This is a genomic window from Brevundimonas sp. UBA7664, assembly GCF_002483305.1.
Taxonomy (GTDB): domain Bacteria; phylum Pseudomonadota; class Alphaproteobacteria; order Caulobacterales; family Caulobacteraceae; genus Brevundimonas.
In genome coordinates, this window is the sequence record NZ_DLHQ01000045.1 from 1 (window position 1) to 54,577 (window position 54,577).

General features: G+C 69.0%; 61 protein-coding genes, 1 tRNA gene and 1 pseudogene. 37 read left to right on the forward strand and 26 right to left on the reverse strand.

Going from position 1 to position 54,577, the window contains the following annotated elements; translation table 11 throughout:
• From B2742_RS10015 to B2742_RS10060, 10 genes are all read left to right on the forward strand, one after another.
• Positions 1-69, forward strand: a 69-nt coding sequence (locus B2742_RS10015) for a hypothetical protein (RefSeq protein ID WP_292065646.1), incomplete at its 5' end; no start/stop codon positions are given.
• Positions 70-375: 306 nt separating this feature from the next.
• On the forward strand, positions 376-504 hold the full coding sequence (locus B2742_RS10020) for a hypothetical protein (protein ID WP_292065677.1): 129 nt from the start codon (positions 376-378) through the stop codon (positions 502-504).
• A 92-nt stretch (positions 505-596) separates the two neighbouring features.
• Positions 597-1,931 carry a hemolysin family protein gene (locus tag B2742_RS10025; protein WP_292065679.1) on the forward strand — a complete coding sequence of 445 codons (1,335 nt, stop codon included), beginning with the start codon at positions 597-599 and terminating at the stop codon, positions 1,929-1,931.
• A 111-nt stretch (positions 1,932-2,042) separates the two neighbouring features.
• A tRNA-Trp gene (locus B2742_RS10030) sits at positions 2,043-2,118 on the forward strand.
• A 64-nt stretch (positions 2,119-2,182) separates the two neighbouring features.
• The gene (gene secE, locus B2742_RS10035) at positions 2,183-2,473 is read left to right on the forward strand and encodes a preprotein translocase subunit SecE (protein WP_292065682.1); all 291 of its coding nucleotides are present in this window, start codon (positions 2,183-2,185) and stop codon (positions 2,471-2,473) included.
• Between the two features lie 12 nt (positions 2,474-2,485).
• Positions 2,486-3,061 carry a transcription termination/antitermination protein NusG gene (nusG, locus tag B2742_RS10040; protein WP_292065683.1) on the forward strand — a complete coding sequence of 192 codons (576 nt, stop codon included), beginning with the start codon at positions 2,486-2,488 and terminating at the stop codon, positions 3,059-3,061.
• Between the two features lie 297 nt (positions 3,062-3,358).
• Positions 3,359-3,790 (forward strand): 50S ribosomal protein L11, encoded by a 432-nt coding sequence (gene rplK / locus B2742_RS10045; RefSeq protein WP_055829960.1) that lies wholly within the window; start codon positions 3,359-3,361, stop codon positions 3,788-3,790.
• Between the two features lie 4 nt (positions 3,791-3,794).
• Entirely contained in the window at positions 3,795-4,484 is a 690-nt protein-coding gene (gene rplA / locus B2742_RS10050; protein WP_292065684.1) for a 50S ribosomal protein L1, read from the forward strand.
• A gap of 132 nt (positions 4,485-4,616) precedes the next feature.
• Complete coding sequence (locus B2742_RS10055) at positions 4,617-5,120, forward strand: DUF2059 domain-containing protein (RefSeq protein WP_292065685.1); 504 nt, start codon at positions 4,617-4,619, stop codon at positions 5,118-5,120.
• Positions 5,121-5,223: 103 nt separating this feature from the next.
• Positions 5,224-5,658, forward strand: a complete 435-nt coding sequence (locus B2742_RS10060; protein WP_292065686.1) for an NUDIX hydrolase — start codon at positions 5,224-5,226, stop codon at positions 5,656-5,658.
• Here B2742_RS10060 and B2742_RS10065 read toward each other — a convergent pair.
• Positions 5,655-6,125 carry a DUF1203 domain-containing protein gene (locus B2742_RS10065; RefSeq protein ID WP_292065688.1) on the reverse strand — a complete coding sequence of 157 codons (471 nt, stop codon included), beginning with the start codon at positions 6,123-6,125 and terminating at the stop codon, positions 5,655-5,657. The two genes, B2742_RS10060 and B2742_RS10065, sit on opposite strands and share 4 nt — an antisense overlap.
• A 98-nt stretch (positions 6,126-6,223) precedes the next feature.
• Between B2742_RS10065 and B2742_RS10070 the strand changes: the two genes are divergently transcribed.
• The 11 genes from B2742_RS10070 to B2742_RS10120 all read left to right on the forward strand — a co-directional run bounded on the left by B2742_RS10070 (position 6,224) and on the right by B2742_RS10120 (position 14,374).
• Complete coding sequence (locus B2742_RS10070; protein WP_292065690.1) at positions 6,224-8,026, forward strand: M3 family oligoendopeptidase; 1,803 nt, start codon at positions 6,224-6,226, stop codon at positions 8,024-8,026.
• A 39-nt stretch (positions 8,027-8,065) separates the two neighbouring features.
• Positions 8,066-8,365: a BrnT family toxin gene (locus B2742_RS10075; protein WP_292065691.1), complete on the forward strand. Its 300-nt coding sequence runs from the start codon at positions 8,066-8,068 to the stop codon at positions 8,363-8,365.
• Position 8,366: 1 nt separating this feature from the next.
• The gene (locus tag B2742_RS10080) at positions 8,367-8,600 is read left to right on the forward strand and encodes a BrnA antitoxin family protein (protein ID WP_292065693.1); all 234 of its coding nucleotides are present in this window, start codon (positions 8,367-8,369) and stop codon (positions 8,598-8,600) included.
• 60 nt (positions 8,601-8,660) lie between these two features.
• Positions 8,661-8,912, forward strand: a complete 252-nt coding sequence (locus tag B2742_RS10085) for an aa3-type cytochrome c oxidase subunit IV (protein ID WP_292065696.1) — start codon at positions 8,661-8,663, stop codon at positions 8,910-8,912.
• Positions 8,913-9,038: 126 nt separating this feature from the next.
• A complete protein-coding gene (locus B2742_RS10090; RefSeq protein ID WP_292065699.1) occupies positions 9,039-10,172 on the forward strand; it encodes a Re/Si-specific NAD(P)(+) transhydrogenase subunit alpha in 1,134 nt (377 codons plus the stop codon).
• Positions 10,172-10,510 (forward strand): NAD(P) transhydrogenase subunit alpha, encoded by a 339-nt coding sequence (locus B2742_RS10095; RefSeq protein ID WP_284222331.1) that lies wholly within the window; start codon positions 10,172-10,174, stop codon positions 10,508-10,510. Before B2742_RS10090 ends, B2742_RS10095 begins: the two co-directional genes overlap by 1 nt.
• On the forward strand, positions 10,507-10,800 hold the full coding sequence (locus B2742_RS10100; RefSeq protein WP_292065703.1) for a hypothetical protein: 294 nt from the start codon (positions 10,507-10,509) through the stop codon (positions 10,798-10,800). Before B2742_RS10095 ends, B2742_RS10100 begins: the two co-directional genes overlap by 4 nt.
• A 15-nt stretch (positions 10,801-10,815) precedes the next feature.
• A complete protein-coding gene (locus B2742_RS10105; RefSeq protein ID WP_292065707.1) occupies positions 10,816-12,231 on the forward strand; it encodes an NAD(P)(+) transhydrogenase (Re/Si-specific) subunit beta in 1,416 nt (471 codons plus the stop codon).
• 92 nt (positions 12,232-12,323) lie between these two features.
• Entirely contained in the window at positions 12,324-13,028 is a 705-nt protein-coding gene (locus B2742_RS10110; RefSeq protein ID WP_292065710.1) for a hypothetical protein, read from the forward strand.
• A gap of 185 nt (positions 13,029-13,213) precedes the next feature.
• Positions 13,214-13,939 carry an alternative oxidase gene (locus B2742_RS10115; protein WP_292065712.1) on the forward strand — a complete coding sequence of 242 codons (726 nt, stop codon included), beginning with the start codon at positions 13,214-13,216 and terminating at the stop codon, positions 13,937-13,939.
• 12 nt (positions 13,940-13,951) lie between these two features.
• The gene (locus B2742_RS10120) at positions 13,952-14,374 is read left to right on the forward strand and encodes a DUF1801 domain-containing protein (protein ID WP_292065715.1); all 423 of its coding nucleotides are present in this window, start codon (positions 13,952-13,954) and stop codon (positions 14,372-14,374) included.
• Here the strand turns inward: B2742_RS10120 and B2742_RS10125 are convergent, their stop codons facing one another.
• Both B2742_RS10125 and B2742_RS10130 read right to left on the reverse strand, forming a co-directional pair.
• Positions 14,375-14,626, reverse strand: coding sequence for a hypothetical protein (locus B2742_RS10125; protein ID WP_292065718.1), 252 nt, complete (start codon positions 14,624-14,626; stop codon positions 14,375-14,377).
• Entirely contained in the window at positions 14,626-14,856 is a 231-nt protein-coding gene (locus tag B2742_RS10130; protein WP_292065720.1) for a hypothetical protein, read from the reverse strand. Before B2742_RS10130 ends, B2742_RS10125 begins: the two co-directional genes overlap by 1 nt.
• An 85-nt stretch (positions 14,857-14,941) precedes the next feature.
• Here B2742_RS10130 and B2742_RS10135 point away from each other — a divergent pair, with 85 nt between their 5' ends.
• The 3 genes from B2742_RS10135 to B2742_RS10145 all read left to right on the forward strand — a co-directional run bounded on the left by B2742_RS10135 (position 14,942) and on the right by B2742_RS10145 (position 18,323).
• Entirely contained in the window at positions 14,942-15,934 is a 993-nt protein-coding gene (locus tag B2742_RS10135) for a helix-turn-helix transcriptional regulator (protein ID WP_292065723.1), read from the forward strand.
• 69 nt (positions 15,935-16,003) lie between these two features.
• Positions 16,004-16,771, forward strand: coding sequence for a hypothetical protein (locus B2742_RS10140; RefSeq protein WP_292065725.1), 768 nt, complete (start codon positions 16,004-16,006; stop codon positions 16,769-16,771).
• A gap of 121 nt (positions 16,772-16,892) precedes the next feature.
• Positions 16,893-18,323: a hypothetical protein gene (locus B2742_RS10145; RefSeq protein ID WP_292065728.1), complete on the forward strand. Its 1,431-nt coding sequence runs from the start codon at positions 16,893-16,895 to the stop codon at positions 18,321-18,323.
• Between the two features lie 66 nt (positions 18,324-18,389).
• On the opposite strand, the gene B2742_RS10150 is transcribed toward B2742_RS10145, so the two are convergent.
• Together B2742_RS10150 and B2742_RS10155 are read right to left on the reverse strand one after the other, a co-directional pair.
• A complete protein-coding gene (locus B2742_RS10150) occupies positions 18,390-21,239 on the reverse strand; it encodes a M16 family metallopeptidase (protein ID WP_292065730.1) in 2,850 nt (949 codons plus the stop codon).
• Between the two features lie 93 nt (positions 21,240-21,332).
• A complete protein-coding gene (locus B2742_RS10155; RefSeq protein WP_292065733.1) occupies positions 21,333-22,748 on the reverse strand; it encodes a helix-turn-helix domain-containing protein in 1,416 nt (471 codons plus the stop codon).
• A gap of 153 nt (positions 22,749-22,901) precedes the next feature.
• Here B2742_RS10155 and aceA point away from each other — a divergent pair, with 153 nt between their 5' ends.
• Together aceA and B2742_RS10165 are read left to right on the forward strand one after the other, a co-directional pair.
• Positions 22,902-24,182: an isocitrate lyase gene (gene aceA / locus B2742_RS10160; RefSeq protein WP_292065738.1), complete on the forward strand. Its 1,281-nt coding sequence runs from the start codon at positions 22,902-22,904 to the stop codon at positions 24,180-24,182.
• Between the two features lie 11 nt (positions 24,183-24,193).
• Positions 24,194-24,403, forward strand: coding sequence for a hypothetical protein (locus tag B2742_RS10165; protein ID WP_292065741.1), 210 nt, complete (start codon positions 24,194-24,196; stop codon positions 24,401-24,403).
• A 1-nt stretch (position 24,404) separates the two neighbouring features.
• Here B2742_RS10165 and B2742_RS10170 read toward each other — a convergent pair whose 3' ends face one another.
• The 6 genes and pseudogenes from B2742_RS10170 to B2742_RS10190 all read right to left on the reverse strand — a co-directional run bounded on the left by B2742_RS10170 (position 24,405) and on the right by B2742_RS10190 (position 32,861).
• Positions 24,405-26,687 carry an ATP-binding protein gene (locus B2742_RS10170; protein ID WP_292065744.1) on the reverse strand — a complete coding sequence of 761 codons (2,283 nt, stop codon included), beginning with the start codon at positions 26,685-26,687 and terminating at the stop codon, positions 24,405-24,407.
• Positions 26,688-26,757: 70 nt separating this feature from the next.
• Positions 26,758-27,381, reverse strand: a complete 624-nt coding sequence (locus B2742_RS10175) for a M23 family metallopeptidase (protein ID WP_292065746.1) — start codon at positions 27,379-27,381, stop codon at positions 26,758-26,760.
• Between the two features lie 215 nt (positions 27,382-27,596).
• A complete protein-coding gene (locus B2742_RS10180; protein WP_292065750.1) occupies positions 27,597-29,417 on the reverse strand; it encodes an autotransporter domain-containing protein in 1,821 nt (606 codons plus the stop codon).
• Between the two features lie 91 nt (positions 29,418-29,508).
• Positions 29,509-30,765, reverse strand: coding sequence for a phosphoglycerate dehydrogenase (gene serA, locus B2742_RS10185; protein ID WP_349681124.1), 1,257 nt, complete (start codon positions 30,763-30,765; stop codon positions 29,509-29,511).
• Positions 30,766-30,873: 108 nt separating this feature from the next.
• A pseudogene (locus B2742_RS15510) lies at positions 30,874-31,401 on the reverse strand (HAD-IB family phosphatase); the annotation flags it as partial.
• Between the two features lie 53 nt (positions 31,402-31,454).
• Positions 31,455-32,861 carry an SDR family oxidoreductase gene (locus B2742_RS10190; RefSeq protein WP_292065755.1) on the reverse strand — a complete coding sequence of 469 codons (1,407 nt, stop codon included), beginning with the start codon at positions 32,859-32,861 and terminating at the stop codon, positions 31,455-31,457.
• A 148-nt stretch (positions 32,862-33,009) separates the two neighbouring features.
• On the opposite strand from B2742_RS10190, the gene B2742_RS10195 reads away from it, so the two are divergent.
• On the forward strand, positions 33,010-33,915 hold the full coding sequence (locus B2742_RS10195; protein ID WP_414633058.1) for an Hsp33 family molecular chaperone: 906 nt from the start codon (positions 33,010-33,012) through the stop codon (positions 33,913-33,915).
• Positions 33,916-34,086: 171 nt separating this feature from the next.
• Complete coding sequence (locus B2742_RS10200; RefSeq protein ID WP_292065759.1) at positions 34,087-34,482, forward strand: hypothetical protein; 396 nt, start codon at positions 34,087-34,089, stop codon at positions 34,480-34,482.
• 13 nt (positions 34,483-34,495) lie between these two features.
• Here B2742_RS10200 and phoB read toward each other — a convergent pair whose 3' ends face one another.
• From phoB to B2742_RS10230, 6 genes are all read right to left on the reverse strand, one after another.
• Entirely contained in the window at positions 34,496-35,185 is a 690-nt protein-coding gene (gene phoB / locus B2742_RS10205; RefSeq protein ID WP_292065763.1) for a phosphate regulon transcriptional regulator PhoB, read from the reverse strand.
• A gap of 16 nt (positions 35,186-35,201) precedes the next feature.
• Entirely contained in the window at positions 35,202-35,927 is a 726-nt protein-coding gene (phoU, locus tag B2742_RS10210; protein WP_292065767.1) for a phosphate signaling complex protein PhoU, read from the reverse strand.
• 9 nt (positions 35,928-35,936) lie between these two features.
• A complete protein-coding gene (pstB, locus tag B2742_RS10215) occupies positions 35,937-36,803 on the reverse strand; it encodes a phosphate ABC transporter ATP-binding protein PstB (RefSeq protein WP_292065770.1) in 867 nt (288 codons plus the stop codon).
• 4 nt (positions 36,804-36,807) lie between these two features.
• Entirely contained in the window at positions 36,808-38,094 is a 1,287-nt protein-coding gene (pstA, locus tag B2742_RS10220; RefSeq protein WP_292065773.1) for a phosphate ABC transporter permease PstA, read from the reverse strand.
• Entirely contained in the window at positions 38,087-39,529 is a 1,443-nt protein-coding gene (gene pstC / locus B2742_RS10225; RefSeq protein ID WP_292065777.1) for a phosphate ABC transporter permease subunit PstC, read from the reverse strand. The genes pstA and pstC overlap by 8 nt, the downstream gene beginning before the upstream one ends.
• A gap of 148 nt (positions 39,530-39,677) precedes the next feature.
• Positions 39,678-41,069, reverse strand: coding sequence for a sensor histidine kinase (locus B2742_RS10230; RefSeq protein WP_292065780.1), 1,392 nt, complete (start codon positions 41,067-41,069; stop codon positions 39,678-39,680).
• Positions 41,070-41,218: 149 nt separating this feature from the next.
• On the opposite strand from B2742_RS10230, the gene B2742_RS10235 reads away from it, so the two are divergent.
• The 3 genes from B2742_RS10235 to B2742_RS10245 all read left to right on the forward strand — a co-directional run bounded on the left by B2742_RS10235 (position 41,219) and on the right by B2742_RS10245 (position 43,988).
• Positions 41,219-42,178, forward strand: a complete 960-nt coding sequence (locus B2742_RS10235; RefSeq protein ID WP_292066187.1) for an ABC transporter ATP-binding protein — start codon at positions 41,219-41,221, stop codon at positions 42,176-42,178.
• A complete protein-coding gene (locus B2742_RS10240) occupies positions 42,175-43,566 on the forward strand; it encodes an ABC transporter permease (RefSeq protein ID WP_292065783.1) in 1,392 nt (463 codons plus the stop codon). Before B2742_RS10235 ends, B2742_RS10240 begins: the two co-directional genes overlap by 4 nt.
• 101 nt (positions 43,567-43,667) lie before the next feature.
• Entirely contained in the window at positions 43,668-43,988 is a 321-nt protein-coding gene (locus tag B2742_RS10245) for a hypothetical protein (RefSeq protein WP_292065786.1), read from the forward strand.
• Positions 43,989-44,065: 77 nt separating this feature from the next.
• Here the strand turns inward: B2742_RS10245 and rpsU are convergent, their stop codons facing one another.
• Positions 44,066-44,323, reverse strand: coding sequence for a 30S ribosomal protein S21 (gene rpsU / locus B2742_RS10250; protein WP_056621430.1), 258 nt, complete (start codon positions 44,321-44,323; stop codon positions 44,066-44,068).
• 188 nt (positions 44,324-44,511) lie between these two features.
• Between rpsU and B2742_RS10255 the strand changes: the two genes are divergently transcribed.
• Positions 44,512-45,207 (forward strand): COQ9 family protein, encoded by a 696-nt coding sequence (locus B2742_RS10255; protein ID WP_292065789.1) that lies wholly within the window; start codon positions 44,512-44,514, stop codon positions 45,205-45,207.
• Positions 45,208-45,345: 138 nt separating this feature from the next.
• Here the strand turns inward: B2742_RS10255 and B2742_RS10260 are convergent, their stop codons facing one another.
• Together B2742_RS10260 and purE are read right to left on the reverse strand one after the other, a co-directional pair.
• A complete protein-coding gene (locus tag B2742_RS10260; RefSeq protein ID WP_292065792.1) occupies positions 45,346-46,425 on the reverse strand; it encodes a 5-(carboxyamino)imidazole ribonucleotide synthase in 1,080 nt (359 codons plus the stop codon).
• Positions 46,426-46,917, reverse strand: a complete 492-nt coding sequence (gene purE / locus B2742_RS10265) for a 5-(carboxyamino)imidazole ribonucleotide mutase (protein WP_292065794.1) — start codon at positions 46,915-46,917, stop codon at positions 46,426-46,428.
• 125 nt (positions 46,918-47,042) lie between these two features.
• Between purE and B2742_RS10270 the strand changes: the two genes are divergently transcribed.
• Positions 47,043-47,606, forward strand: coding sequence for a GGDEF domain-containing protein (locus B2742_RS10270; RefSeq protein WP_292065796.1), 564 nt, complete (start codon positions 47,043-47,045; stop codon positions 47,604-47,606).
• Positions 47,607-47,612: 6 nt separating this feature from the next.
• On the opposite strand, the gene B2742_RS10275 is transcribed toward B2742_RS10270, so the two are convergent.
• The 3 genes from B2742_RS10275 to B2742_RS10285 are packed head-to-tail and all read right to left on the reverse strand — an operon-like array spanning position 47,613 to position 48,949.
• Entirely contained in the window at positions 47,613-47,837 is a 225-nt protein-coding gene (locus B2742_RS10275; RefSeq protein WP_292065798.1) for a YdcH family protein, read from the reverse strand.
• A 36-nt stretch (positions 47,838-47,873) separates the two neighbouring features.
• The gene (locus tag B2742_RS10280; protein ID WP_292065803.1) at positions 47,874-48,338 is read right to left on the reverse strand and encodes a TIGR02444 family protein; all 465 of its coding nucleotides are present in this window, start codon (positions 48,336-48,338) and stop codon (positions 47,874-47,876) included.
• Positions 48,335-48,949: a UbiX family flavin prenyltransferase gene (locus tag B2742_RS10285; RefSeq protein WP_292065809.1), complete on the reverse strand. Its 615-nt coding sequence runs from the start codon at positions 48,947-48,949 to the stop codon at positions 48,335-48,337. Before B2742_RS10285 ends, B2742_RS10280 begins: the two co-directional genes overlap by 4 nt.
• A gap of 128 nt (positions 48,950-49,077) precedes the next feature.
• On the opposite strand from B2742_RS10285, the gene B2742_RS10290 reads away from it, so the two are divergent.
• Entirely contained in the window at positions 49,078-49,251 is a 174-nt protein-coding gene (locus B2742_RS10290; protein WP_292065813.1) for a YdcH family protein, read from the forward strand.
• Between the two features lie 73 nt (positions 49,252-49,324).
• Here B2742_RS10290 and B2742_RS10295 read toward each other — a convergent pair whose 3' ends face one another.
• On the reverse strand, positions 49,325-49,996 hold the full coding sequence (locus tag B2742_RS10295) for a DUF1013 domain-containing protein (RefSeq protein ID WP_292065816.1): 672 nt from the start codon (positions 49,994-49,996) through the stop codon (positions 49,325-49,327).
• A gap of 214 nt (positions 49,997-50,210) precedes the next feature.
• Here B2742_RS10295 and B2742_RS10300 point away from each other — a divergent pair, with 214 nt between their 5' ends.
• Complete coding sequence (locus tag B2742_RS10300; protein ID WP_292065819.1) at positions 50,211-51,080, forward strand: beta/gamma crystallin-related protein; 870 nt, start codon at positions 50,211-50,213, stop codon at positions 51,078-51,080.
• A gap of 31 nt (positions 51,081-51,111) precedes the next feature.
• On the opposite strand, the gene B2742_RS10305 is transcribed toward B2742_RS10300, so the two are convergent.
• Positions 51,112-52,083: an NAD(P)H-quinone oxidoreductase gene (locus B2742_RS10305; protein WP_292065822.1), complete on the reverse strand. Its 972-nt coding sequence runs from the start codon at positions 52,081-52,083 to the stop codon at positions 51,112-51,114.
• Positions 52,084-52,167: 84 nt separating this feature from the next.
• On the opposite strand from B2742_RS10305, the gene B2742_RS10310 reads away from it, so the two are divergent.
• Positions 52,168-52,371 (forward strand): DUF1192 domain-containing protein, encoded by a 204-nt coding sequence (locus B2742_RS10310; RefSeq protein ID WP_292065826.1) that lies wholly within the window; start codon positions 52,168-52,170, stop codon positions 52,369-52,371.
• An 89-nt stretch (positions 52,372-52,460) separates the two neighbouring features.
• The gene (locus tag B2742_RS10315; RefSeq protein ID WP_414633059.1) at positions 52,461-52,994 is read left to right on the forward strand and encodes a DUF1465 family protein; all 534 of its coding nucleotides are present in this window, start codon (positions 52,461-52,463) and stop codon (positions 52,992-52,994) included.
• Positions 52,995-53,003: 9 nt separating this feature from the next.
• On the opposite strand, the gene B2742_RS10320 is transcribed toward B2742_RS10315, so the two are convergent.
• Positions 53,004-54,560 (reverse strand): L,D-transpeptidase family protein, encoded by a 1,557-nt coding sequence (locus B2742_RS10320; RefSeq protein ID WP_292065829.1) that lies wholly within the window; start codon positions 54,558-54,560, stop codon positions 53,004-53,006.
• Positions 54,561-54,577: the final 17 nt, after the last annotated feature.

Below are 54,577 nucleotides of genomic sequence, written 5' to 3' on the forward strand. Positions count from 1 at the left end.
CTGCGCTTCGCCATCCGTGAAGGTGGCCGCACCGTCGGCGCCGGCGTCGTGAGCAAGATCACCGAGTAATCGGTCGATACAGGTAAGCGTAACAGAGCGGCCCCGGAGGAAACTCCGGGGCCGCTTCTGCGTCTGCCGTCCCCCTCTACGGGAAAAGGTGGGCCGCGGAGCGGCTCGGATGGGGGCTCTGTCCGCATCATGAATGGCGAGAAGGCGCGCGCCCGCTGCCAGCCCCCATCCGGCAGGCGAGGCCTTCCTGATCGCCGGATGGGTGGTGCAGGGCGGTTAACGCCGCGCCCGGTTGGGGCATCCCCTTGCATGCAACCGGAAACGGGTCCCTACGTTCGGATCAGGAACGTTAGGAATTTGGTAACCATGCGACGCGCGCTTCGGATCGGCCTGTTCATCGGCACCCTGATCGGCATGTCGGCGTGCGCCACGGCGCCCGACGACGGGACCTCGCGCGGCGCCTATGGCTCCATCGACGCGGGGCAGAGGCGCTAGACGAAGGAAACCGTGGCGGAGCGCCGCAAGGCGCCCTATCATCACGCCCGCGGACGCCGACTGTCGCGCCGCGCCGGTCCTGCTTCCCCTAGATGTTAGCCATCGCCATCGTCGTCGTTCTGGCCCTCGTGGTGCTCAACGGCCTGTTCGCCATGACCGAGTTGGCGGTCGTATCGTCCCGAAAATCCAAACTGCAGAGCCGGGCCGAGCGCGGCGACCGCGGCGCCCGGGCGGCGCTGAAGCTGGCCGAGGACCCGACTCATTTCCTGTCGGCGGTCCAGGTAGGCATCACCCTGATCGGCATCGCCGCCGGCGCCTACGGCCAGGCCGCGATCGCAAGCGAGCTGAATCTCATCCTCGAGCGCGTCGTCCCGACGCTGGCCGCCTATACCGAAGTCTTCTCCACCGTCCTGGTCATCATCTTCATCACCTATGTGTCGGTGATCGTCGGCGAACTTGTGCCCAAGCGACTGGCGCTGATCTTCCCGGAAACGATCGCCTCCAAGATGGCGGCGCCGATCTCGACGGTGGCCGTCGTGCTGAAGCCGTTCGTGGTGGTGCTGACCGCCTCGACCTCGGCCATCCTCAAGCTGATGAACGTCAAGGACCGCGACGGCTCCGACGTGACCCAGGAAGAGGTCGAGACCATGATCGCCGAGGGTACGGCGTCCGGTCTGATCGAGCCCGAGGAGCAGGAGATGATCGAGGAGATCCTGCGTCTCGGCGACCGGCCCATCCGCGTGGCCATGACGCCCCGCCACGAGGTCTTCTGGATCGCCCTGGACGACACCGAGGAGACGCTGCGCAACGAGGTCCGCACCTGTCCGTATTCGCGCATCGTGGTGGCGCGGGAGAACGACGTCGATAATCCGCTGGGCGTGGTCCACAAGAAGGACCTGCTCGACAGCCTGCTCGACAACGGCGAGTTCAATGTCGAGAAATATGTCCAGACGCCCGCCTTCATCCCGCAGTCGACCTCGGTGCTGAAGGCGCTGGGAATCATGAAGGCGTCCCGCGTCCACATGGCCTTCCTGGTCGACGAGTTCGGGGCCTTCGAGGGCGTGGTCACGGCCACCGACCTGCTGGAGATGATCGCCGGCGATTTCGACGAGGGTCACGACGACACGGACGTCAACGTGCGCCAGCGCGAGGACGGCAGCTGGCTGGTCGACGGCCAGACCGACATCGACGAACTGGCGGACGCCCTGGGCGAGGATTTCGGCGAGGCCGAGGGCTTCCACACCATCGCCGGCCTGGTCCTGCACCAGCTGTCGCGCGTCCCGAACGAGGGCGAAATCCTGCAGCTGGGCCGGTTCGAGGTCGAGATCATCGACATGGACGACCGCCGTATCGACAAGCTGTTGTTCAAACAGGTGGTCAAGCCTGAGGACGAGGCCCGGGCCGTGGCCGAACAGTACGAGGATTAGGGCCCAAGCCGCTTGAAAACCCCGGCGCGGTGGGGCATACGCCCCGGTCTGGCGGAGGCGAACGCGCCTGGGGGGCGACCCTCCGGCGCGTTATAGTTTTGTCCGGACGCTAGGAGTGTAGCTCAGCTGGTAGAGCATCGGTCTCCAAAACCGAGGGTCGTGGGTTCGAGTCCCTCCACTCCTGCCACTTTCCACTGACGGCGCGGGTCCCCATCTGCACCGTCAGCAAGTTGAAACGAGATCTCAAGACCATGGCCAAGGCCAAGAGCCCCTCGGGGCGCCGCACACAGCCCGCCCAGCCGGTGATCGCCGGCAACGCCGTGGCGGCCGAAGCGACCGCGCCCAAGAAGCGCACCTCGATTCCCCAGTTCGCCAGCCAGGTGCGCGCCGAGCTGCGCAAGGTGGTGTGGCCGAGCCGCAAGGAGACCTGGATCACCTCGGTGATGGTGCTGATCATGGTGCTGATCGCCGCGATCTTCTTCTGGATCGTCGACTGGGCCCTCGCCAAGATCTCGCTCCTCATCCTCGCCATCGGCCAATAAGGAGACGCGCACATGACTGATGCCGCGCCCAAGCCCGCCGCCAATCCCCGGCACAAGTGGTACATCGTCCACGCCTATTCGAATTTCGAGAAGAAGGTCGCCCAGCACCTGACCGATCAGGCGCGCCAGCAGGGCCTCGAGGACTGTTTCTCCGAGATCCTGGTGCCGACCGAGGACGTCGTTGAAATCCGCCGCGGCCGGAAGGTGAACTCCGAGCGCAAATTCTTCCCCGGCTATGTGCTGGTGAAGATGGAGATGACCGACGACGCCTATCACCTGGTCAAGAACACGCCGAAGGTCACCGGCTTCCTCGGCGCCGCGGGCGGCACCAAGCCGCTGCCGGTCTCCGAGAAGGAAGTCCAGAACATCATCGGTCAGGTGGAGGAGGGCGTCGAACGTCCGAAGCCCACCATCCGCTTCGACATCGGCGAGACCGTCAAGGTCATCGACGGACCCTTCGCCAGCTTCGAGGGTCAGGTCGAGAGCGTCGACGAGGACAACGCCCGCCTGCGCGTGGCCGTGTCCATCTTCGGCCGCCCGACCCCGGTCGATCTGGAATACAATCAGGTCGAGAAGAACGCGGGCTGATCCTTCTCCCTCCCCCGAAGTGGGGAGGGTGGTCGCGCAGCGACCGGGTGGGGAACGCCAGTTCTGCACGGACGGCGCCCGGCTTCGCAATTCCCCACCCGGGCTCGGCTCCGCCTCGCCGTCCCTCCCCATGAAGGGGAGGGAGAGCGCGTTGCTTCGTCCCGCCGCTTCTGCTACACGCGCGCCTCGCTCTTAAGGGCGGTGCGGGTTCGCCCGCATAAATCCGTGGGAGGCAGCCATGCCAGACCACGGCTCACCGGTCCCGATTGAGTTCGGGGCCACAGTCAGGAGAGACCAATGGCCAAGAAGATTCTGGGCTATATCAAACTGCAGGTGCCGGCCGGCAACGCCACGCCGTCACCCCCGATCGGGCCCGCCCTCGGTCAACGCGGCGTCAACATCATGGGCTTCGTCAAGGAGTTCAACGCCCGCACCGAGAAGGAAGTCAAAGGCACGCCCCTGCCGACCGTGATCACGGTCTACCAGGACAAGAGCTTCACCTTCGTCACCAAGACCCCGCCCGCGACCCACTACATCAAGCAGGCCGCCGGGATCACCTCGGGCTCGAAAATGACCGGCCGTGAAGTGGCCGGCAAGATCAAGCGCAGCCAGCTGCGTGAGATCGCCGAGAAGAAGATGAAGGATCTGAACGCGAACGACCTGGACGCCGCGACCAAGATCATCGAAGGCTCGGCTCGCGCCATGGGCCTCAACGTCGTGGAGGGCTAAGCACATGGCCAAGCAAACCAAGCGCACCAAGGCCCGCACCGGCGACACCGTCGCCCTGATGGCGTTCAACGACGCCATCGCCGCGGTCAAATCCAACGCCACCGCCAAGTTCGACGAGTCGATCGAGATCGCCGTCAACCTGGGCGTCGATCCGCGTCACGCCGACCAGCAGGTCCGCGGCGTGGTCAACCTGCCGTCGGGTACGGGCCGTGACGTCCGCGTCGCCGTGTTCGCCAAGGACGCCAAGGCCGCTGAAGCCCTGGCCGCCGGCGCCGACATCGTGGGCGCCGAGGATCTGTACGAGAAGATCAACGGCGGCTTCATGGGCTTCGACCGCGTCATCGCGTCCCCGGACATGATGGCCCTGGTCGGCCGTCTGGGTAAGGTGCTGGGCCCGCGCGGCCTGATGCCCAACCCCAAGGTCGGCACCGTGACTCCGAACGTCGCGCAAGCGGTCAAGGACGCCAAGGGCGGCGCGGTCGAGTTCCGCGTCGAGAAGGCCGGCATCGCGCACGGCGGCATCGGCAAGGCCTCCTTCACCCAGGAAGCCCTCGAAGCCAACGTGAAGGCCTATGTGGACGCCCTGCAAAAGGCCCGTCCGTCCGGCGCCAAGGGCACCTACGTCAAGCGCATCACCCTGTCCTCGACCATGGGACCGGGCTTCAAGATCGACCCGGCGTCGCTGAACGTCTGATCGACCTGAGAGACTGAATGGAAGGGGCGGCGGCCGCAGGGTCGTCGCCCTTTTTCATGCGGGCGTTGCATCGTGACGCTTGTGCGCGCGGCCAAGGCGAACGAGGGTAGGCTGACCGGGGGAGGTGGAGCCTTGCGTATCGTCATCTTGCTGGCAGCCAGTCTGTGGCTGTCCGTCGCCTCGCCGTTGGCGGCCCAGGAGGCGTCGGCCCCTGACGCCCGCCGTCTGGCGCTGGCCGATCAGTATCTGGACCTGACCATGGGCGCCGGGATGCGCAAATTCATGGCCGGCTACTATGAGGATTTCTACGCCGAGGCGGGAATGCCGCCGGACCAGCGGGACTGGTGGACCCTGAACATGACCAGCGCCATGGACCGGGCCCTGGTCGCCTTGTCGGCCGAGCTCCGCGAGGATGTGGCGGAAATCTACGCCGCCGAGGAGCTCCAGGCCCTGATCGACCTGTACCGGTCGCCGATCGGACGGTCGATCGCGGAGAAGGACCTCCAGATGTCGATCCGTATGCAGGAGGCGATGGCGCCGCATATGGTGACGCTGACGACGGATCTGCTGACCAAATACTGCCAGCAGTTCGACTGTGAGGCGCTCGCGGACGAGGCGGCGAAGTCCGGGCAGTGATCGCGACCCGCGCGCCGGCTGGCTCTTGCAGAGAATCGTCAGACAACTGACGGAGTGAGTTGCGCCGGCCCGCGGCGCGTCGCGCCCGGAGTCCGCCTGACCGATGACCGCCCCGTCGATCCGCACCGAGCCGGCCGAGCGGCGTCAGGTCGCGGCCCTGCCGTGGCGGCGGGGGGCGAAGGGGCTTGAGATCCTGCTGGTCACCTCGCGCGAGACCCGGCGGTGGGTCACGCCCAAGGGCGGCCGGATGGCGGGGCGGACCGACGCCTGGTCGGCCGCCCAGGAGGCGCTGGAGGAAGCGGGCGTCGAAGGGGTGGTGAGCGAGGCGCCGATCGGGACCTTCCGCTATCTGAAGGTGCTGAAACGCCGTGCGCCGCGCTGGTGCGTGGTGGCGGTCCATGCCCTTGAGGTGCGGGTCGAACATCCGGTCTGGCAGGAGCAGGCCGAGCGGGAGCGCGTCTGGGTCAGCCGGGACGAGGCGGTCCGGCGGGTCGATGAGCCCGACCTCAAGGCGCTGATCGGCGCCTTCGAGCCCTAGGTCCTGACCGCCCGGGCCAGATAGCAGCCGCGCGGGGCGAAATGGATGTGGACCTGGTCCGTGGCCGGATGGTCGAACCAGGTCGCCAGCCGGTCATCCAGGGTCCGGCCGTCGATGACCTCGCCCTCGATCATCATGTTGCGGGCGTCATAGACGCGCAGCGACAAGGGGCGTTTGGCCAGCATCTCCGGCGCGGGGCCTTCCATGGCGCCGGCCTCGGCGGCGGCCTCGCGCACGAAAATCGGCCCCGAGGCGCGATAGGGCGAGCCGGGATCGGTCAGATGGGCATGGTTGACCAGCACCAGCCGCTCGCCGGCGTCCGCGTCACGCAGGCTGACGCGGCAGGGGGCGCGGCCCGGCTGGTCGGCGACCCAGCGGCGGGCGCCGACGGCGGCGAGCTCACGGTCGGACATGGAAAAGAACCGGGTGAACGGGGCCAGCGGCAGGGCTTCGATACGGTAGGTCATGGGGGTCTCCTTCGGTCGCGAAGGTGTGACGATCGGCGCGCGGCGTCTGGCGGCTTCCGGAGGTTGCGCCGGGACGCTCGGGACCCCACAACAGGGGCATGAACGCCCCCTTCAAGACCCCCGCCGATCCTCTGGACGCCCCGCTGTGGGACCTGTCCGACCTCTACGCCTCGCGCGAGGACGCCCGCATCGAGGCCGATCTGGCGCGGGCGCGGGCCCTGGTCGCCGAGCTCAACGCCCTGCAGGGCAAGCTGGTCGAGGCGCGCAGCGAGGCGCCGCTGCTGGGAGAACGGCTGGACCGGGCGGTTGCGCTATACGAGCAGGCCTCGGACGTTCTGGGCGGACTGGGGGCCTATGCCTTCCTTGCAGCCTCGACCGATCGCAATGACGCCGGGGCGCAGGGGTTCGAGGCGACGGTGCGCGAGAAGATGACGGCGATCGCCACCCCGACGGTCTGGGTGACGCTGGAAATCAACCAGCTGGAGGAAGGCGAGGTCGAGGCGGCGCTGACCGCCTGGCCGACGGCGGCGCGCTGGCGGCCGTGGCTGCGCCGGGTGCGGGCGATGAAGCCGCACGAACTGTCGAACGAATTGGAGACCTTCCTCGCCGAGCGCGGCCCCATCAACGCCCAGTGGCCGCGCCTGTTCGACGAGACGCTGGCGGCGATGAAGGCGAAGGCGGGCAAGGACGAGCTGACCCTGGCCGAGGCGCTGAACCGGTTGTCGGACCCCAAGGCGGCGCGGCGCAAGGCGGCGGCGGAGGGGCTGAACGAGGCGCTGGCCGCCCGGAGCCAGACCATGGCCCTGGTCCTGAACACGGTCACCGCCGACAAGGCGCTGGAGGACAAATGGCGGGGCTTCAAACGGCCCGCCGACGCGCGGCACCTGTCCAATGAGGTCGACGGCGAGTCGGTCGACGCCATGGCCGAGGCGGTGGCGGCGGCCTATCCGAAACTGTCGCACCGCTATTATGCGCTCAAGGCGAAGGCCATGGGCAAGGCGAAGCTGGACCAGTGGGACCGCAACGCCCCGATCGAGACGACGGCGCCGCGCGGCTATGACTGGGCGGCGGGCAAACAGCTGGTGCTGGAGAGTTTCGCCGACCTGGGGCCCGAGTTCGCCGACCGCGCCGGCGGCTTCTTCGACAGGCCGTGGATCGACGGCAAGGCTCGGCCCGGGAAACAGTCGGGGGCCTATGCCCATCCTGTGACCTCGGACCGGCATCCCTATGTGTTCCTCAACTGGATGGGCGAGCGGCGCGACGTGCTGACCCTGGCGCATGAGCTGGGCCATGGCGTGCACCAGACGCTGGCGGCGGGGCAGGGGTCCCTGCTGGCCGACACGCCCCTGACCCTGGCCGAAACCGCCTCGATCTTCGCCGAGGGGCTGACCTTCGACCGGCTGCTGGCCACGGCGCCGAAGGCCGAGCAGCGCGGCCTGCTGGCGGGGCGGATCGAGGACGGACTGAACACCGTGGTGCGCCAGATCGCCTTCCACCGGTTCGAGACGCGGTTCCACGACGAGCGGGCGGCGGGCGAGGTGTCGGTCGGGCGGATCGGCGAGCTCTGGATGGAGGAGATGGGGGCCGCGCTGGGCCCCGCGATCACCCTCAACCCCGGCTATGAGCACTGGTGGAGCTACGTCAGCCATTTCGTCCACTCGCCCTTCTACGTCTACGCCTATGCCTTCGGGGACCTGCTGGTGGCGGCGCTGATGGAGACCCGGGCGAAGGACCCGGCCGGGTTCACCCCGCTGTACCGCGCGCTGCTCGCGGGCGGCGGATCGCGCGGCTACGTCGAGGCCCTGGCGCCGTTCGGCCTGAACCCGCGCGACCCGGCCTTCTGGAGCATCGGCTGCCGGCGGCTGGAACGACTGATCGATCAGTTCGAGGCGGTGGCTTGAAAATGTAAGTACATTATTGTATGTACATGGAAGGCGGCGATGAAGTTTGACTGGGATGATGAGAAGGCTCGCACCAACCTGATCAAGCACGGCGTCGCGTTTGATGTGGCGATCAGGGTTTTTGACGATCCGGCAGCGATCAGCGGCTTTGATCGGGTGGTCGATGGTGAGGAGCGGTGGAGAACAATCGGACGGATCGACTTCACCACCATATTTTTCGTCGGGCACACATGGCTCGATGAAGATGGCGAAGTCTACGTACGCGTAATCACTGCCCGAAAGGCGAACAGGCATGAAATCCAGGGATATGAAGCCGGCGACGAGGGATATCTCGGCTGAATTGGCCGCTATCGACGCGATGACGGACAATCAGATCGACTACAGCGATGCGCCAGCCGTTACGGACTTCACTGGATGGCGACGGGGCGCTTTCTATCGCCCCGAAAAACAGGCCGTGACCATCCGGCTCGACGCCGATGTGGTGGCCTGGTTCAAGGGCAGCGAGCCGAAATACCAGACCGCCGTGAACCGCGTGCTGCGCGACTATATGCTCAGCCATCGCAAGTCGGCTTGAGCCTGAGCCACGGGTCGCTATAAAGCGCCCAACCGATTGATCTGAGTCCCGGACACACCCATGGCCGACCCGCACCACGCTCCCGACGCCCACGACGGCTATGTTCGCGGCTCGCAGGAGATCAGCGAACAGAACCAGACGTTCACGGCCTTCATGGGCCTGACCAAATGGGGATCGCTGATCATCGCGGCCCTGCTGATGTTCCTGGTTCTCTGGTTCCAGCCGGGCGGCAGCTTCGTCGGCGGCGCCATCGTGGCGTTCGTCATGCTGGTGGGGGGCTTCTTCTTCCTGAAGTCGGGCAAGAAGCACTGATTATCGGGCGCTAACGCTCGCGACGCGGTCTCTCGCTGCTTGAGCGCCCTTCGCGCGCCCACGCTTTGACGCGGCCTCTCCGAAAAGCCTAACGTCGGTCCGTCCAGTTATGACGGAGGGATTCGCTTGGCTGTCGCCATCGCCGTGACCCGCGAACGCCGAGACGGCGAGACGCGCTGCGCCGTCACCCCGGAAACGGTGAAGAAGCTCGTCGCCATGGGCGCGACCGTGACCGTCGAGGCCGGGACGGGCGCCGGCTCCTCCATTCCCGACGACGATTACGCCGCCGCCGGCGCGACCGTGGCCAAGGACACCAAGGCGGTGCTGTCCGGCGCCGACATCGTGCTGAAGGTGCGCGGGCCGACGGCGCAGGAGACCAGCGCGCTGAAGTCCGGCGCGATCGTCGTGGCCCTGCTGGATGCGTATCGCGAGAAGGAGACGGTGCAGGCGCTGGCCGGGGCTGGGGCCACATCATTCGCCATGGAGTTCGTTCCGCGCATCAGCCGGGCCCAGGTGATGGACGCCCTGTCGTCCCAGGCGAACCTCGCAGGCTACCGCGCCGTGATCGAGGCGGCGTACGCCTACGGCAAGGGCTTTCCGATGATGATGACGGCGGCGGGCACGGTCGCCCCGGCCAAGGTCTTCGTCATGGGCGTGGGCGTTGCGGGGCTGCAGGCCATCGCCACGGCGCGGCGGCTGGGGGCGGTGGTCACCGCCACCGACGTGCGGCCGGCGACCAAGGAGCAGGTGGAATCGCTGGGGGCCAAATTCCTCGCCGTCGAGGACGAGGAGTTCAAGAACGCCCAGACCGCCGGCGGCTACGCCAAGCCGATGAGCGCCGAGTACCAGGCCAAACAGGCGGCCCTGACCGGCGAGCACATCAAGAAGCAGGACATCGTCATCACCACGGCCCTGATCCCCGGCCGCGCGGCGCCGGTGCTGGTCAGCGCGGCCCAGGTGGCGACGATGAAGCCGGGCTCGGTGCTGATCGACCTGGCGGTCGAGGCCGGCGGCAATGTCGAGGGGGCCAGGGCCGGCGAGGTGGTGACCACGGCCAATGGCGTGTCGATCGTCGGCCATACCAACCTGCCGGGCCGGATCGCGGCCGACGCCTCGGCGCTGTACGCCAAGAACCTGGTCGCCTTCGTCGGGCTGATGATCAAGGACGGGGCGCTGGCGCTGGATATGGAGGACGAGATCCTCAAGGCGTCCGCGGTGACGCACGGCGGGGCCGTGGTGCATGAAGGAGTCAAAGGCTGATGGAACACGTCGATCCCACCATCTTCCGCCTGGCCATCTTCGTGCTGGCGATCTTCGTCGGCTACTATGTCGTCTGGTCCGTGACGCCGGCCCTGCACACGCCGCTGATGGCAGTGACCAACGCCATCTCCTCGGTGATCGTGGTCGGCGGTCTGATCGCGGCGGCGGCGTTCAGCGGCGACGCGGGGCCGAACGGCTGGATCGCCAAGGGGGCGGGCGTGGCGGCCGTGACCCTGGCCAGCGTCAACATCTTCGGCGGCTTCATGGTCACCCGGCGCATGCTGGCCATGTACCGCAAGAAGGAAAAGCCCAAGGCGGCGGAGGCGGCGAAGGCGTGATCCCGACGATCCTCCAACTCGCGGTCGGCGCGTCCTGGGTCGCCACGACGATCGGGGCCGGGCTGTGGCTGTGGAGCTGGCTGCGCGAGAGGGACGCCATCCGCAAGCTGCGCTTCCTCGACTGCGGCGTGGTGCTGATGTTCGCCTCGGTGCTGTTGCGGATCGTGGCGCAGGAGCGGTCGATGAGCGTGTGGGACTGGGCGATGATCTTTGTCGGGCCGTTGTTCATCGCCGCCGCCCTGTGGCGGCTGGCGCGCACGGCCCATACGCCGCCCGGCCGAACCGATTGAGGGAAGACTGACCGCATGAACGCATCCTTCGCGGCCCTGGCCTATCTGGTCTCCGGCGTCCTGTTCATCCTCAGCCTGCGCGGCCTGTCGAGCCCGGAGACGAGCCGGCGCGGCAACACCTTCGGCATGGTCGGCATGGCGCTGGCGGTCGGGGTGACGCTGGCGACCCTGTGGTCGACGGGGACGCTGGATCCGCTCACCCTGGCGCTGATCGCGGGCGGGGTGATCGTCGGCGGCGGGGCGGGGGCCCTGATCGCCGCCAAGGTGCAGATGACCCAGATGCCGCAGCTGGTCGCGGCCTTCCACTCGCTGGTCGGCATGGCCGCCTGTCTGGTCGCCATCGGCGCCGTCTATGCGCCCGAAAGCTTCGGCATCGCCACGGCCGCCGGCGGGATCAAGACCCTGTCGATCATCGAGCTCAGCCTCGGCGTCGCCATCGGCGCCGTGACCTTCACCGGCTCGGTCATCGCCTTCGCCAAGCTGGACGGGCGGATGAGCGGGGCGCCGATCATCCTGCCGGCGCGGCACCTGATCAACATCGCCCTGGCGCTGGCGCTGGTGCTGCTGATCGGGGTGATGATCGGTTCGGGCGGGACGGCGGTCTGGGCCTTCTGGGGCGTGTTCGTGATCGCCCTGATCCTCGGCGCGACCCTGATCATCCCCATCGGCGGGGCCGACATGCCGGTGGTGGTGTCGATGCTCAACTCCTACTCGGGCTGGGCCGCGGCGGCGCTGGGCTTCACACTCGAGAACATCGCCCTGATCATCACCGGGGCGCTGGTCGGCAGCTCGGGCGCGATCCTCAGCTACATCATGTGCAAGGGCATGAACCGCAGCTTCATCTCGGTCATCCTCGGCGGTTTCGGCGGCGACGGCGCCGCGGCCGGCGAGGGCCATGTCGAGACCCGGCCGGTCAAACAGGGCTCGGCCGAGGACGCCGCCTTCATCATGAAGAACGCCTCCAAGGTCATCATCGTCCCCGGCTACGGCATGGCCGTGGCGCAGGCCCAGCACGCGCTGCGCGAGATGGCCGACAAGCTGAAGGCGGAGGGGGTCGAGGTGAAATACGCCATCCACCCCGTCGCCGGCCGCATGCCCGGCCACATGAACGTCCTGCTGGCCGAGGCCAACGTCCCCTATGACGAGGTGTTCGAGCTGGAGGACATCAACTCGGAGTTCAGCTCCTGCGACGTGGCCTTCGTCATCGGCGCCAACGACGTCACCAACCCGGCCGCCAAGACCGACCCGCAGAGCCCGATCTACGGCATGCCGGTGCTGGACGTGGAGAAGGCGGGCACGGTGCTGTTCATCAAGCGCGGCATGGCGGCGGGCTATGCGGGCGTGGAGAACGAGCTGTTCTTCAGGGACAACACGATGATGCTGTTCGCCGATGCGAAGAAGATGGTCGAGGGGATCGTCAAGGCGCTGTGAGAGGGTCACGAGACCGTTCCTCAGACAGGGCGGCGCGTCAGCGCGCCCGGCGGAGCCGCTGGCTGTATGCTGGAGGTCTCATCGTCGCGATCGTGGGCGTCGCCCACGGCGGGCTTCAGTGGTGGGGCGACATCGCATGGTTCCGGCTGCAACTGGCCGAGCGGCCCGTGGTCTGGTGGGCCCTGCCGACCGCCCTGATCTTCTGGACCTTTGGCGCGTGTGCGGCCTGGGCCTTGGTCGCGGGCTTCGCGGCGGAGCATGAGCGCAAGGGTGATCGCCGCCGATGGTGGCTGGGCTTTCCCGGTGTGGCGATCGTGGCGGCGGTGTCTGTGGCGGGCAGCTATGTCGCGTCACGTCAAGGCATGGCGCTCTATGAAGACCGGGTCGCCGTCCGTTCGGAAATCCTGGCGCCGATCGAGATTGTGCCCGACAGCCGGATCGCAGGCCTTGCCGTCCGCTGTGACATGGTCCGCCGCCCGCGCAGCGTGCGGGCGAACGATCTGATAGACCGTCCGACCTTCCAACTCGTGCTCGACGACCATCGTCGCCTCCGGCTGGGCGGCGTACGCGGCGCGGGCATTGGGGATTTGTCCCAGTCGGACTGGCTGGTGGCCATGCGTGAGTTCGCGAGTTTCCCCCTCCGCGTCGAGAGCCGATCGTCCGAATGCGTGGATCGCGTTGTGGCGCGCTTTCCAGAGGCGGATCGGGCCTTTGTGCGCTCCCTGTTCAGCGTTTCCCCATGCCGCCGAGGGAGGTTACCGTCTGCCCGCCCGGCGGCTCGCGCGAGGCCTGCGTGATCGTGCCGGCCCGGCCCGGCCCGCCCGTCCCTCGCCCGGCGTTCTGAGCGGCGCGCAAGAGCCGGACCCGCCGATGTCGCCGTCCGGCACTTTGCAACATTGTGTCCGGCCCCGTGGAGGTCTCTCGCGCGTTCTCATCCGGAGCGCCGGCCCATCGCGGCCGAAGCGCCTGAAAGTCCACTCCCATGGTCAATAAGATTCTCGCCCCTGACGACCGCGCCCTCGAAGAAGAGAAGAACGCCGAACCCGTCATCCATCACGAACCGAAGGGCTTCTCCGACCGGTTCGCCTTCGGTTTCACCAAACTGCTGCGCGTCTGCGCCGACACCTTCTTCGCCAAGAAATACGGCCACCGGGCCATCGTGCTGGAGACCGTCGCCGCCGTGCCTGGCATGGTCGGGGCGACGCTGCAGCATCTGCGTTGCCTGCGCGAGATGCGCGACGACGAGGGCTGGATCCGCACCCTGATGGAGGAGGCGGAGAACGAGCGGATGCACCTGATGACCTTCATTGAGGTAGCCAAGCCGACGTATTTCGAACGGCTGGTGGTCCAGCTGGCCCAGGCGATCTTCTATCTCGGCTTCTTCCTGCTCTACCTGATCTCGTCGCGCACGGCGCACCGGGTGGTTGGCTATTTCGAGGAAGAGGCCGTCATCAGCTACACCCTGTATCTGAAGGAGATCGACGAAGGGCGGTCGCCCAATATTCCGGCGCCGGCCATCGCCATCCACTACTGGAAGCTGCCGAAGACCGCGACGCTGCGTGATGTGGTGCTGAAGGTCCGGGCCGATGAGGCGCACCACCGCGACGTCAACCACGGCTTCGCCAGCACTCTGGCCAAACTGCCGCCCAGCCCTGTACCGTCAGCCCCCTATCCGCCCCATGCCACGGAGCTGAGGGGCGCGGCCTGAGGGGAGGGCGCGATGGCCTATGAAGCCAAGACCAGGCCGACTGAAATCTCGGTGGCGGACTTCATCGCCGCCGTCGAGAACCCTAAGCGCCGCGCCGACGCCGAGGCCCTGTGCGCGCTGTTCGAGGCGATCAGCGGCGAGCCCCCGAAGATGTGGGGGCCGTCGATCATCGGCTTTGGCAGCTATCACTACCGCTACGCCAGCGGACATGAGGGCGATGCGCCCCGGCTCGGCTTCTCGCCACGCAAGGCCCAGACGGTCGTTTACGTCATGTCGGGGTTCAAGGGGCAGGAGGAGATGATCGCGCGCATCGGCAAGGTGAAGACCAGCGTGTCGTGCATGTACGTCAATCGGCTGGACCAGATCGACCTCGGCGTCCTGCGCGAAATGGCCGTGGCTTCCCTGGCGCAGATGCGTGAGCAGTATCCCGACTGATCAGCGCCACCGCTCCCCCGCCAGCAGGGCATGGTTGGCCGCATGGGTCCGCTCGTTGCGCCAGATCCGGGCCAGTTGTTTGCGGTCGAGGAAGGCGAGGGCGAGCAGGGACGCCAGGCCGAACAGCAGCGCTGCGAGCGCTCCAGCCAGCCTGAGGGCGCCGGCCAATAGCCAGACGGTGATCTGAAGCGCCCACGTCCCGAAGAAGACGAGCGCGAAGACGGCGCCGACCACCCACACGGCGAAGGCCATCAGGCCGCCATGCGGAAGTCTTCGGCCGGGGCGAAGGCCGGGCGGGCCTCGTCCCACAGGGCGTCCTCGTCGGCGTAGCGGGCGGACAGGCGGGCGTCGATGACGTCGATCACCTGTTCCTCCAGCCGGTCCCAGATCACGGCCAGATCACCGCAGCCGTCGGCCTCGCAAGGCACGATCAGATAGCGGCTGGCGGCGACGGCGGCGTGGGGGGCGAACGAGCGGGCCATGGGGTCTCTCCGGGAAGTGGGTCTCTGTTGAAACTCACCATGGAGCAGCGTTGCGTCAAAAACGGTCGTATGCCATCGTCAGGGCATGAGACAGGACAAGGCGGCCGTGGTGATCGAGCTGGCGCGGCGGATGGCCGCCAGCGCCGAGGGCCTGACCCTGGACGAGATGGCGCGCGAGAGCGGGGTCGGCCGGCGCACCGCCGAACGGATGCGGGACGCGGTGCTGGCCCTGTATCCCGCCGCCGAAGAGGTGTCGGACCCGCCCACCAAGCGATGGCGCATCCGCGGCGGCCTGTCGGCCTTTGAACAGGCCCCGACCGCGACGGAGCTGGTGGAACTGGCCAAGGCGGCGCAGGGCTTGCGGGCCGCCGGCGAGCCGGGCCGGGCGGCGGCGCTGGAGGGGCTGGAACGCAAGCTGAAGTCGGCCATGCGCTCGACCACGCTCAACCGACTGGCCCCCGATCTGGAGGCGCTGGTGCGGGCCGAGACCATCGCGGTCCAGGCCGGGCCGCGCCCGTCGGCCGACGAAGCGGTGCTGGCCGAGATCCGGCAGGCGATCCTGGCGGGGCGGCCGCTGGGCTTTATTTACAGCCGGCCGGGCGCTGAGGCCCGGCGGCGCAGCATGGCGCCGTGCGGGGTGATGTTCGGCCGCGCCAACTATCTGGTCGCCGCCGACCGGGACAGCGGGCGGGTCCAGACCTTCCGCCTCGACCGGATGAGCGCGGTGCGGGCCGAGGACGGCGTCGCCGCGCCGCCCGCCGACTTCGACCTGCAGGTCTTCGCCAGCCAGTCGTTCGGCATCTATCAGGACGAGATCGAGGATGTGGTCTTGCGGGTCACCCCCGAGGGCGCGTCCGAGGCGCGAGCCTGGCGCTGGCACCCGACCCAGACGGTCGAGGACGAGGCCGACGGCGGCGTCGTGGTGCGGTTCCGGGCCTCGGGCATGCGCGAACTGGCCTGGCATCTGTTCAGCTGGGGCGACCAGGTCCAGATCGTCGCGCCGGCGCGGCTGCGGGCGGTGATGGTCGCGGAGCTGGCCGCGGCGCAGCGGGCGGTTGAAACGGTCCTGCCCGGTTGAGGTGAATTCCACGGGCGACACCGGCTTCGAATTTTCCTATCCTGTCCGGGTTGGAATGCGGAGGGTTCATTGGCTTATGCATTGGCGGTCGGCGCGGGCGCGCTTGTCCTGAGCCTGGCGGCGCTGCCGCAGGTGGAACCGGCGCGGGTGTCGCACGACGAATTGCCGGCGGTTCTGGCCGCCTCGTGGTGGTGTTCGGTCGATGAGGTCAGCCCGAACGGCAAGACCGAGGTCTGCGACGGGGTCATTCGCTACAGCCTTGCCGGCAACGAGATTCACGGCCGGTCCTGCTCGGTCGTATCGCTCGACGAGGTCGCGGAGATCGGGGGCGTTGTCGAGATCCTGGCGCCGGGCGCGCTCGACGCCGACCGCGCCCTGTTGGGCGAGATCAATTCGCGCGCCCGGGCGGCCGGCGCCGACCGCATCAAGATCTGCGAGACGATCCGTTTCAAGCGTCGTCCCGACGGCGCGCTTTGCGCCCGGGCCTTCGAGCTTCAGCCCGACACGCGGTGGGTCCTGTCCAGCAATGGCCGGTGGGAGGACGATGCGGACATCGCCCTTCCCCGCGAGGACGTCGCCAGCCTGTCCCTGATGGTCGCCCGGCTCGGCCCGGAGGTGATCGCCCGCCTCCCGGCCGAGATACTGGATGAGCCCGATATCAAGGCGATGGCGGCGATCTTCGGGCCGGCGCTCGTTTGCGAGGGTTTTGCGAGGGCGGCGGACGGAACGCTGCAGTCTCTGCTCATCGGGGCGGGCGGAGGCGCGACCCTGTCGGGCGTCCTGGTTCCGATTTCCGGGCCCGATGCCGTACGGCTGGAGTCCGCGCCGATCGAATAGGGGGAACGGCGTCAGCCGCGGGCGCGGACTCGCCCCCGATCGGACCCAAGCCTGACCAAAGCTTAAGCTGACGCCGGCCATCGACCCGCGCTACGCCAAAGCGTCAGACAGGGAGGGGCCGATGCGTCCGATGTTGATCGCGGTCATGACCGCCATGGCGCTCACGGCGGGCGCTCCGACTGCTTCGGCGCGCCAGAGCGCCGCCACCGAAGACACCGCGCCCGCCCGGCCCGCCGTCACCGTCACCCGCGACGGGGACGCCTGGACCGCGGAGTTTGCGCTCGATCGCGACGCCCCGGTCTGGGCCTTCTTCCGCTCGGCCCTGATCCAGGAGTCGCGCCGGCCGTGGCGGCTGGATCAGTGGCGGGTCGTGACCCCCGGCGTGGTGCTGGAGCGGGCCGGGAACTACGACATCCTGCGCGCCGCCGACGGCGGGCCGGTCCCGCGCCGTGTCAGCATCGCCTTTACGCCGAGGTCGGAGAACCTCGAGGCCGACTATGCGTCTCTGTCCTTCACCGACGGATCGGTGGCCCTGCCCAGCGGCCAGTTCGACGTCTTTCCCCTGTCGTCGGTCGCCGAGGCCGCGGCGGCGCCCCAGGACCTCAATGGCTATCCGGTCGAAGCCGAGGCCGCGACCGTGACCTGGCGCGACCGGGCCGGTCCGGTGCTGTTCCGCGGCGCACGGGTGGCCGAGGCGACGGCGTCCGAGGCGGATACCTATGTGCTGTTCGGGCGGGCCGACATGGTCGAGACCCCGCGACTGGTCACGGTGACGGACCCGGCTCTGCCGGCCTGGGTCAGCAGCCGCATCCAGGACTTCGCCCCGCGCGTGGCCGATCTCTACACCGCCCGGCTGGGACCGGGTCAGACCGACCGGCCCACCGTCATGCTCAGCTGGGCGGGACCGACGGACGGCGTGACCTCCATGGGCGGCAGCGTCATGCCGGGGCTGATCGTCATGCGGTTCGAAGGAACCGGCGTGCTCGAGCCGACGGCGCGGGTGTCCAGTGCGGCGCGCTGGTTCATCGGCCATGAGAGCGCGCATTTCTGGCTCGGCCAGACCGTGCGCTACGAGCGTGCCCGCGACGCCTGGATCACCGAGGGCGGGGCCGATCTTATGGCCGTCCGGGCCCTGCAGGCGATCGACCCCGACTATGACGCGAAGGGGGAGTTGCAGCGGGAGGTCGACGACTGCGTGCGTCTGGCCGTCGCGCCGGTGACCGAGGCGGCGGAACGGGGCGAGCACCGCGCCTTCTACGCCTGCGGCGCGGTGTTCGCGATGGCGGCGGAGGCGGTGCAAGAGCGCGCGACGGGCGGCGACTGGTTCGACTTCCTCCGGCCGTTGATCGACGCCAGCCGGGCGGACGGGGTGCTGACGCGGGACGAGTGGCTGGAGGCGCTGGACGCGGTATCGGGCGACGGGTCGCTGCGGCGGGATATGGAGACCCTGCTGGATGTGGGGTCGCCCGAAGCCGGCGAGATCGTCGCCGGGCTGTTGGAACGCTCCGGGGTGACCGTGCGGCGCGAAGACGGTCGAGTGGTGCTCACGTAGAGACGAAAACAGAAAGGGCGGGCCCGTCGCCGGACCCGCCCTTCCCGTGACTTCACCCGTGACGGGCTATTGGGCTGATCGGACCTCGACCGGCAGGCCCAGGGCGTCGAGCTGCGGCTTGACCACCGAGGCATCCCCGACCACCACCCAGACGAACTGGTCGGGGTGGATGACCTGACGGGCGGCCTCGTCCATCTGGGCCGCGGTGAGCGCCCGGGTGCGGCTGGCGAGCGTCGCCTGGTAGTCATCGGGACGGCCATAGAGGGCATTGGATCGCAGGGCCCCCAGGATCTGGGCCGAGGTTTCGAAGCTCCCCGCCAGCGACCGGGTATTGCCGTTGATCGTCTTCTCGAGTTCCTGTGGCGTGACGCCATCGGTCTCCAGGAAGCGGTCGTACTGGGCGATCAGGGCCGCGATGGATTCACCCGTGCGGTTGGCCTGGACCGGCGCGTTGACGATATAGGGCACGCGGTGCTCGAGCGGGTTCACCCCGCCGCGCACGCCGTAGGACCAGCCCTTGGTCTCGCGCAGGTCCGCGTTGATGCGCGACAGGAAGTCCGAGCCAAGGGTGACGTTGGCCGCGTTCAGGGTCAGCAGATCGTCGGTGCCCGACAGCGGCAGGACCGCGCCGCCGTAGATCAGCGATTGCGGCGACTGCGGCCGGTCGATCAGGACGATCCGGTTGGTCGGCGCCGGCATGGCGCTGTCGAAGGCCTTGGTCCCCCGCGGCGTCGAGGGCGCGCGCCAGTCGCCGAAGGCGGCTTCCAGCTGGGCCGTCACCTGGTCCAGGGGCAGGTCGGACACCACGAAGATGGTGGCGTTGTCCGGACGCACCCACGCATCGTGTTCCTGCACCAGGTCGGCGCGGGTCAGGCCCTGGATGGTGGCCGCATCGCCGGTGCCGGTGAAGGAGCGGCCGTACGGGCTGTCAGGGCCGTACAGCAGGGGCGGCAGGGCGCGCGCCGCCATGGCCCCCGGTTGGGTCGCCTCGCTGGACAGGGCCGCCAGACGCTGGGCGCGCAGCCGCTCGATTTCGGACGGTGCGAACGCCGGATTGCGCACCACGTCCGACAGCAAGGTCAGCGACGGGGAAAGGTTGGCCGTCACGGTCGTCAGGCTGGCCATGCTGCGGTCCATGGAAGCGCCGACGTCGATAGCGGCGCCCAGACGCTCTTCTTCTTCCGCCAGCTGGTTGGCGTCGCGGGTCGTGGTGCCGTCGTCCAGCAGGTCCAGCATCAGGCTGTGGGCGCCCAGCCGATCGGGTCGGTCGGCGGCGTAGCCGGCGTCGAACTCCACGGCGAGGCGGGTCACCGGCACGGTGTCGACCTGGGCATAGACGACCTTGATGCCGTTCGACAGGCTGGCGCGCTCGACGTCCGGGAAGTCCAGATCGGGCACGTCGCCGATCGCCGGCATCGGATCGCGGGCGACGCGCTCGATCTCGGCGGCCGGAACCGGCGTGGCGCCCGAGGGCGCGGCGGCGGCCTCCTCATAGGCTTCGCGCTCGCCGGGCGCGATGGTCAGGTCGAACACCGGACGGGTCAGCCAGCGCTGCATGGCCGCCGTCACCTGGGCCGGGGTCACCGAGGCGTACTGGGCCAACTCGTTGCGGTAGTGATCCGGATCTCCGGCGTAGAGCTGGCCCTCGGCCAGGACGTTGGCCTTGCCGTTGACCTGTTCGAGGCTCTGGATCCGGCCGGAGACATAACGGGTGGCGACGCGGGCGACCTCTTCCTCGGTCGGGCCCCGGGCGATGAAGTCGGCGACGATGGCGTCCAGGCGGCGGCCCACCTCGGCGGCGTCCTCGCCCGGCTTCACGTTCACCGAGATGTCGAAGATGCCGATGCGGTGGAAGTCCGACAGCGACGACGACACCGACACGGCGCTCTGTTCGCCGCGCACCAGCTGGTTGTCGAGGCGCGAGGAGGCCAGGCCGCCGAGCACCGAGGCCGCGACCGACAGGGGCACGGCGTCGTCGCTCAACAGGCCGGGCACCGCCCAGCTGCGGGTCAGGCGGGTGGTGGCGACGCGGTCATGCATGGTCTCGACGATCGGGGCGGCCAGGGTCGGGATGTCCGCCTCGGCCGGGGTGTTCACCGGGCCGCGCGGAATGGCGCCGAAATAGCGTTCCATCAGCGGACGGGCGGTCGCCTCGTCGATATCGCCCGACAGGACGATGATGGCGTTGTTCGGGCCGTAGTTGTCGCGGAACCAGTTGCGCACCGTCTCCAGGCTGGCGGCGTCCAGGTCGGCCATGGAGCCAATGGTGGAGTGGCGGTAGGGGTGGCCTTCGGGGAAGAGGGCTTCCAGCTGGGCGTATTCGAACAGGCCGTAGGGCTCGTTGTCCCCCTGGCGCTTCTCGTTCTGGACCACGCCGCGCTGCAGGTCGAGCACCTCCTGGCCGACCTCGCCGAGCAGATAGCCCATGCGGTCGCTTTCCAGGAACAGGGCCTGTTCCAGGGCGGGCGTCGGAACGGTCTGGAAATAGTTGGTGCGATCGAACCAGGTGGTTCCGTTCAGATTGCTCGGGCCGAGGTTGCGCATCCGGCCCAGATAACTGCCCGGCGCATTCTCCGAGCCGCCGAACATCAGGTGTTCGAAAAGGTGGGCGAAGCCGGTGGATCCGGCCGGTTCGTCCTTGGAGCCGACATTGTACCAGACCGACACCGCGACGACCGGCGCCTTGCGGTCGGTGTGGACGATGACCTTCAGCCCGTTGTCGAGCTCGAAGCGCGACCAGGGAATATCGACTCGGGCGACCAGGTCGGCCACGGGCGCGGCCTGCAGCTCCTGGCCGGACGGGCTTGGCGCGGCGGCCGCAGACGCCGGCTCCGAAGCGGGCGACAGGGCCCAGACAGGGGCTGCGGGCGCGATGACCGAGAGGATGGCCGCGAGCGATACAAGACGAAGACGCATGGAGGGTCGGTTCCTTTGGTCACCAGAGGGTTGCAGGACCATACCGTGGCGGGCGACCGGCGCAATCACGCGCGGACGACCGATTGCCGCGCCTCATCCCCCCGCGAACGGATACGGGCTCACCGACTTGGCCCAGTCGTCGACCACCAGCGGACGGTCGATCGGCGGGGCGGCCCGTTCGGCGCAGGGGTGGCGGTGGCACAGGCGGCAGGCGGGGCCGATGGGCGTGACCTCGGGCGCGGTCAGGTCGAGGCCGCGGGCGTAGGTCAGGCGGTGGGCGTGTTTGAGCTCGCAGCCGAGGCCGATGGCGAGGTCCTGGCCCTCGGTGAAGGCGTCATGCCCCTGACGGTCGACGGTGCGGGCGAGGGTGAACCAGCGGCCGCCGTCGGGGGTCTCGATGATCTGGGTGATGACCCGACCCGGCGTGCGGAAGGCGCTGTGCAGCCGCCAGCGCGGGCAGGCGCCGCCAAACCGGGAGAAGGGGAAGGCGCCCGAGGCGAACCGCTTGGAGATGTTTCCGGCCTGGTCGACCCGCATGAGGAAGAAGGGCACGCCGCGCGCCGTGGGTCGCGACAGGGTGGTCAGGCGGTGGGCGGCCTGTTCATAGCTGACGCCGAACCGGGCCTGAAGGCGACCGAGGTCGTAGCCGGTCTCCTCCGCCGTGTGCTGGAAGGGGCCGTAGGGCATCAGGATGGCGGCGGCGAGGGTGTTGGTGAGCGACACCTTGAGCAGGCGGCGGGTGGACTTGTCCGGGGCTGAAGCAGCGTCTGCGAGGGCGGTCAGTTCGGCGTCATGCTCGGACAGGGCCAGCTGGAAGGCGACGGCGAAGGCGCGGGAGGCGGGGCCGAGCGTTTCGGACAGCAGCAGCCGCTTGCGGTGCGGGTCGTAGCGGCGGGTCCATTCCACCATGACCTCGGCGGGCAGGGTGCGGACGCTGAGGCCGTGGCGGGACTGAAGGCGGGCGCGGACGCGGGTCTCGAACGGTTCGCCGGGCGCGTCGGTGGCGAGGGCCTCGGCCAGGGCTTCGCCGAGGATGTCGAGTTCGGGGAAGTGGTTGCGGCGCGACTGCACGTATTCGCGGACCCAGTCGGACGGGCTGTCGTCGGTTCCGCCCGTTTCCGCGCCGTCGCGGGCGCGGCGGTCGGAGAAGGCGCGGTACAGGCGCAGCAGGGCGTCGGCGGCGGCGGGCTGGTCCTCGGCCAGCTGGACGATCTCGTGGCGCGGCACCGCCAGGCCCTGGAACACCGGATCGGCGAAGGCCTCGGCCAGCTCGGCCTCCGAGGCGGGGCCGGCGGACTGGCCGAGGGTGCGCAGGTCGACGTCATAGGTATCGGCCAGCCGCAGCAGCAGCTGGGCCGAGACGGGGCGCTGGTTGCGCTCGATGTGGTTGAGGTAGGAGGGCGAAACGCCGAGATCGACGGCCATGGCCGTCTGCGTGAGGGCCAGATCACGGCGCAGCCGCTTGAGGCGGCCTCCCAGAAACAGCTTGCGATCAGCGGCGGCGTCCACGGTCGCAGTTAGTCACAAAATGACTTAACGGTCTATGTCAAATCATGACCGAATGACACGAAAGATGAGCCTCTTGCTGTGTCATTCGTGACTTAGGCGTGTTCTGCTCCTCGAGACCCGCGGCGATGTCCGCCCTCCGAGCCGAGACCCGACATGACCAGCTTCGCCCACCTCGTTCCGTCGCCCGTCGGCCGTTTCGACGGCATCGAACGGCCCTATACGCCGGAGGATGTCCGTCGCCTGCGCGGCTCAGTGCCGATCACCCATACCCTGGCCGAACGCGGCGCCAACCGGCTGTGGGAGCTGCTGCACGAGGAGCCCTATATCAACGCCCTGGGCGCGGTCACCGGCAACCAGGCCATGCAGATGGTCCGGGCGGGGCTGAAGGCCATCTATCTGTCGGGCTGGCAGGTCGCCGCCGACGCCAACACCGCCGGGGCCATGTACCCCGACCAGTCGCTTTACCCGGCCAATGCCGCGCCCGAACTGTGCCGCCGCATCAACCGCACCCTGCAGCGCGCCGACCAGATCGAGCACGCCGAGGGCGGGGCCAAGCGCGACTGGTTCGTGCCCATCGTCGCCGACGCCGAGGCCGGCTTCGGCGGGCCGCTGAACAGCTTCGAGATCATGAAGGCCTTCATCGAGGCGGGCGCCGCCGGCGTCCATTTCGAGGACCAGCTGGCCTCGGAGAAGAAATGCGGCCACCTGGGCGGCAAGGTGCTGATCCCGACCCAGGCGCATGAGCGCAATCTGATCGCCGCCCGCCTGGCCGCCGACGTCATGGGCGCCCCGACCCTGATCGTGGCCCGAACCGACGCCGAGAGCGCCCAGCTGATCACCTCGGACGTCGATGAGCGGGACCACCCCTTCATCGACCGCGAAAACCGCACGCCCGAGGGCTTCTTCCGCCTCAAGGAGGGGACGGGTCTGGACCACTGCATCGCCCGCGGCCTGTCCTATGCGAAATACGCTGACGTGCTGTGGTGGGAGACCTCACACCCCGATCTGGACGACGCCCGCCAGTTCGCCGAGGCGGTGCACAAGGAGCATCCGGGCAAGCTGCTGGCCTACAACTGCTCGCCGTCGTTCAACTGGAAGGCCAAGCTGGACGACGCCACCATCGCCAAATTCCAGCGCGAGCTGGGGGCCATGGGCTACAAATTCCAGTTCGTGACCCTGGCCGGCTTCCACAGCCTGAACAACGGCATGTTCGAACTGGCCAGCGGCTACCGCGACCGCGGCATGGCGGCCTATTCCGAGCTGCAGCAGCGCGAGTTCGCCAATGAAGCCGCCGGCTACACCGCCACCCGCCACCAGCGCGAGGTCGGCACCGGCTATTTCGACCAGGTCGCCACCGTCATCTCGAGCGGCCAGTCCTCGACCACCGCCCTCAAGGATTCCACCGAGACCGCCCAGTTCGTGGCGGCCGAGTAAGGAGAGAGACCATGCAGCCCCTGAACAGCCCCACCGCCATCATCGACTTCTGCCTCGCCCCGCTGAACCTGGACACGGGAACCGAGGCCGAACGCGAGGTGCGTCGCCGGCTCGAGCACGTCATCAAGACGTTCCGCGCCAAGGCGGCCCAGCCGGTCAGCGTCGACTTCTCGCGGATGCCTTCGCAGGTCATCAACGAGGCCGCCCACGGCTACGAATAGGTCAGGCGGCCAGGGCCGCGGCTGTGGCGTGCGGCAGGGTCGTGACCAGCTGCAACAGTTCGGCGGCCTCGAACGGCTTGGCCAGGTGCCGGTCGGCGCCGGCGGCCTCGGCCAGGGCGACGTGTTCGCCCAGGGCGTTGGCCGTCAGCATGACGATCGGGGTCCGCGCCAGCCCCATCGCCGCCTCGTGCAGCCGGATCTCCCGTGTCGCGGTCAATCCGTCCATGACCGGCATCTGCATGTCCATCAGGATGATGTCGTAGTCGCCGTCGCGGCAGGCCTGAACCGCGTCGGCGCCGTTCTCGACCGAGGTCAGCTCGACGTTGATCTGGGTCAGGATCATCTCCACGACCTTGCGGTTCACGGGATGGTCGTCGGCCAGCAGCACCCGGACTGCGGCCTGTTCGCCGTCGGGACGTTCGGCGACGACGCCGGGGGCGACGACGGGCGCTTCGGCGGCGTTGAACGGGATGGTCAGGATGAAGGCCGACCCTCCGCCCGGTTCGCTCTCGCAATCCAGATCGCCGCCCATCATTTCCGCCAGCTGGCGTGAGATGGCCAGGCCCAGGCCCGACCCTCCGAACCGGCGCGTGATGGCGCCGTCGGCCTGTTCGAAGCGGCTGAACAGCCGCTCCCGGGTCTCGCTGTCGAAACCGATGCCGGTGTCCTCGATCGAGAAGCGCAGGGTGGGGGCGCCGGATCGGTCCGGTCCGGGGCCGGCGGTCAGGCTGACGAAGCCGGTTCCCGTGAACTTGACCGCGTTGGACACGAGATTGGTCAGGATCTGCTTGATCCGGACGACATCGCCGGCGATCCAGCCGTCCGCTTCCGGCGCGATCTCGACGAAGAACTGCAGGCCCTTCTGCTGGGCCGAGGTCTCATAGAGCTGGGCCGCCTCGCGCACGGCGCGGCCCAGGTGGAAGACGTCGGAGGCCAGTTCCAGCCGTCCGGACTCGACCCGGGCGAGGTCGAGGATGTCGCTGAGCAGGACCTGGAGGGAGTGGCCGGACGACTGGATCAGCTCCAGCATCTCTTCCTGCTGGGCCGTCAGGGGCGTCCTGGCCAGCGCCTGGGCGACACCGATGACGCCATTCAGCGGCGTGCGGATTTCGTGGCTCATATTGGCCAGGAACTGGCTCTTGGCCGAGTTGGCGGCCTGGGCCGAGTCACGCGCTTCGGCCAGGGCGGTGGCGTCGTTCTTCAGGTCGGTGATGTCGGTGCAGACGGTGACGATCCCGCCGGCCGCGGTGCGGCGGTCCGAGACCCGCAGCCAGCGATCGCCGGTGATCCGCTGTTCCATGGTGGCGGTCAGGCCTTGCCGGGAGTCGAGCCGCTCCTGCACCCATTCGGCCTGACGGCCGCGCGCGTCGGCGTAGAGGTCTTCCTCCAGCCCGATCTGGATGATCTCGCGGAAGGTCATGCCGGCCCTCAGAGTCGAGGAGAGTTCGGGATTTACCTCGGCATAGCGGTGGTTCCACAGCACCAGACGGTCCTCGGTGTCATAGAAGGCCATGCCGTCCGGCATGGCGTCGAGCGCCTCGCGAATCCGGTTCAGGGCCACCGATTGCGACGCCCAGCTCATCCAGGTGATGACGGCGGCGGTGCCGGCGATGGCCAGGGTCATGGCCGCGATCACCCCGGTCATGACCCCGCCCGAGACGGTCAGGCCGGTATCGATCTGGATCCGGGGGGCGATGACCAGGGCGCTCATGGCGGTGAAATGGAGGACGGCGACGGCCAGGGTTCCGCCGATGGCGGCGGCCAGTCTGCGCGGCAGACCGGGTCCGTACACGATCCCGCCGCTGAAGAGGGCCAGGACCAGGCCGCCGCCAATCGCGAGGGCCGCAAGCTCGGCTTGCCAGCTGGCGGCGCCGGCCAGCCTGAGCCCCGAGATCCCGAGGAAATGCATGGATGCGACGCCGGCCAGGGCGATGAAGGACGCCAGGGTGCGGAAGAGCCGGGTCGGTCGCGCCATCACGGTTCCGGCGGCCAGGCCGAAACTGCCCAGGGCGAGAATGAACGACCCGATGGTGGGCCAGACGGCGTAGCGGACTTCCTCGCCGGGATGATACCCCTGCAGGGCGACGAAATGGGTCGTGAACACCGCCAGGCCGGAGATGAAGGCGGCCAACAGCACGGCGTTGCGTCGTCTGGAACCGGATTGCCGCCGCGCCGCCGCGAGCAATTGCAGGGCGGTCGCCAGCCCGAGGATGCAGATCAGGCCAGCCGTCAGCAGCCAGCGTGCGTCATGCTCGGTCGCTATGGAATACAGGATGTGGTCCAAAACGCCCCCCTCGAGCGCGGATCATGGACCGAAGGGGTGAAGAAACCGTGGGCGCCGGCCAAGCTTGTCGTCAGGCCGCGGTGTCCGCGACGACAACCTGGAAGGCGCGCCCCATGACCTTGACCGGGTTGACCTGACGTTCTCCCCGACGGACCTCGAAATGCAGGTGAGGCCCCGTCGAACGGCCCGTCGAGCCGACCAGGCCGATGCGCGCGCCGGCTTCGACGGCATCGCCCGAGGCGACGTCCAGGCGGCTGAGGTGGCCGTAGAGGGTGCTCATGCCGTTGGGGTGGCGGATCTCGACGAAACGGCCGTAGCCGGCGGGGTCATAGCCGGTGCGCAGGACCGATCCCTCGGCCGCGACATAGACGCCCGTGCCCTGGGGGGCGGCGATATCGACGCCTTCATGGTTACGGGCGGCCTGGCCCGGCAGGCGGCGCAGGCCGAAGGGGGAGTTGACCGCGTAACCCCGGACCGGCTCGGCGAAGGCGATCAGCCGGGTCACCGGCCCGGCCGGTTCGGCCACGGCGGTCATCGGCGGGGCTTCCGGGACGGCGAGGGCGTCGGATTGGGCGGCGGGGTCGGGGCTGGACAGCGGCGCGGCGGCCATCGCCAGAACGGCGACGGCGGTCAGGGCGGCGGCCTGGCCTGAATGGATGAGGAACGACCGGGCGGTCGGCAACAGGCGTCGCATGGCGGCGTCGTCTCCGTCTTCGGCTCTACGAGCGGGAGGGGCGCCGGCGGCCGCAACGAGCGACACACTGCGGCCAGCGACCGGAAGCGGGTCTTTTCAGGTTGCCGTGGGGCGACTTTGGGGCGGCCGGGGGCGGCAGGTCGTCGCAGGCCTGGAACGAAAAAGGCGCGCGGCCCGAAGGCCGCGCGCCCTTGTCCTGTAGCGATATCAGTCTGTTAGAGCGGCAGGCTGAAGGTTAGCGCCCCGACATGGCTGTCGGCGTTGTCGCCGAAGCGGCCGCGATAGCCGAGGGTCATTTTCACCGGGCCCAGGTCGGCCTCGACGCCGGCCGAGGCGATCAGCGAACCGCCGAACGGGTCCTCGATCTCGCGGGCCAGGACCTGCGCCGGGTTGGCGGCGATGCCGGTGCGGACGGCGTCGCTGCTGTCGCCGAAGGAGTCGCGATAGCCGCCCTCGATGAAGAAGCCCATGCCGCCGCCGCCGCCTTCCGCGCGCAGCGAGATTTCGCCGCTGGCGGCCTGGACCTTGCGGTCCTGATAGGCGTACTGCGCCCCCGGGCCCTGTTCGACATAGCCGTTCACATCGGTCGAGACGTAGTTGACCGCGACCCGGGGCGACAGGCCGATGCCGCCCATGTCGAACCAGACGCCGCCCTGGACACGGGCGCCGACGCTGCCGCCGTCCGTCTTGCCGGTGTGGATGATCGGGGCCAGGGAGGTGATGCGGGTGATGTCGTCATACTGGTCGATCGAGCCGCCGGCCGTGGCGTTGATGAAACGGCCGCCCGAGCGCCAGCCGACGTAGGCGTCGAAGGCATAGGTCTCGACGTCGAAAGCCATGGCGCCCGCCTCGACCTCGGCGGTGCGGAAGGTCCCGGCGACGCCGAAGCGCATGCCGGGGGACATGACGTGGTCCAGCCCGACCCGTCCGCCCCAGCCCTTGGCATCGGCGGCGGCGACGGAGCCGCGTGCGTCGGTTTCGACGCTGTCGGCGATGGCCCCGAAGGTCAGATGCGTGCCGGCTTCCCAGTCCGCCCGGCCCGAAAGCCCGTCGCTGGACAGGTCCAGCAGGTCCTCGCGCTGACGGAAGCCGGTTTCGGCCTGCACCGTCGACTGGGCGCCGATGTCGCCATAGTAGAGGTAGTCATTGGCAAGGGCCGCGAGCAGACGGTGGCCGGCCGCGGTCGGGTGGACGGAGTCCCAATACAGGTAGCCATCCGGATTGGCGCAGACGGTGATGCCGTTGAAGCAGACGTCCCGGACATTGGTCAGGCCAAACGCGCCGGCGTTGGCGACCAGGGCCGGTCCGATCTTGTACAGGTCCATCAGGATGATGTTGGACCCCGGCTGGGCGGCGGCCGTGGTCATCAGACCGGCCCGCAGGGCGTTGTTGAAGGTCGTGCCGGCGAAGTCCGCGAGCGGGGCGGCGGCGGCGAACGGACCCTGGTTGAACTGCGGCGTGATGGCCAGGTTGGGCAGGTTGCCGACCAGGATGGTCCCGGCGCCGGCGCCGGCGACACTGTTGACGATGAAGTTGACGTCCGCCGCGGCGGACAGGGCCACCGGGGAGATGAAGCCCGTCGGGTTGGGCGCCACGGAGGCCGGGCCCACGGCCTGGAAGATGTTGTTGGCGCCGCCGAGGATGCTGACCAAGTCATTGGCCCCGAAGGTGCCGCCGCCGCCCGTATAGGCGAGCAGCTGGTTGCGCATCCCGGGAGGGGAGACCTGGCTGTCCGTGCGCGCCCCGCCAAAGGCGTAGTTGACGCTGCCGGTAACGGGGGCGCCGGCGGTGAAGCGACCGGCGTTGAAGCCGAGCAGTTCGGTGAACACGGGACCGTTGGAGAACCGGCCGTTGAAATAGGGCGGCGAGGCCGGCGTGGTGTTGAGCGTGGCGGCATACAGGTTGCCGTTGTCGCTCAGGCTGTCGCCGAACACGACCAGGCGATTGTAGGACTGTGCGCTGGCGGCGGTGGCGACAGCGCCGGCGGCGGCGACAGTCAGCGCGGCGAGCGCCGCGTTGCGCAGGAAACGAGACATCGATGATCCTCCCTCGGCCGTCATCATGCGACCGTTGCGGGACACTCTGCGCTGCTTTCGCGCGGACGCAAGATACCGTCAGGGAAGGTTTCTAATGCAGCATCCTGAACCGCAGCGTTCCTGCAACACCTCGCACCGCATCGAGCGCCTCGGGCGCATAGTCGCGGTCCACGTCGGTGATGACATAGCCGGTGCGTTCGTCGGTCTTCAGATGCTGGCCGAGGATGTTCAGACCGGCGGCGGCGAGGGCGCGGTTCAGTTCGGCCAGCACCCCCGGCTGGTTGCGGTGGATGTGCAGGATGCGGTGGGCGCCGTCGACCTCGGCCAGCTGCACATTGGGCAGGTTGACGCAGAAGGTGGTGTCGCCCCGGTTCAGATAGGCCAGCAGCCGCTCGGCGGCGAATTCGCCGATGGCTTCCTGGGCCTCCTCGGTCGAACCGCCGATGTGCGGGGTCAGAATCACGTTCTTCAAGCCGCGCAGGGGGCTGTCGAAGGGGTCGGCGTTGGTGGCGGGTTCGTCGGGGAAGACGTCCAGCGCCGCGCCGCCGATCCGCCCCGAGCCGAGAGCCTGGGCCAGGGCGCCAACATCGACGACATGGCCGCGCGACAGGTTCAGCAGCAGGGCCCCCGGCTTCATGCGTGACAGTCGGGCCGCGTCGATCAGGGCGGTGTTGTCGGTGCGTCCATCGACATGGAGGCTGACCACGTCGCTCTCGGCCAGCAGGGCGTCCAGCGAGGCCATGCGGCGGGCGTTGCCCAGCGCCAGCCGTTCGGTCAGGTCGTGAAAGATCACCCGCATGCCCAGCCCCTCGGCCAGCACCGACAGCTGCGAGCCGATGGCGCCGTAGCCGACGATGCCCAGGGTCTTGCCGCGCAGCTCGCGCGAGCCGGTCGCGGACTTGTTCCACTCGCCGCGGTGCATGGCGGCGGACTTGTCGGTCACGTCGCGCAGCAGGGCGATGGTCAGGCCGACGGCCAGTTCGACGACGGACCGGGTGTTGGAATAGGGGGCGTTGAACACCGCCACGCCCTTCGCCGCCGCCGCGTCGAGGTCGATCTGGTTGGTCCCGATACAGAAGGCGGCGACGGCCATCAGCCGGTCGGCGGCCTCGAGCACGCGGGCGCTGACCTGGGTCTTGGAGCGGACGCCCAGCACATGGACGCCGCGGACGGCCTCGATCAGGGCGTCCTCGTCCAGCGCGCCCTTCAGCGATTCGACCGTATAGCCGGCCTCCTCCAGCCGCTCGACGGCGGCGGGGTGGATGTTCTCGAGCAACAGGATGCGGATGCGGCTGCGGGGATAGGACCAGCGACCGGCGAGGCCTTCGGCGTGCAGGAACTCGTCCATCGATGGCGCTTCGGCGTCGGCGGCGGCGACCACCTTCTCGCGGCGGACGATCTCGGTGAAGGCGTGGAAGCGGTCGGCGGCGCCCTCCAGCTTCACCTCGGCGTCGGTCCAGCCGTCGCCGATCATGACCACCGGGCCCGGCAGGCCGAGGGCGCGGATGACGGCGGGCTTGCCGCCGGCCTCGGACAGCGGATTGGCCGCATCGACACCCGCGACCCGGCCGTCGGCGTCATAGATCAGGTCGTTGCACAGGACCCGTCCGGGCGGGACGTGCAGATGGGCCGCGAGGGGGGCAATGATCTCGCGGAAGCCGCCGGACAGGATGACGATCCGCCCGGCGTTCTCGCGGAAGAAGCGCAGGTTGCGGCGCACCGAGGGCGTGCCCTCGTCGAGGATGCGGGCGGCCAGTTCCGCAATGTGGTCGCGGGTCAGGGGCAGCAGGGCGAGACGGCGGCGCAGGGCCTCGCCGAACGGCAGGTCGCCGGTCATGGCCTGATCGGTCAGGGCGGCGACCTCGGCGCGAATGGCCGTGGCGTCCGGCGCGCCGGCCAGGGCGATGTCGGCCAGGGCCTCCAGCGTCTCGATGCGCACGAGCGTCGAGTCGAAGTCGAAGACGTAGGTGGTCGGTTCAGCCATGAACCGACCTTGGCCGACCTTCGCAGTTGCAGCAATAAGAGAGTGGCCGGCGCCTAGAACTTGCCCAGACTGCGGATCCGGCTGTCGGGACGGCGAACATCCAGCGCGGCCGCGCCGATCGCCGCGGCGATGGTCGCCAGCGCCAGCAGGGCGCCGCCTTCCTTCGCGTGATCACGGGCGTATTCACCGGCGTCATGGGCATAGCGACGCGCCGTCTTGCCGTGCTTCTTCAGCGCCTTGCGCGAGGAATGCCGCGCCCCGTGCAGGATGCGCTCGCCGCGATGGCGGGCGTCCTCGCCCAGATCGGAGGCGCGCTCGCCGGCCTCGGACAGGCTGTGACGCACGGTTTCGGTCAGGTCGCCGAAGCGGTCGCGCAGGGCGGCCGTGTCGATCCAGCCGCCCGGGTCGATCCGCCCGCGCAGGCGCTCGTACCGCGTCGGGCCGCTGCGCTGGCTCAGCAGCAGGGCGGCGATACCGACACCGGCGAGCACGGCGAGGACGCCGCTGGTGACGCCGGGATGTTTGCGGACTTCGGCGAGGGCGGAAAACTGACGAACCATCGGATAGTGAACCTCTTCTTCGAGACCGTCTTCGCTCGGGTCATACAGCCCGTCGTCGTACGGCTCCCAGGCGGAACCCCTGTCCCGCATCAGGGAAGGAGCGAACCGGGCGAAGAGTGGTTCCGCCAGACCGGGCAGGATGGAGTAGAAGCTGGCGATCAGACGCCCGCCGCCGCCGACCGTGATCTCGCGGATCGGATGGCTGGCGCAGTACAGGATGGTGTCGGCCACGACGTGGGTCGCATAGACCGGCTGGGGGTTCTGGGTCGCGTAGCCGGTCAGGTTGCGGGCGTGTTTGCTGTAGGGGCTGTCGACCGCGGCCGGCTTGACCAGGCTGACGGTGATCGGGGCGTCCTCGCGCATCAGCTCCATGCGCAGGGCGTTGGTGAAGCCCTTCACCGCGTGCTTCGAGGCCGAGTAGACGCCCTGGATCGGCAGGGGGGCGTCCGACAGGATGGAGCCGACATTGACGATGGCCCCACCGCCCTCGCGCTGGCGCAGGTGCTCCGCCGCCACCAGCGAGCCGTTGACCACGCCCCAGTAGTTGGTCTCGAACAGCCGCCGCTGATCGTCCAGGCTGGTCACGCTGATGGCGCCGTAGATCGACACGCCGGCGTTGTTGACCCAGGTGTCGAAGCCGCCGAACAGGCGCACGCATTTCTCGGCCGCCTCGGCCAGGGCCGCATGGTCGGCCACGTCGGCGACAGCCCAGGCCGCCCGCGCGCCCGTGGCCTGCAGCTCTTCGGTCAGGGTCTTGAGGTCGTTCTCGCCCCGCGCGATCAGAAAGACGCAGGCCCCGGCCCGCGCCGCCCGCCGCGCCGTCGCCAGGCCGATGCCGGAGGTGGCGCCGGTGATGACGATGGCCTGTTGGTTCAGGGGCTTGAGCGTCGCTTTGGTCATGAAACCGCCGGGTCGGTGTGTTCGGATCGGGCTGCTGGAACGGGGCCGCGACCCCGCCGGTTCCTGCTCTAGCACGCAGGCCTTACCATTCGCGATACGGGCGCCTATCTGACGGCGCTTCCGTATGAACGCCCTTCAAGGACCCGCCGTGACCGACCGCGCGCCTGCTGACGACCTGGCCGCCGCCTTCCAGATCGAGGGCTGGCCCGTGCGCGGCCGGATCGTGCGGCTGGGCCAGACCATCGACGCCATCCTCTCGGCCCACGCCTATCCCGAGCCGGTCGCCGCCCTGCTGGGCGAGGCCTGCGCCCTGGCGGCCCTGGTCGGCTCCAGCCTGAAGTTCGAGGGCCGGCTGATCGTCCAGGCCCAGGGCGACGGGCCGGTCCGCTACGTCGTCGCCGACTATGACACCAACGGCCATATGCGCGGCTACTGCCGCTTCGACGAGGACGAGGTCGCGGCGGCGTCGCAGGGCTTCGCGCGTCCGGGCGCGCGCTCGCTGCTGGGGCAAGGCGTGTTCGTCATGACCCTGGATCGCGGTCCGGATTTCGAACGGACCCAGGGCATCACCCCGATCGAGGGCGAGAGCCTGTCGCTGGCCGCCGAACACTATTTCCAGCAGTCCGAACAGATCCCGACGAAGGTCCGGCTGGCGGTCGGGTCGGTGGCGACCGACGCCGGCATGAGCTGGCGCGCCGGCGGGGCGCTGATCCAGCTGATCGCCGGCGACGATGCGCGCGGTTCGACCGAGGAGGTCTGGGACCGCTCGCGGGCCCTGTTCCAGACCCTGGCCGATGACGAACTGCTGGACCCGACCATCACGCCCGAGACCCTGCTGTTCCGCCTGTTCCACGAGGACGGGGTGCGGCTGGAGGACGCCCGGGCGCTGGTGGCGCAATGCCGCTGTTCGCGCGAGCGGATCGCCGGGGTGCTGACCTCGTTCGATCCGGCGGAGCGCGCGGACATGGTCGAGGCGGACGGGAAGATCCGGGTGACGTGCGAGTATTGCGCGACGGTCTATGAGCTGGCGCCGGAGGAGATCGCGGCGGGGTGAGGCTCGATCAGGGGGAGGCGCTCCTCCGGGCGTCCGACGCGAGACGACGGCGACAGGCGGGAGCGCGCTGGGCGGACGCCCGAAGTCACGAACTCGTGCATTGTCCCTCCGCTTGGCAGAACGTCCATAGGTAGAACATGGCGAGCCCGCCGATGTTTGCACGAGGTCGAGATGCTCAGGATTGCCGCACCGCTCACCGCCTTGATCGCCCTCGCCGGATGCGCGCCAGCGCCGGGGCCAACCGCCGGATCAGTTGAGAGCCGCAGGTGTTTCCCGAGCGGGGGAGCCTACAATATCTCGCGGGCTGGCTCCGTCCCTGTCTATCTGCGCGTCATGACGGGCCAGACGCTGGAAGTCTCCGCCGACGAAGGTTGTCTCCAGGCCGGAATAGGCGCCGGCAACGCATTGCGACCGCTCGGACCCGAGAACGCCAATTTCTGCGTCGGCGATGAGGTCACCTTTGACGTGGTGAGCCCATCGGTCATCGCCCGGACGTGTCGGGCCGAAATCATCCGGGTCGTGCCCGAGGATGAGGTCGCTGGACTTCCCAACCGCGTCCGGCCCTGAGCCTAAGGTCGGCTCACCCGCCCAGATCGAGCGAATAGCCGGCCGAACGCACCGTGCGGATCGGATTGACTGTGCCCTCGACGTTCAGCGCCTTGCGCAGGCGGCCGACGTGGACGTCGACGGTGCGGGCCTCGACATAGACGTCAGAGCCCCAGACGGCGTCGAGCAGCTGTTCGCGGCTGAACACCCGGCCCGGGTGCTGCATCAGATGGTCGAGCAGGCGGAATTCGGTGGGGCCGAGGTGGATCTCCTGACCCGAACGGCGGACGCGGTGGGCGACGCGGTCGATGACGATGTCGCCGTGATTGAGCCGGTCGTCGGCCAGGCCTGGCCGGATGCGGCGCAGCACGGCGCGGATGCGGGCGATCAGCTCGCTCATCGAGAAGGGCTTGGTCAGATAGTCGTCGGCGCCGGTGTCGAGGCCGCGGATGCGGTCGCTCTCCTCGCCGCGCGCGGTCAGCATGATGATCGGCAGGTTGCGGGTCTCGGATTTGCCCCGGATGCGCCGGCAGACCTCGATGCCCGACAGCTTGGGCAGCATCCAGTCCAGCAGGACCAGATCCGGCAGACGCTCCTCGATCTGCAGCATGCCCTCCTCGCCGTCGGAGGCGACCACGACGCGGTAGCCCTCCTTCTCGAGGTTGTAGGACAGGAGGGTCGCCAGGGCGTCCTCGTCTTCCATGACCAACACATAGGGCTGCACGGGCGTAGTCTCCGGTTCAGGCGGGCGACAGCGGTTCGGAAGCGGCGTCTTCAGCGGTGTCGGGGCTCCAGCGCGGGCGTTCGCCCGTGAACTCCTGGCCGGTGATCTCGTAATAGATGGTCTCGGCGATGTTGGTGGCGTGGTCGCCGATGCGCTCGAGGTTCTTGGCCATGAACAGCAGATGGGTGCCGGCGGTGATCGTGCGCGGATCGCCCATCATGTAGGTCAGCAGTTCGCGGAACAGGGCGTTGTAGTGCTCGTCCACCTCGTCGTCGGTGTTCCAGACCGCGACGGCGCGGTCGACCTCGGCGGCGGCATAGGCGTCGAGCACGTCACGCAGCCGCATCGAGACCAACTTGCCCATCCGCTCGATCGACCGGGTCAGGGGCTGCATCGGCTCGCCCTCGGCGAGGATCAGGCCGCGCTTGGCGATGTTCTTGGCCAGGTCGCCGGTGCGCTCCAGATCGACCGCCAGCTTCATCGAGGCGAGGGTGCGGCGCAGGTCCGAGGCGACCGGCTGGCGCAGCGCGATCAGGCGGATGGCCTTGCGCTCGATGTCGCGGTGCATGGCGTCCAGCCGGGCATCACGGTCGATCACGGCGCGCGCCAGGGCGACGTCGCGGCGGGCCACGGAATCGACGGCGTCGGCGACCTGGGCCTCGGCCAAGCCGCCCATGCGGGCGACCTCGGCCGTGAGCTGGTTGAGCTCGTCGCCATAGGCCTTGACGGTGTGCTGGGGCATGGGGCGGTCCTAGCCGAAACGGCCGGTGATGTAGTCGAGCGTGCGCCGCTCGCGCGGGTTGGTGAAGATGTCCTCGGTGTCGCCGGTCTCGACCAGCCGTCCCATGTGGAAGAAGGCGGTGCGCTGGCTGACCCGCGCGGCCTGGGCCATGGAGTGGGTGACGATGACGATGCAGTAGCGCTCGCGCAGCTCGTCGATCAGCTCCTCGATCTTGGCCGTGGCGATCGGGTCCAGGGCCGAGCAGGGCTCGTCCATCAGGATGACCTCGGGCTCGACCGCGATGGCGCGGGCGATGACCAGACGCTGCTGCTGGCCGCCGGACAGGCCGGTGCCGGGCGAATGCAGGCGGTCGGCGACCTCTTCCCACAGGCCGGCGCGCTTCAGCGAGGCCTCGACGACGTTGTCCAGCTCGGCTTTCGAGGCGGCCAGACCGTGGATGCGCGGACCGTAGGCCACGTTCTCGTAGATGGTCTTGGGGAAGGGATTCGGCTTCTGGAACACCATGCCGACGCGGGCGCGCAACAGGACGGGGTCGACCGACCTGGCGTTGATGTCCTCGCCGTCCATCTCGATGCGCCCGGTGACCTTGGCCCCCGGGATGGTGTCGTTCATGCGGTTCATGGTCCGCAGGAAGGTCGACTTGCCGCAGCCCGACGGACCGATCAGGGCGGTGACCGTCTTGTCCGGGATGTCCAGCGAGACGTCATAGAGCGCCTGTTTGCCGCTGTAGAAGACCGAGACGTCGCGGGCGGCGATCTTGGTCGGTCCCATCGGCACGGTGTTGTGCACCACGGGCGGGGCGGCGATCACCGGCGTGGCGGCGGGGGAGCCGCCGCCCTCGGTACCGTCGGCCGCGCGAAAGAGGTTGAATTTCATTCAGCTACCACCGGCGTTCAAAGCGCCGGCGCATGAAGATGGCGGCGGCGTTCATGACGATCATGAAGGCGAGGAGGACGAGGATGGCCGCGGCCGTCCGTTCGTGGAAGGCGCGCTCGGAGGCGTTCTCCCAGATATAGACCAGCGACGGCAGGGCCCCGGTCGGCGCGTCGAGGGCGCCCGGAATGCCGGGGATGAAGCTGACCATGCCGATCAGCAGCAGGGGGGCGGTCTCGCCGAGGGCGTGGGCCATGGAGATGATGGCGCCGGTCATCACCCCGGGCATGGCCAGCGGCAGGGTGTGCTGGAACACCGTCTGGGTCTTGGACGCGCCCATGGCCAGGGCGGCCTCGCGGATCGACGGCGGCACCGCCTTCAGGGACGAGCGCGTGGCGATGATGATGGTCGGCAGGGCCATCAGGGCCAGGACCAGACCGCCGACCAGCGGGCTGGCGCGCGGCAGGTGCATCCAGTTGATGAACAGGGCCAGGCCCAGCAGGCCGTAGATGATCGAGGGCACGGCGGCGAGGTTGTTGATATTGACCTCGATCAGGTCGGTGATCCGGCCGCGCGGTGCGAACTCCTCGAGGTACAGGGCTGCGCCGACACCCAGCGGAATGGCGATGAAGGCGGTGACCAGCAGCATCAGGGCCGAGCCCACGACCGCGCCCAGCACGCCGGCCAGTTCGGGCTCGGTGGAATCGCCGTTGGTGAACAGGGCGCTGTTGAAGTGGGCCGCGACCAGGCCCGAATCCTTCATCCGGTCGAGCCAGCCGATCTGTTCGTCCGTCAGCCGGCGCTGTTCGGCGGGGGTGTCGAGCGAGATTTCGCCCTTGAAGTACAGATCGGCTTCGTCGGACACGGAGGCGGCGATCGGCACGGTCTGGCCGATCAGGTTCGGATTCTTCTGGACGACCTCGGCCGCGGCGTACTTCAGGTCGGCGGAGAACAGGCCCCGCATGGCCGTGGCCCTCGAGCCCGCGGCGTCGTCCGCGACGCCCATGCGCGCGAGCTGCTGCTCGGCCACCAGCAGTTCGAAATTCGTCCCCTGCGGATAGGCGCGGTCCACGCGGGCCGGGTCCATGTAAACGGGCACGGTGATGGTGTGGGCGTAGAAGGCCGTATGGCCCTGTTCGATGATCCGCCCCAGCAACAGCAGCAGGAAGCCGACCGCCACGCCAATGGCCAGCAGGCCGTACAGCTTGAACCGGCCCTCGCGGGCATAGCGCCGCTTCAGGCCCGCGCGCAGGCGGTCGGCGCGCATCTCGGAGGTGACAGGCGTCTCAGTCATACTGCTGCCGGTAGGTCTGGACGATGCGTTGGGCGATGATGTTGAGCACCAGGGTGACGAGGAACAGGGTCAGCCCCAGGCCAAAGGCGGACAGGGTCTTGGTGCTGTTGAACTCCTGGTCGCCGGTCAGCAGGGTGACGATCTGCACGGTGACGGTGGTCACCGTATCCAGCGGGTTCAGGGTCAGGCGGGCGGCGAGGCCGGCGGCCATGGTCACGATCATGGTCTCGCCGATGGCCCGCGACATGGCCAGCAGCATGGCGCCGGCGACGCCGGGCAGGGCGGCGGGCAGCAGCACGCGTTTGACCGTCTCCGACTTCGTCGCCCCCATGGCGTAGGAGCCGTCGCGCAGCGACTGGGGCACGGCGTTGATGATGTCGTCGGACAGGGAACTGACGAAGGGGATCAGCATGATGCCCATGACCGCCCCGGCCACCAGGGCCATCTGGTTCTGCACCACCATCAGATACTGGCCGACCCCGTCCAGCGGTCCCCCGACCATCAGGGCGCCGAGGCCGTTGAAGAACTCGCGGAAGGCCGGGCCGACGGTCAGGGCGGCGAAGAAGCCGTAGACCACGGTGGGCACTCCGGCGAGGATCTCCAGCACCGGCTTGACCGTCGCGCGGAACACCGGGCCGGCGTACTCCGACAGATAGATGGCCGAGAACAGGCCGACCGGCGCGGCCACGGTCATGGCGATGAGCATGATCAGGAAGGTGCCGGCGAACAGCGGCAGGGCCCCGAAGGCGCCGGTCGATCCGACCTGGTCGGCGCGGATGGCGGTCTGGGGGCTCCACTGGGTCCCGAACAGGAATTCCGTGATCGGCACGCTGGAGAAGAAGCGGATCGAATCATAGACCAGCGAGGCGATGATCCCGACCGTGGTCAGGATGGCGACGGCCGAACAGGCGAACAGCAGGCCGACGATCCAGCCCTCGACCCGGTTGCGGGCCCGCATGCCGGGGCGGATCTGGCTGAAGACGAACAGGGCCCCGAGCAGGGCCGCCAGCGCGGCGCCGACGATGCCGCCGAGGCCCAGCATCCGGTCGATGCGCGCCGCGCGCTGACCCTCGACAGGCAGCAGTTCGGCATAGGGGGCGGGCCAGACCTGCACCGCCGGCCGGCCGGCGCCCACGGCGCGGGCGTCGGCGAAGAAGGCCTCGCGCCGGAACGGCTCAAGCTGCTGGACGGCCTCGGGCGCGCCGGAGGCGGTCAGCTGACGTTCGATATTGGGCGCCACGACCGAGGCCGCCATCAGCACGATCAGGGCCGGCACCGCCGTCCAGATCAGGGCGTAGGCGCCGTGCTGGCCGGGACGGGAGTGGGGGCGTTGTCCGGGCGGCAGCGCGCGGGCGCGTCGACTCGCCAGCGCCCGGCCGCCGACATGGGCGGCGACGGCTGCGGCGATCAGGATCGGCAGGAAAAGCCAGGTCATGGACGTCCGGGAGAGCAGAATCAGGCCGTCCGGTCGCCCGGCTCGCCCCTTGGCGATAACTGCCCCGGAATGGTCAGCGGATTACGACGGCGACGTGACAGTTCTGTTACGCCGTTCGCCCCCGCGCGCGTCGGCTGTCACGGCAGCGTCATGGCGTCCGGCGGGCGGCGACGGGAAAATAGGCCGTGAAGGTCGCGCCATGGCCCGGGGCGCTCTCGACGGTCAGACCCCCGCGGTGCCGGTTGACGATGTGTTTGACGATGGCCAGCCCCAGGCCGGTGCCCTGCCGCTCGCCGCTCTTCTGGCCTTCGACGCGATAGAACCGCTCGGTCAGCCGCGGCAGATGCTCACGCGCCAGTCCCGGACCGTGGTCGCGCACGGTGACGGCGGCGTAGCGCTGGCCGGCCTCGCGATCGGGGGTGACCAGCGGCAGCCGGGTCGCGCCGTCGCCGCGATTGCCGCCCGACCAGGGCGCCGAGGCCTCGTCGAGGGCCATGTCGGGGCGGATGACGATCTCGACCGTGCCGCCGGCCGGGGAATATTTGATCGCGTTGTCGACCAGGTTCTGGACCACCTGCAGGATCTCGTCGCGGTCGCCGTGAACCGGGGCGGCGAGCTCGCGGTCTTCCAGCCGGACGGCGACGTCGCGATCGGCCGACAGCACGCTGACGGCGTCGACCACATCGGCGGCGGCGCGGGCCAGGTCGACGTGGCCGGAGGGCGGAATATGCTCGTTCAGCTCGATCCGGCTGAGCGACAGCAGGTCGGCGACCAGCCGGCTCATCCGGTCGGCCTGGGCGGCCATGATGTCGAGGAATTTGTCCCGCGCCTTGGGATCGTCGCGGGCATGGCCCTTCAGCGTCTCGATGAAGCCGGACAGGGAGGCCAGCGGCGTCTTCAACTCGTGGCTGGCGTTGGCGAGGAAGTCGACGCGCATCAGCTCCATCCGCCGCACATCGGTCTCGTCGCGCAGCACGACCAGGGCCAGCGGATCCGCCCCGGCGGAGGGGAGGGGCCGGGTCACGGCCCGCCAGTGCCGGGTCTGGGCCCCGACGCCGGCATAGTCGGTGGTCCGGGTCAGGCCGCCGAACAGGGCCTCGTCCACCGCCTCCAGCACGGCCGGGTCGCGCAGCACCGGGACCAGCAGCCCGCCCTCGCGCTGGATGCGCAGCAGGTCTCGGGCGGCGGCGTTGGCCAGGACGATGCGGCGTCCGGCGATGTCGTCGGCCTCGCCGCCCGACACCGCCAGCACCGGATCGGCGAGGGCCTCGAACACGCTCTCCAGCAGGGCGGCGTCCGGCCCGGCGCCGGGCGCCTCGAGCGTGGGCGCCGGGCCGGCGGTCGCCGACGGCGTCCGGTTCAGCGCCCAGGTCGTCAGCCCGACCACCACGGCCGCTCCCGCCAGCCAGACGGCGTTCTCCGGGTTGAGCGCCGCCGCGCCGACCAGGGCGACGATCGCGACGCCCGCGCCGGCGCCCGCCGTCCAAACACGCGAGCCGGTCCGCGGAGCCACGGGAGAGGATGAGACTTCGTAAGACATGCAGATTTTCGTCCGGGTGCGGAGACTCGCCGTCTGGGACCATGACACGGATTCCGTGACAAGCCGGCGCCGGGAGCCCACGCACCGGTTGTCAAACGTCCTTTACACACCTATTCTCGGCCGAACAGATGCGGATGGGGCGAGAGATCATGGCGGCGGCGTTGACGCTCGAAGGCGTGAGCAAACGGTACGGCGACTTCCAGGCCGTGCGCGATCTGAGCTTCCAGGTCGAGAAGGGGACCATCTGCGGCTTCCTCGGCCCGAACGGCGCCGGCAAGACCTCGACCATCCGCATGATCCTGGGCCTGCAGGGCGTCAGCTCGGGCCGGATCGGCATTCTCGGCGCCGACGACGGCCGCAAGGTGCGCGACCGGATCGGCTTCCTCCCGGAAGAGCGCGGCCTCTACAAGAAGATGACCCCGGTCGACGCCATCGCCTTCTTCGGCGCCCTGAAGGGCCTGCCGACGGGGGAGGGACGTCGTCGCGCGCGCGAGATGCTGGACGCCCAGGGACTCGGCGCGTCGAAAAAGAAGAAGATGAAGGAGCTGTCCAAGGGGATGGCCCAGAAGGTCCAGCTGATCGCCTCGGTGGTGCACCGGCCGGAGTTCGTGATCCTCGACGAGCCGTTCTCGGGCCTCGACCCGGTCAACCAGCAGGGGCTGGAGGCGGTGATCCGCCAGCTGGCCGCCGACGGGGCGACGGTGCTGTTCTCGACCCATGTGATGCAGCACGCCGAGCGGCTGTGCGACAAGGTGGTGTTGCTGGCGCGCGGCCAGAAGGCCTTCGAGGGAACGGTGACCGAGGCGCGCGCGACCTCGAAGCGGTTCCTCGAGCTGGAGGGCGCCATCGCCCCGGAGCAGGCCGCGGGCCTGCCGGGCGTCAGCGGCGTCGAGGTGGTGTCAGACCATGACGGCGTGCGGGTGCTCAAGGCGGCCCTGGCGGCCGGCGGCCGGGGCCAGGAGGCGCTCAAGGCGGCCTTCCTCGGCGGGCTGGACGTGCGGCGGTTCGAGCTGCGCGAGCCGACCCTGCACGACGCCTTCATCAGCCTGACCGGCGACAATCCCGACATCGACCAGTCGGTGAAGGCCGGCGCGGAGGCCGCCCGATGAAACGCATTCTGCTGATCGCGCGGCGCGAATACGCCGCCTACGCCAGGACGGTGGGCTTCTGGCTGTCGCTGCTGGCCTTCCCGATCTTCGGGGTGCTGGGCGGGGCCATCCCCATCCTGATGTCGTCGAGCCAGCCGGTCAGTGAGTTGGTGGTTTTCGAGGATTCGCCCCAGGCCGCCGGCCTGGCCGCCGCCGTGCAAAACTCGCTCCGTGACGAGCAGGCGCGGCGGGCGGCTCTGCGTCAGGAGGCCGAGACGAAGATCCAGGCCGCGGCCGGCGGAACGACCGGCGGCAACATGGCGAAGGGCGCGCTCAGTGGGCTTGAGGGTCCGCGGATGACCTTCGTGGCGCCGCCCGCCGACCTGGCGGCGGCCGCGCCGGGCGAGGCCCGCGAGGCCGTCGCGCGCCGCTATCTGGGCGACGAGGTCGCCGAGGACCAACGGCTGGACGCCGTGGTGCTGCTGAACCGGGAGGAGGGCCTGCCGACGGCGCGTGTGTGGTCCCGCAAGGCCACCGACACGGCCGTCGAGCGTTTCGTCAGCGACGCGCTCAAGGACGAGAACCGACGCGCGGTGTTCGAACGGGCCGGCATCGATCCGGCTGTGGTCTCGGCCACGGCGGCCTTCGAACCCGACGTCACCACCCTGTCGCCGAGGTCGGCCAGCGGGGGCGAGGTCTCCTTCCGCGACAAGCTGCCGGGCATCATCGGCCTGGCCTCGGGCTTCATCCTCTGGTCGCTGATCATCACCGGCGCCTCGATCCTGCTGAACAGCGTGATGGAGGAGAAGTCGAACAAGATCCTCGAGGTGCTCCTGTCCTCCGCCTCCGCCACGGAGATCCTGACCGGAAAGGTGCTCGGGGTGGCCTTCCTGACCTTGACCGTGCTGCTGGTCTGGGGCGGCATCGGCGCGTTCGGCCTGATCGCCGGCCTGCCGCAGTATGCGCCGATGGTCGGCGAGGTGCTGCTGGAGGGGGGCATGCTCGGCTATTTCATCGCCTACGCCGTCGGCGGCTATCTGATGTACGCCGTCCTGTTCGCGGCCATCGGGGCCTTCTGCGAGACGCCGCGCGACGCCCAGACCCTGATGGGGCCGATCATGATGATCCTGGTCGTTCCCCTGATCGTCATGCAGATGGCCTTGCGGACCCCCGACGCGCCCGTGGTGCAGATCCTGTCGTGGGTGCCGTTCTTCACGCCGTTCCTCATGAGCGCCCGCGCGCCGTCCGAACCGCCGATGTTCGAGGTCGTCGGCACCATGGCGGGCATGTTCGCCTTCGCCCTGTTCATGGTGTGGGTGGCCGGCCGGGCGTTCCGGGCGGGGGCGCTGTCGGATGTGAAGCTGAGCTGGAAGAGCTTCGCCGGGGCGATCCGGGGCGGGGGGAAGTAGAGATGCCTCGGTATCCAGTCGGGGTTGCTATCGGCTTAGCCTGTTTGGCTTTTGCCAGCGTCGCATTCGCTCAGGATGAATGCAGGATCACAACCAAGTATGTGTGGCAGGACGACATCCCACCCCAGCCTGTCCATCAGGTTGAGTTCGTCTTTAGCGGCGTCGACAATGAGTTGGTCGTGCTGACCGTTGACGAAAGGCCTGTCTTTGAGGCCCGATTGACGACCGAAAATTGGACAAATGAGTTCTCAGGGGAATTCGGATGTCTGATGTCGGGGCGGTATTGGGTCAACGTGAAGATCGGAGAAGCTGAGGGAAACCTGTGGTTTGACGTCTCTCAAGAGACGACGATTTATCTAAGCAAACGTCGAGGCGTCATGTCCTTCAACATCTGGGGGCCTGACGCGCCTGGGCTCGACTGAGGTCCCGAGCAGTAAAAGGGCCGCTCCGGTTTACCGGGGCGGCCCTTTGATCGTTTCGTTCGGCTGTCGAGCGGGGTTTAGCCGCGGCTCGGACCGCCCACGCCCGGAACCCGGGGCTTCGGCGGCGGCAGCAGGCCTTCGCGCTGCATGCGCTTGCGGGCCAGCTTGCGGGCGCGGCGCACGGCCTCGGCCTTCTGGCGGGCGCGCTTCTCCGAGGGCTTCTCGTAGTGCACGTGACGCTTCATCTCGCGGAAGCTGCCTTCGCGCTGCATTTTCTTCTTGAGGGCCTTGAGCGCTTGATCGACGTTATTATCGCGAACGAAAATCTGTACCAGGTTGAACTCTCCTTTGGCCGCCCGCCGCGCACCTCGAAAGGGAGACGGGCAGACAAATAAAATCTCGGTCCACAGACAGGGTCCGCGGATGAAGGCGGGCTGATACACGTTCGCCCCCCTCGTGTCCAGATCGTCGCGCTTCTATCTGAAGCCTCGAAACGCCCGCCGGACGGGGATATGCTGCCGCCATGACCGATGCGCCACACCTGCCGAACGACGCGCCCGAGGGGGAGGCTCTCAAAGCCGATTGGGCCGACCGCATGGAGCAGACCGTGCTGGACGCCGCCCTGGGCCTCGCGCCCCGGCTGGGCTGGAACAGCCGGATGGTGCGGGCCGCCTGCGAGGCCTGCGGCCTGTCGCGCGGCGACGAGGAGCTGCTGCTGCCCAACGGCGCGCGCGATCTGGCGGCCCTGCTGTCGCGGCGGCACGACGACCGGGCCCTGGCCGAACTGGCCAGGGTCGACGCGAAATCCCTGAAGATGCGCGAGCGAATCGCGGCGGCCGTGTCGGCCCGAATGGAGGCGGGCGCCGCCGATCTGGAAGCCACCCGCCGCTGCGCCGCCTTCCTGGCCCTGCCGACCAACGCCGACATCGGGCTGAAGCTGGCGTGGGAGAGCGCCGACCACCTGTGGAACTGGGCCGGCGACACGGCCACCGACTGGAACCACTATTCCAAGCGCGCCATCCTGTCGGGCATCCTGATCCCGGCCCTGACCATGCGCTGGTTCGACGGGCGCGAGGCCGCCGAGGCCTTCGTCGCCGCGCGGATCGAGAACGTCATGGCCTTCGAGAAGTGGAAGGCGGGCAAGGATTTCGACGCCCCGCTGAAGACGGTGACGGATGTGCTGAGCCGGATGCGGTACGGGGCGAAGGCTCCCCAATAGCTCCGCTCATCCCGGCGAAAGCCGGGACCCAGTCCTTTGGGTGATCTGCTGGCGGCCAGTTTCGCTACCGCAAGTCCTGAAAAGCTCGCGTCAGGCTGGACAGAACTGGGTCCCGGCTTTCGCCGGGATGAGCGGAAATTATAGAGGCTTCACCCGGTTCACATGGCCCATCTTGCGGCCGGGACGGGCCTCGGCCTTGCCGTAGAGATGCAGGCGCGCGTCGGCCTTCGGCGCCAGCGTCTTCCACTGATCCACCTCGTCGCCGAGCAGATTGGTCATCTCCACCCGCGTATGGGCCGCGGTCGGGCCCAGCGGCCAGCCGGCGATGGCGCGGATATGCTGTTCGAACTGGTCGCAGACGCAGCCGTCCTGGGTCCAGTGGCCGGTGTTGTGGACGCGCGGCGCGATCTCATTGACCAGCAGCTTGCCCTCGCCGAGATCGAACAGCTCGACGCCGAGCACGCCGACGTAGTCGAGGCCTTCGAGGATGGCTTTGGCGATCGCCTTCGCCCGCTTCTCCGTCCTCGCGTCGACGGCGGCGGGGGCGACGGTGGTCTTCAGCACCCCGCCCTTGTGGATGTTCTCGCCCAGCGGATAGACGGCGATCTTGCCGTCCCGGCCGCGCGCGGCGATCACGGACAGCTCGCGGACGAAGTCGGCCCGGGCTTCGAGGATGGCGGGTTGCTTGCCGATGGCGTGCCAGGCGTCGGCGGCCATCTTCGCCGAGCGGACCCAGATCTGGCCCTTGCCGTCATAGCCCTCGCGCCGGGTCTTCAGCAGGGCCGGCGCGCCGAGGCGGTCGAGGGCGGCCAGCAGGTCGTCGAGGCTGTCGACGGCGGCGAAATCGACGGTCGTCGCGCCGACGCCGTTGAGGAAGGTCTTTTCGTCGACCCGGTCCTGGGCCACGGCGAGGGCCATGGGGCCGGGCGCGACGACGGCGCCGCCCTCGACCAGACGCTCGACCGAGGCGGCGGGCACATTCTCGAACTCGAAGGTCACGGCCTGGCACGTCCGGCCCAGCACGCCCAGCGCCGTCGGATTGTCATAGGCGGCGACGATCTGGCCCTGGGACACGCGCCCGGCGGGGCTGTTCTCCTCCGGGTCGAGGATGACGACGTTGAAGCCGAGGCGCGAGGCGGCCTGGCTGAGCATCCGCCCCAGCTGGCCGCCGCCGAGGATGCCGAGGGTCGAACCGGGAGGCAGGGGCGGACCGGCCACTCAGTCCTCGACCGTCTCGTGCACGGCCTCGGTCTGGGCCTCGCGGAAGGCCTGGAGCCGGCCGGCGAGAACCGGGTCCGACAGGGCCAGGATCTGGGCCGCCAGGATGCCGGCGTTCTTCGCGCCCGGCTCGCCGATGGCCAGGGTCGCGACGGGCACGCCGCCCGGCATCTGGACGATCGACAGCAGGCTGTCCATGCCCTTGAGCGCTTTCGACTCCACCGGTACGCCGAGCACCGGCAGTTCGGTCATCGAGGCGGTCATGCCGGGCAGGTGGGCCGCCCCGCCGGCGCCGGCGATGATCACCTTGATGCCGGCCGCCCGGGCCCCGGTGGCGAAGTCGAACAGGCGTCTGGGGGTGCGGTGGGCGCTGACCACCCGGGCCTCCCAGGCCACGCCCAGCCGGTCGAGGGCGTCGGCGGCGTGCTTCATCGTCGGCCAGTCCGAGCGGCTGCCCATGATGATGGCCACGGGTGGGGTCGCGGTCGTCATGAGTCGTGAGCCCTTTTCGACGAAAGCGGCGCGATACAGGACTCGCGTTGCGCCCGCAACCGACGGCGTTAGGCTCACCGGTGGCCGGACGCGCTGAGTCGCCGGCCGGGGAGCCACCTTCGCTCGTGACCGACGCGGCCGTCATCGACCCCCATGCCGAGATCGAGCGCCTGCGCGCCGAGGTCGAGGCCCTGCGCCTGCGCGCCGAGGCCGCCGAGGCCGCGGCCGATCACGATGTGCTGACGCCGGCCCTGAACCGGCGCGGCTTCGTCGCCGCCATGCGCAGCGCCATGGCGTTCTGCCAGCGCCACGAGGTGCCGGCGGTGCTGCTGTATCTCGATCTGGACGGCTTCAAGGGCGTCAACGACACCCTGGGCCACGCCGCCGGAGACGCCGCCCTGGTGCAGGTGGCCGAGCTGTTGCGGTCCAATCTGCGCGAGTCGGACGCGGTCGGCCGGCTGGGCGGCGACGAGTTCGCCCTGCTGATGCTGAACGCCGGGCTCGACGAAGGCCGCGACAAGGCCCGCAAGCTGGCCGCGGCGCTGGAGGCGGACGGCTTCGTCTGGGCCGGCGAACAGGCGCCGCTGGGCGGCTCGTTCGGCGTCCGCGCCTTCGCCGCCCACACCGATCCCGAGGTCTGGCTGGCCGAGGCCGACGCGGCGATGTGGGTCAGGAAAAAGGGCCGCTGATCCCGCTCAGGCGATGATGTCCGGCAGGATCCGGTCCTCGATCTTGGTGATCTCGTCGCGCAGCAACAGCTTCTTGCGCTTCAGCCGGGCGATCATCAGCTGGTCCGGCACCGGCATCCGGCCCAGCGCCTCGATCGAGGCGTCGAGGTCGGCGTGCTCGAGCTGAAGCACCTTGAGCCGGGCGTGAAGCGCCAGCTCTTCTTCGGTCAGAAAGGGTTCGTCGTCGTTCATGGGAGGCCCTGATGGGGGATCATACTGTGCGTCGCGTCAGGCCGGAAGGCGGTCGGCCAGCCGAACCAGGCCGGCGCGCGGCGTCATCGGCGACCAGACCCGGGCGGCGGCGACCAATGTATTGAGCGGCGGCTGCGGCGGGCCGGAGGGGGCGGGAGCGAGAGCTTCCAGGGCCGTCAACAGGCGGCGCTCCGCCTCCAGCTCCACCGCCTTGACCTGGGCCCGCACGGCCTCGCGGTCGACGTCGTCCAGGTCGGGCGCGCGGGGCTTCAGCGCCCGGCGGACGGCCCGCAGCGGCGCGATGGCCGTCTCCTGCCAGGCCCGGGCGGTGTCGCCGGCGGCTTCGAGGGCGTCCTCGTCCGGGGCGCGTCCCTCGGCGGCGCACCAGGCGGCCCAGAGCAGCAGGGGCACGTTCTGACCCGCGGCGTCCTGAAGCTCCAGACAGGCGTCGGCGACCCCGTCGGCGGCGTAGGCCTTCAACGCCCAGTCCCACAGGCTCATTCCGGCGAAGGTCCCTTGAGCCCGTCCCAGCGCCGCACCGCCGACCAGTCGAGGCCGAACAGGTCCAGCGCCCGGCCGACGGACTGATCGACCATCTCGGAGATCGAGGCCGGCTTGGCATAGAAGGCGGGCAGGGGCGGGGCGATGATTGCGCCCATCTCGGCCAGCGCCGTCATGGTGCGCAGATGGCCCAGGTGCAGCGGCGTCTCGCGCACCATCAGCACCAGCGGCCGCCGCTCCTTCAGCACCACGTCGGCGGCGCGGGTCAGAAGGGTGGAGGTCACCCCGGTGGCGATCTCGCTCATGGTGCGGACCGAACAGGGGGCGATGATCATCCCCATGGTCCGGAACGATCCCGAGGCGATCGAGGCGCCGACGTCGTTGAGCCGGTGCGACACGTCGGCGCGGCCCATCAGGTCGTCGGCGGAAAGGTCGGTCTCCTGCGACAGGGTCAGCAGGGCCGCGCGGGTGACGACCAGATGGCTTTCGACGCCCAGTTCGCGCAGGGCGTCCAGCACCCGGACGCCGTAAGTGACGCCGGAGGCTCCGGAAATTCCGACGATCAATCTGGAAGGGGTCGAGCCGGAAGGGTTCCGTACGGCTCTGTTCACATCTTCGGCCAATTCGGGCTCCAGGGTGGTCCGTATCAGGACGGTCGGCAGTTCACTGGAATGTGATTCTACAGCCGGTCAGACCCGGCGCTGACTGTACTGGTCCCTTAGACATGGAGGCGCAAGCCATGACCATCGAAGCTCGTATCCGCGAACTGGGAAACCGTCATCGCAACCTGGATGAGACCATCCGGAGGGAGATCACGCACCCGGCCACGGACTCGCTTCGCGTGAGGGAGCTCAAGCAACAGAAGCTCCGGCTCAAGGAACAGATCACCAGCCTGGAGGCCCGAGCGCATTAGCGACGGTCTCCCGCAATGAACAACGGCCCCGGGAGCGATCCCGGGGCCGTTTTTCTTGTCCGTCGGTCGGGGCTCAGTCCTTGGAGCCGAACACCGAGGCGGCGGTCGGCTCGGCGCCGCGGCGTTCGCGGGCTTCCGGCACGAACTCCTCTTCAGCCGGTTCGGCCGGTGCGTCGACGGCCTGCAGGGTGGCGCCGCCCTTTTTGGCGTCGTCCTTCGCCTTCTTGTCGGCGGCCTTCCGGACCAGTTCGTCCAGCGCCAGTTGGCCAACCAGGCCCAGGGTCACCGGATCGACCGGCTTGATGTTGGGGCTGTTCCAGTGGGTGCGATTGCGCACGCTCTCGATGGTCGACTTGGTGGTGCCGAGCATCTTGGCGATCTGGGCGTCGGTCACCTCGGGGTGGTTGCGGACGAACCACATGATGGCGTCCGGGCGATCCTGGCGGCGCGAGACGGGCGTGTATTTCGGCGGCGCCTTGTGCACCTTCAGCAGTTCGGCGTGGCGGCTGACCACGGCCTGCATGCGGTAGGCGTCGTCGTTCTGGGCCTTGTCGAGTTCCTCGCGGGTCAGCTGGCCGTTGACCAGCGGATCGGCGCCGCGGATGTCGCGCGCCACGTCGCCGTCGGCGATGCCGCGCACTTCCAGCGGGTGCAGGCCGCAGAAATCGGCGATCTGCTCGAAGGTCAGGGAGGTGTTGTCGACCAGCCAGACCGCGGTGGCCTTGGGCATCAGGATGTCGGTCATGGGGGCATTCCGGTTCTTGTTCGAGCCCGAAAACCGGGCTCTGGATACGACGGCGCCCGGCCTTTCGACCGGGCGTTGATGTTGGCGATATAGTCTCATTCGCCGGAAAAGAAAACGGAAGCCGACAAGCCTATACAGCCAAGGTTCATCCAGTCCGGTGAACACTGCTCCCACAGACGCGTTGTGCGAACTGACAACTCCCGGAGGGACTTCCATGTTGATCGAAATGCTGGCCGCTGTGGCGGCCGTCTCGGGCGGCGCTTCCGCGGCGCAGGATGGGCAACTGGGGGCCCGGGTCGCGCCGCGCGGCGACTATCGCGAAAGCTGCAGCGGAGAATACGTCAATCGCGGGCGGCTCTATGCCGACTGCCGAAATGACCGGGGGCGCATTCGCGGCACCTCGATCGAGTTGAACCGCTGCACCGCCTACGAGATTCGCAACGACAACGGCCTGCTGGTCTGCGGACCGAACCGCGGCCAGTTCGAGGATCGTCCCGGCGGCGGCGGCGGCGGCGGATGGCCGGGGCCCGGCGGCGGCGGGAACGGCCGGGAGATCGTGGTCTATCGTGATGACGGCTTCCAGGGCACGTCCCGGTCGTTCGACGGGGCGATCTCCGATCTGCGCAGTTCGGGCATGAACGATACGATCAGCTCGATGCGGATGCGCGGGCAATGGACCGCCTGCACCGATGCGAATTTCCAGGGTCAGTGCCAGACCTTCTCCGGCGATGTCACCAGTCTTCGGGCGGTGGGCATGAACGATCGCATCTCGTCGCTGCGCCCCGGCCGTTTCGACGGCGGCAACGGCGGCGGCGGTGGCGGCGGCGGCTGGGGGAATGCCTCGATCACGGTCTTCGTCGACGTCCTGTACCGCGGCGGATCCGACACATTCACCCGCGAGGTGCCCGATCTCCGCAGCAGCGGCATGAACGATCGCATCAGCTCGATGCGGCTCCGCGGCGCCTGGGAGGTCTGCACGGACTCCTGGTTCCGGGGCCGGTGTGAAATCATCCGCGAGGACACCTGGAACCTCGAACAACGGCAGCTGAACGACACCATTTCGTCGATACGGCCGATCCGCTAGGGCCGCGAAGACGGGTGGGCGGCCACCCGCTTCAGACCGTCAGCACGATCTTGCCGACATGGCCGCCCGCCTCCAGCCGGACGTGGGCGGTCAAGGCCTGTTCCAGCGGGAAGGCGGCCTCGACCGGCGGGCGCACCGCGCCGGAAGCGACCCACGGCCAGGCCGTCGCCTCCACGGCGGCGATCAGACGCGCCTTTTCGTCGGCCGGACGGGCGCGCAGGGTCGAGCCGGTCAGGACGATCCGCTTCATCATCAGCCGGGCCAGATCGACCTGGGCCAGGGCGCCGGACTGGGTGGCGATCACCACCCAGCGGCCGAAGGCGTTTAGCGCGACCTGGTTGAGGGCGGCGTAGTCGGCCCCGACCATGTCCAGCACCACATCGGTCCCGCCGAAGGCCGCGATCGCCGCCGCCATGTCGTCGACCAAAGCATCGAGGCTGAGGTCGGCGCCCAGCCGCCGGGCGGCCTCGGCCTTCGCCGCGCCCCGCGAGGTGGCGATGACGCGCGCGCCGGCGGCCCGGGCCATCTGGATGGCGGTGACGCCGATGCCGCTGGTCGCGCCGTGGACCAGCAGGGTTTCACCCGCCTTCAACGCCCCGGCCTCGAAGACATTGGCGAAGACGGTGCACACGGTTTCGGGCAGGGCGGCGGCCTGGATGAAATCCATGTCGCCGGGGACGGGCAGGGCGTGGCGCGCGTCGACGACAGCCCGTTCGGCATAGCCGCCGCCGCCCAGCAGGGCGCAGACGCGGTCTCCGACAGACCAGCGCGCGACGCCCGCCCCGATCTGGTCCACCTCGCCCGCGACCTCGAGACCCAGGATGTCCGAGGCGCCCGGCGGGGCCGGATAGCGGCCCAGGCGCTGCAGGATGTCGGGCCGGTTGACCCCGGCGGCGTGGACGCGGATGCGGATATGGCCCGGTCCGGCGACCGGATCCGGACGCTCGGCCAGGACCAGGGACTCCGCGGGGCCGGAGCCACCCGTGATCTCGACTACGCGCATTCACCCTGCCTCGTTCTTGCAATCGTCCGTGTCCGGGCGTTGAAATAGGCGGTTGAAGGTCGGTTGGCCACGGAGGAGGCGGTCATGTTCGAGGATCTGGAGCCCCGTCCGGCGCGCGGCGCGCCGCTGATCGCCCTGACGCGCGAGGACCTGGACGGCTATTCGGTCGAGGACCTGAAGCAGCGGATCGCCGGGCTGCAGGCCGAGATCGATCGCTCCAACGCCGCGATCGAAGGCAAGTCGTCGCAGCGCAATGCCGCCGATGCCATGTTCAACTTTCGTTCGTAACCCTGTCGGTTCCGGTCTGGCATGGCCGTTGCACACGGTGGAAGCGCCGCGCCATGCCGTGCCGGTCGTGATACGGATGCGCCTGTTCCATGAGTCTGGTTGAGTTCATGTCTGTCGACGACACCCTGCCTCCGCCCACAGGGCGCAGCCGCGCCGCAGTCGTGGATGATTTTGCGCGTTCGGAGCTGTTCGACCGCACCTTCCATGAGGGGATGGAACTGGTCGAGGAGACCGCCGCCTATCTGGACGGCGACGGGCGCCGGGAATCCAAGCTGCTGTCGCGATCGACGGCCCTGGCCTATGCCGGCGAGAGCATGAAGCTGACCACCCGGCTGATGCAGATCGCCTCCTGGCTGCTGGTGCAGCGGGCGGTGCGCGAGGGCGACATGACGGCGACGGCGGCCTGCGAGCCGCGCTATCGCCTGGCGGACCGACCGGCGGCGGGCGAGCCCAGCCACCCGGAACTGCCCATCGCCCTGGTCGAATATCTGGTCCGCACCGACAAGCTGTACGACCGGGTCCTCCATCTCGACCGCCGCATGTATCTCGACGAGCCCGAGGAGGATGCGGTCAATCCGGTCCAGAGCCAGCTGGATCGGCTGACGGCGGCGTTCAGGACCTGAACCGCCGCCCTACGGCCCGACGTCGTTGGCCACCCGCGCCCCGTCATCGACCGCCTTGGGCAGGCTGAGGGCGATGCCGAGGGCCTCGGCCAGCTTGGCGTCACGCTCATAGACATCCTCGCGGAAGGCGACGCGGCCCTGACCGTCGACGAAGGCGGTCCAGTACAGCAGGCGGACGCTGATCTCGCGGCCGGTCTGGATGCGCTTGGTCTCGCGCGAGTCCTGGGCCGCGTCGAACTGGGCCAGCAGGGTGGGATCAGGCGACAGCAGCAGGCGGGCGAAGTCGACGGCGCCCTGGACCCGGACGCAGCCGTGGCTGCGCTGGCGCATGGCGAGGTTGAACGCCGCCTTGGACGGGGTGTCGTGCAGGAAGATGGCGTAGCTGTCGCGCAGTTCGAACTTCACATAGCCGAGGGCCGCGGTCGGGCCAGCGCGCTGGATGACCGTGCCGTTGGAGATGTACATGTTCTGGCTGGCCAGATAGCCGGGGCCGCGCGGCAGGATCTCGTTGCGGGCGATCGAGGCCGGGACATACCAGGGCGGATTGGCCACGACTGAGGCGAACGGCTTTTCGAGGCTGGGCGTCTGGTTGCTGGGCGAGCCGACGACGACCCGGTTGGAGTGAACCGGGCGACCGTCCTTCCAGTAGACCATGATGGCGGCGGCGGTGTTGACCTCGATCCGCTCCGGCGCGACCTCGCGCTTCAGCCAGCGGCGGCGTTCGAGGTTGAGGGCGATCTGACGGGCGCGGTCCTCGGCCGAGGCGGACAGCGAACGCTGGCTGCCCGTGCCGATGCGGCCGTCGGCCACGAGACCGTGTCGGGTCTGGAAGCCGCGCACGGCGGCCTGGAGTTCGGCACCATAGACGATGCCCATCGCGGTCAGGCGGGCGCCGTCGGCGGCGGACAGGTCGCCCTCGGCGACGAGACGCTGGATCAGGACGGGAATGCGGGCGTCGCTCATGTCCGGCTCGATGGTCGGACCCTGACGGAAGGTCGGCCAGCCGCCGTCGCGGATCAGCCGGCGGTAGCGCACATAGCCGGCGGACAGGTTGGAATAGCCGATGTCGGTCGGGGCAAGGCCCTCGAACCAGTCGACCAGACGGTTCTGGGCGAGGGCGTCGTTCATGCCGAGGGGCAGATCGACCCGGTTCTTCTGCATCTCCCACAGGTCTTCGACGGTCTCGGGCCGGACGCGGCCCTCGGCGAGAACGCGACCGTAGCCCAGGGCGGCGGCGGTGGTCCGCATCTCGGCGGCGTCGGGGAGGGAGGCGAGGGCCTCGAAATCGAAATAGTCGCCCTGCGACAGGCCGTGGCGTTCGGCCCGGCCCGCGGCGGCCTGAAGCGTGCGCAGGCGTTCGGGCGTCCAGACGGGACGCCAGCCGTTCAGTTCATAGAAGGCCCGCACGTCGGGCTGGATCGTGGCGGGCAGGCGGGCCAGCTGATCATTGAATCCATCATAGAAGGCGACGGCGCCGGGATCGCGGGTCTGGGCCTGGGCCGCAAAACCCATGGCCGACGCGAAGGCCGATACAGCCGCCCCAAGTCCCAACTGCCGTCGATTCATCGTCAAGGTCTCTTCGC

Coding starts and splice junctions, on each gene's coding strand:
- B2742_RS10280 (WP_292065803.1), bottom strand. CDS start 48,338: ATGAGCCTGTGGGACTGGGCGTTGAAGGCCTACGCCGCCGACGGGGTC.
- aceA (WP_292065738.1), top strand. CDS start 22,902: ATGACCAGCTTCGCCCACCTCGTTCCGTCGCCCGTCGGCCGTTTCGAC.
- pstB (WP_292065770.1), bottom strand. CDS start 36,803: ATGAAATTCAACCTCTTTCGCGCGGCCGACGGTACCGAGGGCGGCGGC.
- B2742_RS10085 (WP_292065696.1), top strand. CDS start 8,661: ATGGCCGACCCGCACCACGCTCCCGACGCCCACGACGGCTATGTTCGC.
- B2742_RS10320 (WP_292065829.1), bottom strand. CDS start 54,560: ATGAATCGACGGCAGTTGGGACTTGGGGCGGCTGTATCGGCCTTCGCG.
- pstC (WP_292065777.1), bottom strand. CDS start 39,529: ATGACCTGGCTTTTCCTGCCGATCCTGATCGCCGCAGCCGTCGCCGCC.
- B2742_RS10310 (WP_292065826.1), top strand. CDS start 52,168: ATGTTCGAGGATCTGGAGCCCCGTCCGGCGCGCGGCGCGCCGCTGATC.
- B2742_RS10075 (WP_292065691.1), top strand. CDS start 8,066: ATGAAGTTTGACTGGGATGATGAGAAGGCTCGCACCAACCTGATCAAG.
- B2742_RS10300 (WP_292065819.1), top strand. CDS start 50,211: ATGTTGATCGAAATGCTGGCCGCTGTGGCGGCCGTCTCGGGCGGCGCT.
- B2742_RS10135 (WP_292065723.1), top strand. CDS start 14,942: ATGAGACAGGACAAGGCGGCCGTGGTGATCGAGCTGGCGCGGCGGATG.
- B2742_RS10060 (WP_292065686.1), top strand. CDS start 5,224: ATGACCGCCCCGTCGATCCGCACCGAGCCGGCCGAGCGGCGTCAGGTC.
- B2742_RS10295 (WP_292065816.1), bottom strand. CDS start 49,996: ATGACCGACATCCTGATGCCCAAGGCCACCGCGGTCTGGCTGGTCGAC.
- B2742_RS10145 (WP_292065728.1), top strand. CDS start 16,893: ATGCGTCCGATGTTGATCGCGGTCATGACCGCCATGGCGCTCACGGCG.
- B2742_RS10200 (WP_292065759.1), top strand. CDS start 34,087: ATGCTCAGGATTGCCGCACCGCTCACCGCCTTGATCGCCCTCGCCGGA.
- B2742_RS10095 (WP_284222331.1), top strand. CDS start 10,172: ATGGAACACGTCGATCCCACCATCTTCCGCCTGGCCATCTTCGTGCTG.
- purE (WP_292065794.1), bottom strand. CDS start 46,917: ATGACGACCGCGACCCCACCCGTGGCCATCATCATGGGCAGCCGCTCG.
- B2742_RS10180 (WP_292065750.1), bottom strand. CDS start 29,417: ATGTCTCGTTTCCTGCGCAACGCGGCGCTCGCCGCGCTGACTGTCGCC.
- B2742_RS10290 (WP_292065813.1), top strand. CDS start 49,078: ATGACCATCGAAGCTCGTATCCGCGAACTGGGAAACCGTCATCGCAAC.
- B2742_RS10240 (WP_292065783.1), top strand. CDS start 42,175: ATGAAACGCATTCTGCTGATCGCGCGGCGCGAATACGCCGCCTACGCC.
- rplA (WP_292065684.1), top strand. CDS start 3,795: ATGGCCAAGCAAACCAAGCGCACCAAGGCCCGCACCGGCGACACCGTC.
- B2742_RS10315 (WP_414633059.1), top strand. CDS start 52,461: ATGAGTCTGGTTGAGTTCATGTCTGTCGACGACACCCTGCCTCCGCCC.
- B2742_RS10230 (WP_292065780.1), bottom strand. CDS start 41,069: ATGTCTTACGAAGTCTCATCCTCTCCCGTGGCTCCGCGGACCGGCTCG.
- B2742_RS10125 (WP_292065718.1), bottom strand. CDS start 14,626: ATGGCCTTCGCCGTGTGGGTGGTCGGCGCCGTCTTCGCGCTCGTCTTC.
- pstA (WP_292065773.1), bottom strand. CDS start 38,094: ATGACTGAGACGCCTGTCACCTCCGAGATGCGCGCCGACCGCCTGCGC.
- serA (WP_349681124.1), bottom strand. CDS start 30,765: ATGGACGAGTTCCTGCACGCCGAAGGCCTCGCCGGTCGCTGGTCCTAT.
- phoU (WP_292065767.1), bottom strand. CDS start 35,927: ATGCCCCAGCACACCGTCAAGGCCTATGGCGACGAGCTCAACCAGCTC.
- nusG (WP_292065683.1), top strand. CDS start 2,486: ATGACTGATGCCGCGCCCAAGCCCGCCGCCAATCCCCGGCACAAGTGG.
- B2742_RS10175 (WP_292065746.1), bottom strand. CDS start 27,381: ATGCGACGCCTGTTGCCGACCGCCCGGTCGTTCCTCATCCATTCAGGC.
- B2742_RS10235 (WP_292066187.1), top strand. CDS start 41,219: ATGGCGGCGGCGTTGACGCTCGAAGGCGTGAGCAAACGGTACGGCGAC.
- B2742_RS10070 (WP_292065690.1), top strand. CDS start 6,224: ATGAACGCCCCCTTCAAGACCCCCGCCGATCCTCTGGACGCCCCGCTG.
- B2742_RS10190 (WP_292065755.1), bottom strand. CDS start 32,861: ATGACCAAAGCGACGCTCAAGCCCCTGAACCAACAGGCCATCGTCATC.
- B2742_RS10115 (WP_292065712.1), top strand. CDS start 13,214: ATGGTCAATAAGATTCTCGCCCCTGACGACCGCGCCCTCGAAGAAGAG.
- B2742_RS10165 (WP_292065741.1), top strand. CDS start 24,194: ATGCAGCCCCTGAACAGCCCCACCGCCATCATCGACTTCTGCCTCGCC.
- B2742_RS10255 (WP_292065789.1), top strand. CDS start 44,512: ATGACCGATGCGCCACACCTGCCGAACGACGCGCCCGAGGGGGAGGCT.
- B2742_RS10275 (WP_292065798.1), bottom strand. CDS start 47,837: ATGAACGACGACGAACCCTTTCTGACCGAAGAAGAGCTGGCGCTTCAC.
- B2742_RS10020 (WP_292065677.1), top strand. CDS start 376: ATGCGACGCGCGCTTCGGATCGGCCTGTTCATCGGCACCCTGATCGGC.
- rplK (WP_055829960.1), top strand. CDS start 3,359: ATGGCCAAGAAGATTCTGGGCTATATCAAACTGCAGGTGCCGGCCGGC.
- B2742_RS10025 (WP_292065679.1), top strand. CDS start 597: ATGTTAGCCATCGCCATCGTCGTCGTTCTGGCCCTCGTGGTGCTCAAC.
- B2742_RS10130 (WP_292065720.1), bottom strand. CDS start 14,856: ATGGCCCGCTCGTTCGCCCCCCACGCCGCCGTCGCCGCCAGCCGCTAT.
- B2742_RS10120 (WP_292065715.1), top strand. CDS start 13,952: ATGGCCTATGAAGCCAAGACCAGGCCGACTGAAATCTCGGTGGCGGAC.
- B2742_RS10065 (WP_292065688.1), bottom strand. CDS start 6,125: ATGACCTACCGTATCGAAGCCCTGCCGCTGGCCCCGTTCACCCGGTTC.
- B2742_RS10150 (WP_292065730.1), bottom strand. CDS start 21,239: ATGCGTCTTCGTCTTGTATCGCTCGCGGCCATCCTCTCGGTCATCGCG.
- secE (WP_292065682.1), top strand. CDS start 2,183: ATGGCCAAGGCCAAGAGCCCCTCGGGGCGCCGCACACAGCCCGCCCAG.
- B2742_RS10305 (WP_292065822.1), bottom strand. CDS start 52,083: ATGCGCGTAGTCGAGATCACGGGTGGCTCCGGCCCCGCGGAGTCCCTG.
- B2742_RS10105 (WP_292065707.1), top strand. CDS start 10,816: ATGAACGCATCCTTCGCGGCCCTGGCCTATCTGGTCTCCGGCGTCCTG.